General features: G+C 38.8%; 41 protein-coding genes, 1 tRNA gene, 2 rRNA genes and 3 riboswitches. Of the genes, 11 read left to right on the top strand and 33 right to left on the bottom strand.

Translation table 11 applies throughout. The features are described 5' to 3' along the window. Window positions 1-325: 325 nt before the first annotated feature. The 5 genes from B1R93_RS22395 to B1R93_RS22375 form a co-directional block, all read right to left on the bottom strand. A complete protein-coding gene (locus tag B1R93_RS22395) occupies window positions 326-1,627 on the bottom strand; it encodes an NCS2 family permease (protein ID WP_088106119.1) in 1,302 nt (433 codons plus the stop codon). A gap of 117 nt (window positions 1,628-1,744) precedes the next feature. Beyond that, window positions 1,745-1,846: riboswitch (purine riboswitch) on the bottom strand. Window positions 1,847-1,927: 81 nt separating this feature from the next. Beyond that, the gene (guaA, locus tag B1R93_RS22390) at window positions 1,928-3,466 is read right to left on the bottom strand and encodes a glutamine-hydrolyzing GMP synthase (RefSeq protein WP_088106118.1); all 1,539 of its coding nucleotides are present in this window, start codon (window positions 3,464-3,466) and stop codon (window positions 1,928-1,930) included. A gap of 94 nt (window positions 3,467-3,560) precedes the next feature. After that, window positions 3,561-3,662, bottom strand: a riboswitch (purine riboswitch). Between the two features lie 43 nt (window positions 3,663-3,705). After that, the gene (locus B1R93_RS22385; protein ID WP_088106117.1) at window positions 3,706-5,886 is read right to left on the bottom strand and encodes a transglutaminase TgpA family protein; all 2,181 of its coding nucleotides are present in this window, start codon (window positions 5,884-5,886) and stop codon (window positions 3,706-3,708) included. A 47-nt stretch (window positions 5,887-5,933) separates the two neighbouring features. After that, window positions 5,934-7,082, bottom strand: coding sequence for a DUF58 domain-containing protein (locus B1R93_RS22380; RefSeq protein WP_088106116.1), 1,149 nt, complete (start codon window positions 7,080-7,082; stop codon window positions 5,934-5,936). Between the two features lie 4 nt (window positions 7,083-7,086). Beyond that, window positions 7,087-8,034 (bottom strand): AAA family ATPase, encoded by a 948-nt coding sequence (locus B1R93_RS22375; protein ID WP_088106115.1) that lies wholly within the window; start codon window positions 8,032-8,034, stop codon window positions 7,087-7,089. 297 nt (window positions 8,035-8,331) lie between these two features. Between B1R93_RS22375 and B1R93_RS22370 the strand changes: the two genes are divergently transcribed. Further along, complete coding sequence (locus tag B1R93_RS22370) at window positions 8,332-9,585, top strand: DHH family phosphoesterase (RefSeq protein WP_165763917.1); 1,254 nt, start codon at window positions 8,332-8,334, stop codon at window positions 9,583-9,585. A 39-nt stretch (window positions 9,586-9,624) separates the two neighbouring features. On the opposite strand, the gene B1R93_RS22365 is transcribed toward B1R93_RS22370, so the two are convergent. Beyond that, window positions 9,625-10,458 carry a 1,4-dihydroxy-6-naphtoate synthase gene (locus B1R93_RS22365; protein WP_088106114.1) on the bottom strand — a complete coding sequence of 278 codons (834 nt, stop codon included), beginning with the start codon at window positions 10,456-10,458 and terminating at the stop codon, window positions 9,625-9,627. Then, complete coding sequence (locus B1R93_RS22360) at window positions 10,455-11,099, bottom strand: futalosine hydrolase (RefSeq protein ID WP_088106113.1); 645 nt, start codon at window positions 11,097-11,099, stop codon at window positions 10,455-10,457. The genes B1R93_RS22365 and B1R93_RS22360 overlap by 4 nt, the downstream gene beginning before the upstream one ends. A 126-nt stretch (window positions 11,100-11,225) precedes the next feature. Here B1R93_RS22360 and B1R93_RS22355 point away from each other — a divergent pair, with 126 nt between their 5' ends. The 3 genes from B1R93_RS22355 to B1R93_RS22345 all read left to right on the top strand — a co-directional run bounded on the left by B1R93_RS22355 (window position 11,226) and on the right by B1R93_RS22345 (window position 13,628). Then, window positions 11,226-12,125, top strand: coding sequence for an SDR family oxidoreductase (locus tag B1R93_RS22355; protein WP_088106112.1), 900 nt, complete (start codon window positions 11,226-11,228; stop codon window positions 12,123-12,125). 91 nt (window positions 12,126-12,216) lie between these two features. After that, window positions 12,217-12,417 (top strand): alpha/beta-type small acid-soluble spore protein, encoded by a 201-nt coding sequence (locus B1R93_RS22350; RefSeq protein WP_088106111.1) that lies wholly within the window; start codon window positions 12,217-12,219, stop codon window positions 12,415-12,417. Between the two features lie 116 nt (window positions 12,418-12,533). Beyond that, window positions 12,534-13,628, top strand: a complete 1,095-nt coding sequence (locus B1R93_RS22345) for an ATP-binding protein (protein WP_088106110.1) — start codon at window positions 12,534-12,536, stop codon at window positions 13,626-13,628. Window positions 13,629-13,766: 138 nt separating this feature from the next. Here the strand turns inward: B1R93_RS22345 and B1R93_RS22340 are convergent, their stop codons facing one another. The 6 genes from B1R93_RS22340 to B1R93_RS22315 form a co-directional block, all read right to left on the bottom strand. Continuing rightward, window positions 13,767-15,377, bottom strand: a complete 1,611-nt coding sequence (locus B1R93_RS22340; RefSeq protein WP_088106109.1) for a glycoside hydrolase family 43 protein — start codon at window positions 15,375-15,377, stop codon at window positions 13,767-13,769. A gap of 40 nt (window positions 15,378-15,417) precedes the next feature. Then, the gene (locus tag B1R93_RS22335; RefSeq protein WP_245308415.1) at window positions 15,418-16,260 is read right to left on the bottom strand and encodes a carbohydrate ABC transporter permease; all 843 of its coding nucleotides are present in this window, start codon (window positions 16,258-16,260) and stop codon (window positions 15,418-15,420) included. 53 nt (window positions 16,261-16,313) lie between these two features. Beyond that, entirely contained in the window at window positions 16,314-17,195 is an 882-nt protein-coding gene (locus B1R93_RS22330) for a carbohydrate ABC transporter permease (RefSeq protein WP_088106108.1), read from the bottom strand. A gap of 139 nt (window positions 17,196-17,334) precedes the next feature. Then, window positions 17,335-18,657 (bottom strand): extracellular solute-binding protein, encoded by a 1,323-nt coding sequence (locus B1R93_RS22325; RefSeq protein ID WP_088106107.1) that lies wholly within the window; start codon window positions 18,655-18,657, stop codon window positions 17,335-17,337. Window positions 18,658-18,768: 111 nt separating this feature from the next. Continuing rightward, window positions 18,769-19,551: a response regulator transcription factor gene (locus B1R93_RS22320; RefSeq protein WP_207634193.1), complete on the bottom strand. Its 783-nt coding sequence runs from the start codon at window positions 19,549-19,551 to the stop codon at window positions 18,769-18,771. Further along, window positions 19,548-21,296, bottom strand: a complete 1,749-nt coding sequence (locus B1R93_RS22315; protein WP_245308412.1) for a cache domain-containing sensor histidine kinase — start codon at window positions 21,294-21,296, stop codon at window positions 19,548-19,550. The genes B1R93_RS22320 and B1R93_RS22315 overlap by 4 nt, the downstream gene beginning before the upstream one ends. Before the next feature lie 308 nt (window positions 21,297-21,604). On the opposite strand from B1R93_RS22315, the gene B1R93_RS22310 reads away from it, so the two are divergent. Continuing rightward, on the top strand, window positions 21,605-22,468 hold the full coding sequence (locus B1R93_RS22310; RefSeq protein WP_088106105.1) for a Cof-type HAD-IIB family hydrolase: 864 nt from the start codon (window positions 21,605-21,607) through the stop codon (window positions 22,466-22,468). A gap of 86 nt (window positions 22,469-22,554) precedes the next feature. Here B1R93_RS22310 and B1R93_RS22305 read toward each other — a convergent pair whose 3' ends face one another. After that, window positions 22,555-22,809, bottom strand: coding sequence for a hypothetical protein (locus B1R93_RS22305; RefSeq protein ID WP_088106104.1), 255 nt, complete (start codon window positions 22,807-22,809; stop codon window positions 22,555-22,557). Between the two features lie 220 nt (window positions 22,810-23,029). Continuing rightward, window positions 23,030-23,200 carry a hypothetical protein gene (locus B1R93_RS23175; protein ID WP_165763916.1) on the bottom strand — a complete coding sequence of 57 codons (171 nt, stop codon included), beginning with the start codon at window positions 23,198-23,200 and terminating at the stop codon, window positions 23,030-23,032. 288 nt (window positions 23,201-23,488) lie between these two features. Here B1R93_RS23175 and B1R93_RS22300 point away from each other — a divergent pair, with 288 nt between their 5' ends. After that, window positions 23,489-23,803 (top strand): Wzz/FepE/Etk N-terminal domain-containing protein, encoded by a 315-nt coding sequence (locus tag B1R93_RS22300; RefSeq protein WP_133058701.1) that lies wholly within the window; start codon window positions 23,489-23,491, stop codon window positions 23,801-23,803. 144 nt (window positions 23,804-23,947) lie between these two features. Here B1R93_RS22300 and groL read toward each other — a convergent pair whose 3' ends face one another. Further along, window positions 23,948-25,588 carry a chaperonin GroEL gene (gene groL / locus B1R93_RS22295; RefSeq protein WP_088106102.1) on the bottom strand — a complete coding sequence of 547 codons (1,641 nt, stop codon included), beginning with the start codon at window positions 25,586-25,588 and terminating at the stop codon, window positions 23,948-23,950. 42 nt (window positions 25,589-25,630) lie between these two features. Continuing rightward, window positions 25,631-25,915 carry a co-chaperone GroES gene (gene groES / locus B1R93_RS22290; RefSeq protein WP_088106101.1) on the bottom strand — a complete coding sequence of 95 codons (285 nt, stop codon included), beginning with the start codon at window positions 25,913-25,915 and terminating at the stop codon, window positions 25,631-25,633. 278 nt (window positions 25,916-26,193) lie between these two features. On the opposite strand from groES, the gene B1R93_RS22285 reads away from it, so the two are divergent. Beyond that, window positions 26,194-26,916 carry a CPBP family intramembrane glutamic endopeptidase gene (locus tag B1R93_RS22285; RefSeq protein ID WP_088106100.1) on the top strand — a complete coding sequence of 241 codons (723 nt, stop codon included), beginning with the start codon at window positions 26,194-26,196 and terminating at the stop codon, window positions 26,914-26,916. Continuing rightward, window positions 26,913-27,125 (top strand): YdiK family protein, encoded by a 213-nt coding sequence (locus B1R93_RS22280; protein ID WP_088106099.1) that lies wholly within the window; start codon window positions 26,913-26,915, stop codon window positions 27,123-27,125. Before B1R93_RS22285 ends, B1R93_RS22280 begins: the two co-directional genes overlap by 4 nt. 140 nt (window positions 27,126-27,265) lie before the next feature. Here B1R93_RS22280 and B1R93_RS22275 read toward each other — a convergent pair whose 3' ends face one another. The 6 genes from B1R93_RS22275 to B1R93_RS22250 all read right to left on the bottom strand — a co-directional run bounded on the left by B1R93_RS22275 (window position 27,266) and on the right by B1R93_RS22250 (window position 33,196). Next, window positions 27,266-28,606, bottom strand: a complete 1,341-nt coding sequence (locus tag B1R93_RS22275) for a hypothetical protein (RefSeq protein WP_088106098.1) — start codon at window positions 28,604-28,606, stop codon at window positions 27,266-27,268. Between the two features lie 144 nt (window positions 28,607-28,750). Continuing rightward, window positions 28,751-30,532, bottom strand: coding sequence for a phosphomethylpyrimidine synthase ThiC (gene thiC / locus B1R93_RS22270; RefSeq protein ID WP_088106097.1), 1,782 nt, complete (start codon window positions 30,530-30,532; stop codon window positions 28,751-28,753). Between the two features lie 139 nt (window positions 30,533-30,671). Beyond that, window positions 30,672-30,787: riboswitch (TPP riboswitch) on the bottom strand. Window positions 30,788-30,841: 54 nt separating this feature from the next. Then, on the bottom strand, window positions 30,842-31,309 hold the full coding sequence (locus B1R93_RS22265; RefSeq protein WP_088106096.1) for a hypothetical protein: 468 nt from the start codon (window positions 31,307-31,309) through the stop codon (window positions 30,842-30,844). A 252-nt stretch (window positions 31,310-31,561) separates the two neighbouring features. Further along, window positions 31,562-32,329 (bottom strand): twin-arginine translocase subunit TatC, encoded by a 768-nt coding sequence (tatC, locus tag B1R93_RS22260; protein ID WP_088106095.1) that lies wholly within the window; start codon window positions 32,327-32,329, stop codon window positions 31,562-31,564. Window positions 32,330-32,343: 14 nt separating this feature from the next. Then, the gene (locus B1R93_RS22255; protein ID WP_088106094.1) at window positions 32,344-32,526 is read right to left on the bottom strand and encodes a twin-arginine translocase TatA/TatE family subunit; all 183 of its coding nucleotides are present in this window, start codon (window positions 32,524-32,526) and stop codon (window positions 32,344-32,346) included. A 37-nt stretch (window positions 32,527-32,563) separates the two neighbouring features. After that, window positions 32,564-33,196 (bottom strand): redox-sensing transcriptional repressor Rex, encoded by a 633-nt coding sequence (locus tag B1R93_RS22250; RefSeq protein WP_088106093.1) that lies wholly within the window; start codon window positions 33,194-33,196, stop codon window positions 32,564-32,566. A 185-nt stretch (window positions 33,197-33,381) separates the two neighbouring features. On the opposite strand from B1R93_RS22250, the gene B1R93_RS22245 reads away from it, so the two are divergent. Beyond that, window positions 33,382-35,313, top strand: a complete 1,932-nt coding sequence (locus B1R93_RS22245; protein ID WP_088106092.1) for an ABC-F family ATP-binding cassette domain-containing protein — start codon at window positions 33,382-33,384, stop codon at window positions 35,311-35,313. A 20-nt stretch (window positions 35,314-35,333) separates the two neighbouring features. On the opposite strand, the gene B1R93_RS22240 is transcribed toward B1R93_RS22245, so the two are convergent. The 9 genes from B1R93_RS22240 to B1R93_RS22200 form a co-directional block, all read right to left on the bottom strand. Continuing rightward, on the bottom strand, window positions 35,334-37,505 hold the full coding sequence (locus B1R93_RS22240; RefSeq protein ID WP_088106091.1) for a hypothetical protein: 2,172 nt from the start codon (window positions 37,503-37,505) through the stop codon (window positions 35,334-35,336). A 285-nt stretch (window positions 37,506-37,790) separates the two neighbouring features. Continuing rightward, window positions 37,791-38,807: a tRNA (adenosine(37)-N6)-threonylcarbamoyltransferase complex transferase subunit TsaD gene (tsaD, locus tag B1R93_RS22235; RefSeq protein WP_088106090.1), complete on the bottom strand. Its 1,017-nt coding sequence runs from the start codon at window positions 38,805-38,807 to the stop codon at window positions 37,791-37,793. Next, the gene (rimI, locus tag B1R93_RS22230) at window positions 38,794-39,261 is read right to left on the bottom strand and encodes a ribosomal protein S18-alanine N-acetyltransferase (protein ID WP_088106089.1); all 468 of its coding nucleotides are present in this window, start codon (window positions 39,259-39,261) and stop codon (window positions 38,794-38,796) included. The genes tsaD and rimI overlap by 14 nt, the downstream gene beginning before the upstream one ends. Then, a complete protein-coding gene (gene tsaB, locus B1R93_RS22225; protein WP_088106088.1) occupies window positions 39,254-39,970 on the bottom strand; it encodes a tRNA (adenosine(37)-N6)-threonylcarbamoyltransferase complex dimerization subunit type 1 TsaB in 717 nt (238 codons plus the stop codon). The genes rimI and tsaB overlap by 8 nt, the downstream gene beginning before the upstream one ends. Beyond that, window positions 39,967-40,422 (bottom strand): tRNA (adenosine(37)-N6)-threonylcarbamoyltransferase complex ATPase subunit type 1 TsaE, encoded by a 456-nt coding sequence (gene tsaE, locus B1R93_RS22220; RefSeq protein ID WP_088106087.1) that lies wholly within the window; start codon window positions 40,420-40,422, stop codon window positions 39,967-39,969. Before tsaE ends, tsaB begins: the two co-directional genes overlap by 4 nt. 4 nt (window positions 40,423-40,426) lie before the next feature. Further along, complete coding sequence (gene thiL / locus B1R93_RS22215) at window positions 40,427-41,416, bottom strand: thiamine-phosphate kinase (protein ID WP_088106086.1); 990 nt, start codon at window positions 41,414-41,416, stop codon at window positions 40,427-40,429. A 181-nt stretch (window positions 41,417-41,597) separates the two neighbouring features. Then, window positions 41,598-41,671: transfer RNA gene (locus tag B1R93_RS22210), tRNA-Met, on the bottom strand. A 216-nt stretch (window positions 41,672-41,887) separates the two neighbouring features. Further along, window positions 41,888-42,003: ribosomal RNA gene (gene rrf / locus B1R93_RS22205) — 5S ribosomal RNA — on the bottom strand. A 72-nt stretch (window positions 42,004-42,075) separates the two neighbouring features. Beyond that, complete coding sequence (locus B1R93_RS22200) at window positions 42,076-43,227, bottom strand: trans-sulfuration enzyme family protein (protein WP_088106085.1); 1,152 nt, start codon at window positions 43,225-43,227, stop codon at window positions 42,076-42,078. A gap of 226 nt (window positions 43,228-43,453) precedes the next feature. Between B1R93_RS22200 and B1R93_RS22195 the strand changes: the two genes are divergently transcribed. After that, entirely contained in the window at window positions 43,454-44,173 is a 720-nt protein-coding gene (locus B1R93_RS22195) for an MgtC/SapB family protein (protein WP_088106084.1), read from the top strand. 96 nt (window positions 44,174-44,269) lie between these two features. Beyond that, entirely contained in the window at window positions 44,270-44,869 is a 600-nt protein-coding gene (locus tag B1R93_RS22190) for a DedA family protein (protein ID WP_425348997.1), read from the top strand. Between the two features lie 906 nt (window positions 44,870-45,775). On the opposite strand, the gene rrf (B1R93_RS22185) is transcribed toward B1R93_RS22190, so the two are convergent. Further along, window positions 45,776-45,881, bottom strand: a 5S ribosomal RNA gene (gene rrf / locus B1R93_RS22185); the annotation flags it as partial.

The following is a 45,881-nucleotide window of genomic DNA, read 5'->3' as shown; positions in this document are numbered from 1 at the left end:
AATGGTGAGCTGATTAGCTCGAATAAATAATAAATTGACGAGATTTGATTTTATCGAAATAAAACAATCTCTTTTTCGCTTGGCTTTTGTTCAGTTTTCAAAGAACTCTTTTGTCCGTCGGCTTTCTTAGCGACTTTTCTATAATAACAAGTCTCTAAGATAATGTCAACAACTTTTTAAAGAATGATTTCACTGCTTTTGTAGCAACGAGATTTACTTTAACAGTTTCTCATACAAACGTCAAGATAAAAAAAGAATTTTGTTTAAGTTTGTCGATTAAAATAAAAAGCTCCCTTCATCAATTGAAGAGAGCTTCACCTTCCTATTATTCAGTCAAGAAAACGAAATACGCCAAGAAAACAAAGAATAACACATACATAATAGGATGAACTTCTTTCCCTCTACCCTTCGCTAGCATTGTAATTGGGTACATGACAAACCCTAATGCAATACCAGTTGCAATACTATACGTAAGCGGCATTGCTACAACCGTTAAAAATGCCGGTACAGCAATTTCGAATTTATCCCACTCAATTAAACGTAAAGAAGAAGCCATTAAAATCCCCACAATGATTAATGCCGGCGCTGTCACTTCAGATGTAACAACCGCCAGTAACGGAGAAAAGAACAAAGCAACTAAGAACAAGAGAGCTGTAATGACTGATGTGAAACCTGTACGACCACCAGCAGCAACACCTGATGACGATTCAATATAAGCTGTTGTCGTCGAAGTCCCTAAAATAGCACCAATCGATGTCGCACTCGAATCAGCCAATAAAGCTTTTCCAGCACGTGGTAGTTTATTTTCTTTTACAAATCCAGCTTGGTTAGCAACCGCATATAATGTACCAGCTGTATCGAAGAAATCTACAAATAAGAACGTAAGGATAACAATGAGTAATTGCACAGTAAAGATTGAACCCCAATCAAGGTTGAAAGCTTGTCCAAACGTAGGTTCAAGACTTGGAATCGCACCAAAAATTTGTGTAGGTGCCGGAACAACACCAAAAATCATTCCTACAATCGCGGTAGCAACCATCCCGTAAAAAATGCCACCTTGAAAACCACGAAGCATTAAAATAACAGTTATGACAATCCCAAACACCGCAACTAATGTTGTAGGCGAAAGAATATGACCAAGCGTCACCGCAGTCGCTTCAGAAGGAACAACAATTCCAGCTCCTTTTAAGCCAATAAAAGCAATAAATAGACCAATACCTGCTGCAGCTGCATATTTAAGCTCAGCCGGAATCGCATTAATAATTAATTCACGAATATTAAATACAGTAATAAGAATAAAAATAATCCCCGAACAAAAGACACCAAATAAAGCAACTCGCCAATCAATTCCCATTCCAAGAACAACGGAGTATGCAAAGAATGCATTTAAACCCATACCAGGTGCTAAAGCAATCGGATAATTTGCAAGCAAACCCATAATTAATGTTCCAATTGCAGCAGCCAATGCAGTTGCTACGAAAACTGCACCTGAATCCATCCCTGCATCACTAAGTATCGCTGGGTTAACAAATAAAATATAAGCCATAGATAAAAACGTCGTTAAACCTGCTATTGATTCCTTCCGATACGAAGTGCCTTGTTCTTTAAAACCAAAAAAACGGTCCATTTTCTTTCCTCCTCTTTTATCGCCAAAATGTTTTGTCTGAAAAAACAGACAAAAAAAGCTTCGAGTGTGTAATTCCCGAAGCTTCGACATAAAAAAAACCACTTGCATCCTCTACAAATAAATAAGGGATGCATTCGTAGTTAAGCTTTTTACGGTAGCTTAGTAGAGACTTACAGACCATATTCCTGTAATTATACGAATAGACATTTCTTTATTTAACAATTTAAATACTATCAATCGACAATTTTTTTGTCAATGGAAAACACGAACATTTTTACATATGTACACAAAAATCATTCGTTATTCCCACTCGATAGTTGCTGGGGGCTTTGATGTCACATCATAAACAACCCGATTCACATGCTTTACTTCGTTTACAATCCGTGTAGAGATTTTTTCTAATACATCCCAAGGGATTCTTGCCCAATCAGAAGTCATACCATCAATAGATGTCACTGCACGAATCCCAACTGTGTAATCATACGTACGAGCATCCCCCATAACTCCGACACTTCTCATGTTCGGTAAAGCCGTGAAATATTGCCAAATTTCGCGGTCCAAGCCTGCGTTTTTAATCTCTTCACGTAAAATGAAGTCAGATTCACGAACGATCTCTAATTTCTCCTCAGTAATCTCACCTAAAACACGTATACCTAAACCAGGACCAGGGAAAGGCTGCCTCCATACGATTTCATCAGGAATACCTAACTCTGTGCCAAGCTTACGAACTTCATCTTTAAACAATGTATTTAATGGCTCAATTAGCGTGAAGCTCATATCTTCAGGGAGCCCACCTACGTTATGGTGAGACTTTATCGTTTGAGCGGTATCAGTCCCACTTTCAATTATATCTGTGTAAAGTGTACCTTGGGCTAGGAAGTCCATATCTGTAAGCTTGCCTGCCTCTTCTTCAAACACATAAATAAACTCATTTCCGATAATCTTACGCTTTTGCTCCGGATCAGAAACTCCAGTTAATTTACCTAAGAAGCGCTCTTGTGCATCAATTTTAATCACATTCATATTAAAGCCTTCACCAAAGGTTTCCATTACACTCTCTGCTTCACCCTTACGAAGTAAGCCGTGATCAATAAACATACACGTAAGTTGGTCTCCGATAGCTTTATGAATTAATACAGCTACAACGGAAGAATCAACCCCTCCACTCAATGCGCATAACACTTTTTTATCGCCAACTAGCTCGCGGATTTTTTCGATCTCGACTTCAATGAAGTTGCCCATTGACCAATCACCTTTGCATCCACATACTTCAAATGCAAAGTTTTTCAACATATCATCACCAAATTGCGAATGACGGACTTCTGGATGAAATTGAACCCCGTAAAATTGGCGACTTTCGTTGCTCATTGCCGCAACTGGACAAGATGGATTAAAGGCATCAACAACAAACCCTTCTGGTGGGGCAACAATTAAATCGCCGTGGCTCATCCAAACAGTTTGTTCAACTGGTAAGCCCTCAAACAACTTTGATTGATTTTCAATTTTTATCGTCGCTTTTCCATATTCACGATGGTCAGCAGCTTCTACTTTTCCGCCAAAATGTTGTGTCATTAACTGCATTCCATAACAAATTCCGAAAATCGGAATACCTAAATCAAAAATCGCAGGATCACATTTTGGTGCTCCTTCAGCGTAGGCACTATTAGGACCTCCAGAGAAGATAATCCCTTTTGGATTTAGTTCTTTAATCTCTTCTGCTGTTATTTTGTTAGAACGAAGCTCACTATACACACCTAGATCACGAATCCGGCGTGTAATTAATTGATTATACTGTCCGCCGAAATCGAGTACGACAATCATTTCCTGACTTACTTCCATCTCATTTCCCACCCTTTTCATAAAGTTCCCAATACGCATATTCAAAAAAAGCCAGACTCTACCTACTTGTCCAATTCAAGAAGAAGGCAGAATTCTAGCTTCATACTGCCTTCATAGTCAGATCATTTACGGTAATCTGGTAGAAACTCTTAGACCCTATTTCTAAGGATATACGAAGGTACATAAACTTATTTACATTTTCAAATACTGCTACATTTTATCAATGTGCTAAATCATGGTCAAGATATGATTTTCCGAACAATACGTTCCCAACGCTGCTTTTGCTCATTCCAGCTTAGGTCAGTTTGTTTACCACCATAAATGCTACGCTCATATTCCTCAGTGATTAATTGCATATCCTTTGCCCCTAATGTCTCATCAATTCGCTTAGCATACTCTCTAAGAGTCTCACCATCATAGCGACGATGACCTGCAAACTTTAAAAACCAGAGCAGCCGTTCATAAGCTTGCAAAAATGTTTGTTGATTATTTTGTAGCTTAAATCTTCTTAGTAAATAAAGCTGAACGATTTTCTTATTACGAATCACAGTAAAGATTATGAGAATCATGAGTAGCGATAGAAAAAGCCATTTCCCTCCAGGGAGTGACCAATTAGCAACTATTGAACCGGCTTCTTCTTCCTCTTTAATTTCAAGCTCTTCTTCATCCAAATCAGAAAAAACCGGTTGAGCCTCCTCTTCCTCTTCTTCGATGGAATCGTAATACGGATCAGTATTTTCTACTTCAGGCGCTCTAAAATCAAATGTACTTGTAAATCCTCTCGTTGGTTCAAAAGGAACCCAGCCAATGTCAGGAAAATACACCTCTACCCATGAATGAGCATTTTGATTCGTTACTTTGTAAACATCTCGACCATCAGAAAGAGTATTTACTCGCTCTCCTTGGGTAAATCCTTTTACCCAACGTGCAGGAATATCAATAGAACGTAATAAAACAACCATTGCTGTCGAGAAATTATCACAATATCCTCTCTTCGATTCAAATAAAAATTGATCTACATAATCTTCTCCGCGCCTAGGAGTAGGCACATCTACCGTTTCATACGTATATTCAGTAGAAGCAAGATATCGTTCTATCGCCTTCGCTCGGTCATAACGGTTATCCTTTCCTGCAACAAGCTCATCCGCTAGTTCCTTGACACGTTCAGGTAAATTACCAGGTAGTTGTGTGTAATAATCAATAATGTCCTCAGGGTCTACCCCATCTAGATTGCGCAGTTCTTCAAGAACGAAGGTTGGATATGCATACCAGAAACGATAATTAGATAAAGTTATGTTATTGCCATCTTTCGAAGTAACAGCTTTGGCTGTATATCGATCTACTGCTAAATCTGCATTCATTATATGGTCTCTAGACAAAAGCTCCCCCGGATAAAATAACTGTTCGTAGCGCTTTGATGATTCTTCAGCAAACGCAATCTCTGCTTCTAATCGTTGGATTTCCAGCGCTGGATGAATCATCCCATCATAGCGAGAACTGTCCTCCGTCGTCTTTGGAGTCGTTACATCCCAGCCATTCCCGGTATAATAATCCTTTGTCTCTCCACGCCAATAGTGTCCCTGCTTCGCAGCCGCATAAAATACAGGTGTATCATCATCAATGAAGCCTCCACCTAATTGTTCATCATTGTTACCGTAACCTATCCGCTGCACGGCCTCACCATTTTGTCCACCTAATCCAACAGCAGCACGCATATACGGAACAGGATCAGCCCATTGAGGTTCAGGCTTTGGAGAAACGAAACCGAATAGTGTAGAGATGACAATCATTACTACGATCATCAACGATAGTCTAAGTGGTAAAAGCTTTGGGGTTGAGCCAAGCTTTTCTGTTTCAATAACGCGATACATCGATACAAGCCCAAGGAGCAGAAAGCCTATAACAAACGTACGAATAATCGCAAACGATGCATCATAAATCGTAAACGTATCAAGGACCGTAACATAGATGACTGTAAAAACAAGAAAAAATAATATTCTTCGTGCCTGAATCGTCCAATAGAATAATAGATAACTCATAATGGCTAACAAGACGAAAAAGAGCGTACTTCTAAATAAGTCCGTCAGCGCATACCATTGTCCCTCTAGCATATAAGTAAGGTTAAGCGATACATCTTTAAAGATGAGCGAAAACCACGTTAAAGAAAAAAATGCTCCATTATAGAATACTAGAGATAATCCATAGATTGTTAGTAGCACCTTTATACCGACTGAAATCCAAACAGGTAGCTGTAAAAACGTAATTATAAAATAAGCTGCCGTTACGATAACAAATACGTAAATAAAGCCTGTATCGGTAATATGAGGCAATGGTAAAAGCCACTCCATTAATAGTAAGAAACTTAGTCCATACAAAAAGAAATCCTTCCCTAAATCTAAACGGTTCCTTCTCGTAAACATGATAAACACCTCCAACCACGAAGCGCGTAGTATACACTCCATCAATGTTAAGAAGGAATCGTATGAATCGCAACCCCTAGTTTTTCACACTGTTCAGCTATTGTCTTTTCTCGTGATGATGTCGAAACGAGAAAAACATGTAGCTGTACATGCTGCCGCGTTAACACACGAAAAACATCTAGTAAGCCTTCATGAAGCTCTGTACATACATAATAAATCGTAGCACCATTCCAACTATGGTATAGCCGATGAACAGCCGGCATGGTTTCAGTCGTATTGTCTACTTTTGCAAAAACTTTAAGGGCGTTCAGTAGTGATTGTCTATTCGTTTCAAAAACAGACCAATCCGTTGACCAGATAGCGACTTGAACGGCTATTTGGACCTGGGAGAGTGATGTAACGAATGACGTAGCCAATTCTACTGTTTTTTCAAAATGTAGTTCTGATGACGATTTTCGATAAGGGTCAAACGCTACAACTACGTCTGAGCCACGATAGGACTCAAATTCCTTTGTCATTAACTGCGCCTTTCGTGCTGACTGTTTCCAATCTATACTCGTCATTCGATCACCGGCCACATATTCTCTAACGCCAGCTAAAGAACGATCCTCATCGTTCAATTGATTCGAAGACGTTCCCTCCGCAACCTTGATACTGTCACTAACATAAATCCGCTCGAGTTTTCTATACTTTGGGTAAACAAGAACTGTTTCCTCACAGGAGATTTCATTTCTTTTTTCATAGAGACCAAATAAATCCCCAAATTTTAGCTCGACCTTCTCAAAAACATGATTGCCCCGTTTTACATTTTTCACTTGATATGAAAAGTGAACCTGACGTTGAAGGGTAAAGAAAAAGAGCGCCCCATGTTCTTCGTTTTCCCCTAAATTTGCCGGGAGGTAATCTTGGACCCTCATATAAAAAAATGGATGAAATACGCTCTTCTTAATTGTGATGCGCACATTTAACGTATCACCCGCATGAAGGGCATTCTTATCAAATGTTCTTTCTACTTGAAACCCCCGAAACGTAAAAAACGAAACAACAATGGTTAAACCTAATACAGTTAGCACACTATAGAATAAGAACCAACTTACAAATCCACCCTGAAACATTGCATAGGAATACACAGCCACAACAATTAATAGTAAAATGACATATTTACCATATGTTTTTAATCTGTAAAATCCTTGCACATTGTCACCCTCTTTGTAAAACAGGGATATCGACCTTTTGATGAACGTCCTCAATCATTTGTTCGCCTGTTTTACCGGTCATTTTTGCTTCAGGTGTTAAGATAAGTCGATGAGCAAGGGTATAATACGATAAATGCTTTACATCGTCAGGAAGAACATAATCTCTTCCTTGTATAAATGCATAGGCCTGTGAAGCCTTTAACAAAGCAATTGAACCACGTGGACTTACCCCAAGCTCAACGGCACGATGTTTCCTCGTCGCTTGAACGAGAGCAACTATATATTGTTTGACAGGCTCACTTACATGAACTTGACTAACCCCTCGCTGCCACTCAAGCACCTCCTCCGTCTTAACAATAGCTTCTACACTATCAAGTGGGTGGCCTTGCTCCATTCTTCTTAATATCTCAATTTCTTCTTCATCACTTGGATAACCTAGCTTGAGTTTTAATAAAAATCGATCTAATTGTGCTTCTGGTAAAGGAAATGTACCTGAATACTCTACTGGATTTTGCGTCGCCATAACAAAAAAAGGTTTTTCAAGCTGGTATGTCTGGCCATCGATTGTCACACCACCTTCTTCTAATGACTCCAATAAAGCCGATTGTGTTTTTGGTGATGTTCGATTGATTTCATCAGCAAGAACGATATGGGCCATAATAGGGCCTTTACGAAATTCAAACTGCTGCGTTTGCTGATTAAAAATGGAAACACCTGTCACATCAGAAGGTAATAAATCTGGAGTAAATTGAATTCGTTTAAAATCAGCTCCAACCGACCTAGCAACCGCCTTTACCATCATTGTTTTCCCTACCCCAGGTACGTCTTCAAGTAGGACATGGCCACGAGCCAAAAGTGCGACAAGACTAAGTTCAATTTCTTTTCGTTTTCCAACTACTACTTTTTCTATATTGATAATCACTTCTTCGATTCGTTCAACTAAATGCTGCATCACTCTGCCTCCATTTCTCATACGGTAGCCACTCATCTTCCATCATATCACCTATTAGTCCTATTTTACGTTACATTTGCTTTACCAATTTTGATTGGTTTTTGTACTTAATGGTAAAGCTCAACGGCAGAAACGATTTAGAAAATACTTTTTAACTATACCAATTAAAACACAGAACGAAACCTAAAAAATGGAAACAGCTTGTACTTTTTTAAGTTGACATAAAATTTCAGCTTCTATATTTCCATAATTCATTTATATAGGAAGCATACTAACAAAGGAATAGGAGGGGAAATAATGTACCGATTGTATACTCATAATGACCTAGATGGTGTAAGCTGTGGAATTCTTGGGCGTTTAGCCTTTGGAAGAGAAATCGATATTCGCTACAACTCAGTACAAGGTTTGGACTTACAAATTGCAAGAGTTTTGGAAAGGGATTTATCAGAGGATGAATTATGGATTACCGATCTTTCGGTAAACAAGGAAAACGAAGCTCGTCTTGATGCGTTTTATCAAAATCAAGGTAAAATTACATTGCTGGACCATCATAAAACAGCCCTTCACTTTAATGACTATAAATGGGGTCAAATTACGGTTGAATATGAGGATGGTCGACTTGCAGCAGCAACGTCCTTATACTATGAACATTTACTTGAACGTGGCTTCATTAAGCGTTCTGACGCAGTTGATGAATTTGTCGAACTCGTTCGACAATGGGATACATGGGAATGGGACAAAAACCAAACAATGGATGCCAAACGCTTAAATGATTTATTTTTTATGCTGTCGATTGATGAATTTGAAGAAAGAATGGTGAAACGCCTTCAAGAAAACGAGCATTTCGCCTTCGATGAGTTTGAACAAAAGCTGTTAGAAATGGAAGAAACGAAAATTGAACGGTATATTCGGCGGAAGAGACGAGAGCTTGTTCAAACCTTTATTGGTGATTACTGTGTAGGTATCGTTCATGCCGAATCCTATCATTCAGAGCTTGGAAATGATTTAGGAAAGGATAGTCCTCACCTTGATTATATTGCCATTTTAAACGTCGGTAGTAAGAAAATGAGCTTCCGTACGATCCATGATGACATTGACGTCTCCGATATTGCTGGGTATTATGGCGGAGGCGGGCATGCAAAAGCCGCTGGCTCTACATTAACTGAAGAGGCCTACGATAGCTTTGTTGCAAAGCCCTTTACCATCGAACCTTTACGACTGGATGCTTTTAGAAATCACTATAATCTAAAGCATTCGAAAAATGGTTCGTTATATATCAACCACGAGGATCACCACTTCTTTATCTACCCAGTCGATGAAGAAGAATGGGTACTGGAGCAAAATGATGAACAAATCCAGACGTTTGGTTCCTTTGAAGAAGCGGAGCGTGAACTAAAACGAAATCATTTAGCATGGTTGGCTAGAGATGAACGTTATGTTCAATTTATCGCACAAAACGTCATTCGGAGAAAACAACTGAATGCGTATGCCAATTCACTTACATTCATTCGAGATAATACAAGTGATACTGAACAAACCTTCCCACATTAAATGAAAAAACCAGTGTTTGAATCAACACTGGTTTTTTCACTATTTTCGTAATAATGATAGGTCAAATTCTGGAACGAGTCGCTCTTTTGCTGCACGAACTAAAAGTGACTCAATTGCCGCAAAGCCTTCTTCCCCTAAATCAGCAGTAAAAGAATTAACATAGAGATCAATATGGGCTTGAGCCACTTCAGTAGATAGCTCTTGCGCATGCTCCATAATATACGTTTTCGATTCATTCGGATGAGACCATGCGTATTCAACAGATGCTCTAATCCAGTTAGCTATCGCATTTTGTTCAAGAGAACGGTGCGCAATAATTGCTCCAAGAGGGATAGGCAACTGTGTATCCTCTTCCCACCAGCTCCCTAAATCTCTCATCATGTTTAGACCGTAGTTTTGATATGTAAATCGAGCTTCATGAATCACTAAACCAGCATCAATTTTTTTGTCTCGAACAGCAGGCATAATCTCATGAAAAGGCATCACAACAATTTCCCCTATACCACCAGGTACATTCTGAGAAGCCCAAAGGCGAAAGAGTAAATAAGCTGTTGAACGCTCGCTTGGAACCGCAATCCGTTTACCTGACAGGGCCTTCGGATCCGTAGTAGTTGAAGAAGTTAAAACTAGAGGTCCACACCCCCTACCGAGCGCACCACCACAAGGAATAAGTGCATAATCTTTTAAAACCCACGGCAAAGCGGCAAAGGAAATTTTCTGGACTTCAGGTCCTTTTCCCTCAGCAGCCCAGTGATTTGTTATATTAATATCGGCGTATGTCACATCTAAAGGAGGTGCACCTGGGATACGTCCATGCACCCATGCGTGAAAAACAAATGTATCATTTGGACAAGGTGAAAATGCTATATTCATCGCAAAACCTCCGCTAAAACTGAACTTGCTAACTCAAGTGATACTAATGCTTCTTTCAATCGCCACGCTTCACGATCACGCGGCCCAACAAGATTAGATATTGTACGTATTTCAAGAACAGGAATATTAAATTGCTTTGCAGCGACAGCTACTCCGAATCCCTCCATTGCCTCCGCAACTGCATTTGGGTGTCTCACAAGCAATTCTTCAGCTGTATTCGCTGTTCCCGTTACTGTCGAAAGAGTTAATATCGGTCCAGACCCTACTGCAAGTCCCGTCCTTTTTAATGCTTCTACAATAGAATCCGCCGCTGCAACTTCAACGGATACCCATGAATACCCTAACTTCAGATCTTCCAAGCTACGGAATCCTTCAGCAGTCTCAGCCCCCAAATCAGCTGCAATTATTTCATTTGCAACAACAATAGAGCCAATACTAGCTCGTCCAACAAAGCCACCTGCGATTCCGGCATTTATGACTAAATCATAGTGTTCCACTGCAAGCTTTGCTGCTGTCGTAGCTGCTGCCTGCGCCAATCCCACTCCAGCAACTGCAACTTCAAATCCCGTTTCAGTCCCTAGACCACGTTCGACCGCCTCTTGTTCTGCTCTAACCGAGGTCATAATTAGAATACGTTTCATTGCAAGACTCCTTTAGTCAAGTGTACTAGATCAAAGCCTTAATAACTACTTTGATCTCTTTTAGTGATTTCACCTAAATATTAGGTCTCGAATACAATAAATCAACTTATAAAAGGAGAATTGACTATGTATCCAATTTACCCTTACTATTCTAAAAAACAAAAACTCGAAACACAACTAATTGCTTTTCCACCACAAACCCAAGAACAGCAGCCTGGACTTGAATACTTAATGGATCCACGTCCAATTTCCGAAAATGAGAATTATTTAGGCTCCGGAAAGCTACTTAATAAGGTCGCAATTATTACTGGTGGGGATAGCGGCATAGGGAAAGCTGTTGCCCTCGCTTTTGCAAAGGAAGGCGCTAACATTGTCATCGTCTATTTAAATGAACATAAGGATGCTCAAGCAACAAAAGAGCGAGTTGAACAAATTGGACAGAAATGTTTAACGATTTCAACCGATTTAAGAGAAGAAAAGGCTTCAGAAAAAGTTGTGTCAAAAGCAATGGAAAGTTTCGGAAATATTGATATTCTCGTTAATAATCATGCTATACAGTTCGTCCAAAAAAGCATTCTAGATATTACAGCGAAACAACTTGAAAACACCTTTCATACTAATTTGTTTTCATTTTTCCATCTAACGAAAGCTGTTTTACCTCATCTTAAAAAAGGAAGTTCGATTATTAATACAGCCTCTATTACTGCCTATGAAGGTCATCCAGAGTTAATTGATTACTCCGCGACGAAGGGAGCGATTGTTACATTTACACGTTCACTCGCTCTCTCGTTAGTCGATAAACAAATTCGAGTGAACGCAACAGCACCCGGGCCAATATGGACTCCACTAATCCCAGCGACGCTCTCAAAGGAAGATGTGGCGACCTATGGAGTAAATACCCCCATGAAGCGAGCCGGGCAACCTTTTGAGCTTGCTCCAGCTTATGTCTATCTTGCTTCAGACGATTCCGGCTATGTTACTGGCCAAGTTCTGCATATTAATGGCGGGAGCTTTATAAGCTCTTAATTTTCTTTATAAAAAATTTATAAAAACTTTATGTATAATCCTTTGTTAGCCTCACATACTACAAATACATCATGAAAAGGAGTGATTCAACATGACAAACAACAACAACTCAAACCAACTTTTAGTACCTGGAGTACAACAAGCAATTGATCAAATGAAGGTCGAAATTGCATCTGAATTCGGTGTTAACCTTGGCGCAGATACGACGTCTCGTGCAAATGGTTCTGTCGGTGGAGAAATCACAAAGCGCTTAGTGCAAATGGCTCAACAACAAATGCAAGGTCGCGTTTAATAAAAATGGCTTAAGGCGGTATGGATATCCATACCGCCTTTTCTTTTTCCCTAACTTTCGACTTTTCTCCTTAACCTGTTATAATTAGTATATTCTTGAAGGTTGAAGGTGGAAAAATGGAGATCCAAAAAATGCAAAACGAAATTGAGAGACTAAGTCATGTTAACCAACTTATCTTAGACTCTGTGGCTGAAGGAATTTACGGAATCGATTTAAATGCAAAAGTTATTTTATGGAATAAGGCAGCTGAAAGCCTCACTGGCTATGCCATAACTGATTTTGAAAGTGATAATCTTCATAACCTCATCCATCACACAAATCGTGAAGGTGAACATATCCCCCTTCAACAATGCCCCGTTTATCATGCATTAAACAGTGGTGAAAACCTATTTATAAAGGATGATATATTTTGGAGGAAAGACGGGTCTTACTTTCCCGTTGAATATACAGCAAATCCAATGATTGAACAAGGAAAGCATGTCGGAATGGTCATCACTTTTCGTGACATGACTGAAAAGAAGAAAACAGACGAAATTTTATTGCAGTGGGAAAAGCTTTCTTTAGTTGGACAAATGGCAGCAGGGGTTGCTCATGAAATCCGTAATCCAGTGACGTCATTAAAAGGGTTCTTCCAATTAATGAGAGCAAATAAAGAGTATAATGATAGCTATTTTGACATTATGGATTCAGAATTTAATCGAATTGAATCCATTATTAAAGAGTTGTTAATGTTTTCAAAGCCTCATGAATCACATTATACTAACCAAAAGATAGCTAGTCTAATTGAAGAAGTGATTATGTTAATGGAACCTCAGGCTCTAATTAAAAATATTAACATCGCAACTGATTATGACACGTCCTCTGAGGCTATGGTTTATTGTATTGAACACCAACTTAAGCAAGTTTTCATTAATCTTATTAAGAATGCGCTTGAGGCGATGGAAAATGGCGGAACAATCGTAATTAAAGTCCAACATATAAATGATGAGTTTTTGATTCAAGTTACGGATGATGGAGCAGGAATACCAGATGATGTTATCGAGAAACTCGGTGAGCCTTTTTATTCAACGAAAGAGAACGGAACCGGCTTAGGATTAATGGTTACTAATAATATTATTAAAAATAACCATCAAGGAGCCATTCATGTAGAAAGTCAATTGGGAAAGGGTACAACTTTCACAGTAAGATTACCTAATTTCGAGAATATGTAAATAGGGGATGTCCCAAAAGATTCATTTTTAACCTTTTAGAACATCCCCCCTTAGCACTGTAGACACTACATGTTTAAAAAGCCTTACGATGAGTCCTTTCTCATCGTAAGGCGCGTAGCGAACGGAGCCATTGGTATTTTAACGATTTTCCTTATAGATAAAGTAATCAAAATCAGCATATTTATTTTCCCCGGATGTATCTTGGCACTGCATTCCAACAAATGCTCCTGTAAAGAAACCGCCACCTTGAATGTAATCATCAGACAGCTTATAAGATTCAAAGTCAATTGGAATTTCAATCCACGCTTCGCCATCAAAAGAGTAAGAATACGTATAAATAGCTGCTTTTACATTTACTCGCAAATACACATATTCTATCCCTTCAGGAATGACAATTTCCCTACCTTGTAATGGCTGAGCGAAAGTGAAATTATCGCACGTCATCAGTTCAAGAATTCTCCCCTTTTCTTCATGCCAAGAGATTTGTAAAGAGGTCCAGTTTTGCGTATTGTAATAGTTGACTAATCCAGCAGAATGTTGGAAAGACTCTGGTTGAAAGGCCACTTTCGTCTCAGCTGTAAAATGAAAATGCTGCCAACGTCGTGCTACAAATGCTTGTGTAAACTTCGATGTTAAAGACTCCCTACCGTGAATACGTAGATGACCAGGGTTTTCTTTTAACGATACAATCTCTTCCCCTAAAGGAATACGTAATGTTTGAAAATGACGATTTAACGTATCTGTATTAAAATCATCTTTCTCATCAAAGTCTGGTTTCCATTGAACTTCTGGAATATTCGGTCCTTCAATTTCAAGCGAAGGCTGGTTCCCGCCTACAACATATGGCCAATCTTCCCTCCACTCTACTCGTTGAATGGCTGTTTCTCTTCCTAACGGGCAATAGCCACGAGGATCTAATAAGGGCTGACCTTCTCTAGATAAAGGTCGTCCTGTCAAATGAACTAAAAACCATTCATCCGTATGAGTTTGAACGATTGATGCATGCCCCGCCTTTTGTAATGGATTTCTCGGGTATGGGAACGATGTAATTAAAGGGTTATCTGGATGAACTTCATAAGGTCCCCATAGATTTTTAGAGCGAGCAATCGTTGCACAATGGTCGTATTTCGTACCACCCTCTGCAGTTAATAAGTAATAATAATCATTAATTTTATATAGATGCGGCGCTTCTGTTAATTTAATATCCGTTCCTTTAAAAATAACTTCCTTTTTTCCAACAAGCTTCTTTTGACTATGATCATACTCCTGCAAAACAATTCCATAAAAATTATGATTACCTACTCGATGGTCCCAAACCATATTTACAAAATATTTCTTTCCATCTTCATGATGAAACAATGACGGATCAAACCCCGAACTGTTCATATGAATCGGCTCTGACCACTCTCCATCAATTGTTTCGCACGTAACTAAATAATTGTGGCAATCTTTCCATTGCCCTTCCGTAACCTTTACATCCGTATAAATTAAGTAAAATTGACCATCACTAAATGATAGCTGCGGAGCCCAAATCCCTCCAGAATCGGGATTCCCCATCATATTTAGTTGACTTAATCGATTTAAAGGCCTTGACGCTAAACGCCAATTTTTCAAATCCTTCGAATGATAAATCCCTACACCCGGAAACCATTCAAATGTCGAGACTGCAATATAATAGTCCTCACCTACACGACAGATACTAGGATCTGGATTAAAGCCAGTTAAAATTGGATTTTGAATTTTCGCCATAATTATCCTCCTTTAGTTGCATATATTCCATTTAAAGGTATTATCCTTTTACTGAACCTGAAGTAATCCCTTCTACAATACGGTTACTTAACACAACAAATGCAATTAAAATCGGTAATATACTAATCATTAATGTGGCACCGATCGCACCCCAATCCGTTTGGTACTGCCCTATGAAGTTTTGAATACCTACTGTCAGAGTTTTATACTTGTCTGAACTAATGAACGTATTAACAAACACGAACTCATTCCAGTTGTAAATCATATTAATAATCGCAGTTGTAGCAACTACAGGTCCCGTAATCGGTAAAATAATTTGGAAGAATAGACGATGAATCGAACATCCATCCATAATCGCAGCCTCTTCCAATTCACGAGGAATCGTATAGTAAAAACCGAGTAAAATCATAATCGTTAACGGTAAGTTAAATGCCGTATACGTTAAAATAATCGCTAATGGATGGTCCATCAAGTTAATCTTATTAAAGAAATTAAAGAGAGGAATAATCGTTGAGTGAACCGGGATCATCATTCCAACCATAAATAAACCTAACATTAGCTTATTTGCTTTCCAGTTCATCCTCGTAATCGCAAATGTTACTAAACTTGCAAATAATACCGTTAAAACTACCGAAGCGACAGTAATAAATACACTGTTAAAAAAGTATTGACCTATATTTCCTTCCGTCCAAGCTCGCACATAATTTTCCCACTTTGGATCAGTTGGAATAGCGAGTGGGGCTAAATTAAACACTTCTTGATTATTTTTTAATGAGAACAGAAATAACCATACTAGTGGAAGGATTTGGACAATAGCTACAACAATTAACGTTATATAAAGTAAAGCTTTAGCTACCCGTTGAAAAAAGGCATTTTCAAACATAGTAGGTTTATTTGTTTGTGGTTCCACATTCATTCCCATTGCCAGTCCTCCTTTTAGTATTGAACTTCATCATCTTTTGAAGTTGTTAACTTACGAATCAGCCATGTAAACACTAAACAGATTACAAGTAAGAAGAAACCTGCTGCACTACCATAGCCGAAGTTATAAGAACGAAACGCCTGCTTATACATGTAAGATGCCATGACCTCACTCGCTCCGTTCGGTCCACCATCTGTCATAACATAAATTAAATCAAAATATTTTAATGAACCAACAACGGCTAGGACAATGGTTACTTTAATAACACCTGAAATAAGAGGAAGCTTAATTTTCCAACCAATCTGCCAAGGCGTTGCACCATCAATTCTAGCCGCTTCTACTAATTCATTTGGTACGTTTCTAAGCGCTGCATAGTATATTAAAATGTAAAATCCAGCATATTGCCAAATAATCGGAATGAAGATCGAATATAAAACAATATTTGTATCGGCTAACCATAAAGGTGGATTCTCGATCCCCAATGAAGTTAAAAATCTATTCATAACACCGTTTGTTGGGTGATATATTCTCATCCACAATTGCGCAATCGCAACAGAAGAAAGTAACATTGGAACTAAATAAATCTTTCTAAATAAATCTGCACCTTTAATTTTTCCAGCTAAAACAAGAGAGATGATCAAATAGCCAACTAGACTTAATACAGAGAAGATTGCAAGTAATAAAGAATGCCCTGCACTACTCCAAAACATACTATCTGTTAGGAGCACTTGATAGTTTTTAAACCCGATAAACTCCATACGACCTATGCCGTCCCATTTCATTAACCCATAGTAACCTGTCAAAACAATAGGAACATACACTAAAACCATGAGTAGGATAAATGCTGGTAGGACATATAAGGCAATAACCTTTTTATCTGACATGACTCTATTCATTCAGCCTCTCTCCCTTCTTTATAAAATAGAAAGAGGGTGTCAAAAGGGGGTGTATATTATAACCTTTTGATCCACCCTCTGACATCTCACTTTGTTAATTATTTTAATGAACAAAGTGAGATGTATGTTATTAAAGAACTTACTCGTCCTCTGCTAATGCCTTTTCATGAATTTCTGCAAAACCTTCTGGTGTAACCTCTTTCCCAAATAATGCTTGAATAGCATCTAAATGAACTTCTGCAACATTTGAACTCATCTGCACATCTGCAAACAAAGTAATATTTGATGCATTATTAAGGTCTTCTAATACTTCAATAAATAAAGCTGGTAATTCAACTGCTTCAGTATCTACTTGTGTTCCAGGAATAACGCCTGCATCAACTACAGCCTGATCGCCCCAACGCTCAACAAAGTATTTAACGAAAGCTTTAGATTCTTCTTTTACATCTGAATTTTCAGCTACGAATAAACCGACACCAGGTCCACCAACCCAGCTATTAATGTCACCAGCACCACCTTCAACTTGTGGGAATTTAAAGAATCCAATGCTATCTCTAAATTCTTGTGGTACTTCCTCGTTTGTCGTGTAGTTTGGTAAATCCCATGAACCGATAAGATACATTGCAGCATTCCCGTTCATGAACTCTGATTTTGCTTCTTGGTCAGATAACCCGTTAAAGCCTCTAATAAACGCATTACGATCAACTAAGTTTTGAATTTCTGCAGCTGCAGAGATTAAACTTTCATCTTCAAACGTTCCTGTACGGTCAATAGCAGAATTAAGTGCAGTTTCTCCACCAAAGCGATCGGCAAGATACATATACCATAATGACCCTGTCCAACGATCTCTGTTACCTAGAGCGATTGGTGTTACACCATTTCCAGCTAGCGTATCAACAACAGTTAAAAACTCTTCATAAGTTTCAGGTACTTCTACACCATTCTCTTCAAAAATTGCTTTATTATAAAATACTGGAGCGATGTTTAACTCTAAAGGCAGGGCATAAGTTGACCCGTCTACTTCATACGCTTCTCTCGTTCCTGCAACAAATGAATCTTTAAATTCATCATCTAAAATATCATCTAGAGAAGTAAATCGTTCTCCTCTAACATAAGGTTCCATAAATCCAGCCGGCCATGTCATTCCAACGTCGGGTAATTGATTAGAAGAAGAAATGACCTGTAAACGGTTTTTATATTGCTCATTCTCTAACACTTCAACCTCAACCGTTACATTTGGATTTTGCTCTTCAAATTCTGAAACGATTTCGTTTACAATTCGATGATGGTCAGGAGAGCTACCTGCTGGCCATAGATGCATGAAATTAACTGTTACTTCTTCTTGGCCCGAGTCAGAGCCCTGTTCATTGCCACTACCTGCAGATTCTCCGTCCGAACCACCGGAACATCCAGCTAAAATAAGACCGAATAACGCCATTGACGTAAACGCTTTCTTTAACATTTTAATTCCCCCTGTTTTCATTTAGAATAAAGAACTCTCTTACTGCTTAAAGTATAGCATTGGGGAAGTATAGTCATAAGGTAACAGTCTTTAGGTAAAATACCACTTTCTTTAGAATGCGCTTTCATTTTTTCGGTATTTACTTGGTGTCATCCCTTCATATTCCTTAAACACTTTTATAAAATATTTAGTCGTTTGATAGCCCACTTCCTCTGATATTTCATTAACCGTTAAATCAGTGCTTAAAAGCAGCTTTTTCGCCTTTTGAATTCGACTCCGCGTAACGTATTCACTAAAATTTAAGTTCGTTTGTTCTTTAAACAATGCACTTAAATAGCTTGGGCTTAAATGAATATGATTGGCAACATCCTTAAGATTTAACTGTTGCTTCAAATGCTTGTCCACATATGCCATTGCTTCTTTAATTGGTGAAGCTTTGTCCATCTCATCTTGTTTAACATCGATTAATTTATTATCTACCGTCCTTTCCATCATTGCTGCTCTTTCCCTAGAGGCTTCTACCGCTAATGCTTCCTCAACAGCCTCAATCAATATTTTACTTGAAATCGGTTTTAGTAAATAGTTTACGACACCAAGGCGAATCGCCTCTTGCGCATAATCAAACTCGGAATAGGCAGACATGATAATCATGACCGGTTTTTGATTCTTTTTTTGCAACGTGTCTAACATTCGTAAACCGGTCATTTCAGGCATTCGGATGTCGGTAATAATTAAATTAATTTTTCGGCTATCTAAGATGTTTAATGCCTCGCTTCCATTTTCCGCTGTTAAAATCTCTAGCCTTCCATCCGCCCACATTTCTAGTTTCTTTTTAATTCCTTGCCTCGTTCTCGGCTCATCATCAACAATCAATATCGCTTTAGACTGAATCATCGAACCCCTCCATCTCTAGGTATTTCAAACGAAACACAAGTACCTTTGCCAATCTGACTTTGTATGGATAATCCATTGGCTACATCCTCTTTATAGTAAAGTTGCAATCTTTTATTTACATTAGCAATTGCCATACCATTTCCTTTAATAGATGCTACCTCCCCCTCTTTTAACGACTCTACTAGCCTTTTCACTGTATCCTCGCTCATGCCCGGACCATCATCTACTACACTTATTAGCAGAGTAGACGTTTCTTCTAAACGTTTAATTAAAACGGAGACCATTCCCTCGCCATTCTTATTACCCACACCATGCAATACAGCATTTTCAACTAAAGGCTGAATTAATAGTTTCGGGATTTTTACGTGCATATCTTGTTCATCAACCTCAAGCTTCCACGTTAAACGCTCACCGAATCTCCAAGCCATAATTTGCATGTAACGCTCGATATGATTAAGCTCATCCTTAATCGTTACCCACTCATTTTCCTTCTCTGGGTTACTAATCGTATATCGAAACAAGTCAGCCATAACAATCACTAGCTCAGCCACATCATCTTCTCCCTTTTCCTCTAATGACCAATATAATGCTTCTAGCGTATTAAAAAGAAAATGGGGATTAATTTGCGCTTGAAGTGCTTTTAGCTCGGTTCGACTTCGTAAAATTTCTTTCTCATATACAACTTGGATTAAATGGGTATTTCGTTCTACCAATTGATTGTACGTGTCATTTAATTCATTAATTTCGACAGTTGATGAAATCCCCGGATTGGATTGCAGATAGCCTAATGTTGAAAAGCGCATCGTTTTCGTTAGCTTCTGAATAGGACGAGTAATCATGGTCGATAAGAATAAAGAGCTTAAGAAAAAGATTACAAAACCAATTGCCCCTGATACAATAATTGCTGTTCTTAACACAGCAGTATCTTCGGTTAGAGCATCCACTGGTGTTAAAATGACCGTTGTCCAATCGGTCATTTTCGAAGTATGCGTAACGACTAAGTACTCATCTTTATTTATCGTAACGGTTTGCTCGTGCTGAGTTGGGAGCTCTACATTCATATTACCAGCATTTGAAATAATCGTCTTTTGGTCTGCATCAAGTAAAAACATATATCCTTGTTCTTCTGTGTCACTTGGCTGTTCATTAAAATCTATATAAAGCCGATTCACCCTTGTGACTAAATATCCCCCTGGCGAAAACCAGCGATCCATTAAATTAATTCGTCGTAATACTAAGAAATAATGCTCATCACTCGGATCCTCACCAATCCAAACGAGTCTACCATCCCCTTGATTAGCCTTCCGAATCCATTTTGTCTCTAGTCTTTCAACAAGGTTTTTTTCACTTAACGGAAAAAGACGCTCATACGTATTAGAATACAACTCAAACGAATGAACACCACTAAAATAAGCTTGATAGGAATTAACGATTTGCATAATCGATTGACGCTGGTTAAAGCTAGCCGGCTTCCCTTCTACTTCTTCATAAAATAATCTTTGCACATAGGCATCAGTAACCACTTGGCTCGTCAGCATATCTATTTGCTGATAAAGCGCATCCATATGCCCACTTGCTTGAATAGCCGTTTGTTGAATCTGCTTCTCTGCATTCGTCTTGAGGACAGACGAAACAATATGATACGTCATAATTCCAATAAACAGCAAGACAATCATGATTACAAGTAGAAAAACGGCAGAAATCTGATTCCTTAAAGTATTGTATTTTGCAAACTTATTTAACACCGTCATTCAACCTTTCTATTCATCAACTAATTGCTCAAATTATATCATTAATTATAAAGAACGTTTGGCAATTAAAGCGATTACATAAATCAGGAAAATGTCCACAATTTTTAAAAATGCTAAGTATCATGACGTACAAAGCTTTTACAATCGTAACATCCTCCTTAAACCACGTTTTACACATTCTTTGCAGTCATATTGCAATTTTTCATTTCATACTTTAAGATGTTCCATAAAACTATCACGCTTTATACAATTTTACTGCTTGTTACGTATTTTAAATAATAGAGTGTTAGTGAGGAGAAGCTATGAAATTAATTGCAACCGATTTAGATGGTACGTTACTAAATGAATCAAGTGAAATTAGTGTGGAAAATGCAACAGCCATTAAAAAGGCTCAAGAACTTGGAGTAGACGTTGTTATCGCTACGGGGCGAAGCTATGAAGCTGCAATAAAACCATTAACAGCTGCAGGTTTATCATGCCCTCTCATCTGTTTAAACGGTGCTCAAATCTACTTAGAAAACAGAGAATTAATTCGCAATATTCCTTTGGATAAACAGGCATGTGAACGTATCAAACAAGTATGTGAACAAGAATCTGTTTATATCGAGGCTTTCACAAGCCAAGGAGGCTTCTCAGTCAGTCGGGAGGAATTTATCGAAATCATCGTTAACATTATGAAAACTCACTATCCTACTTTAAGTACAGACGACATCAAAGAAAAAATGAAGCAACGATTTCAGGACGAACAAATTGAAGTAGTTGAAAATTTAAATATGCTTATTGATAATGCGGACATTGACATCTACAAATTTCTAGCTTTCTCCCTGGAAGACGAACGTTTAGAAAAGATCCGTAAACAATTAGAGCAAGATGGAGATATTAACATTACTTCTTCCGGGCATCTGAATCTTGAGTTTAATCACCCCGACGCTAACAAAGGAAGTGCTTTATCACTCTATGCTAAACGGTTAGGCATTGAAATGGAAAATGTGATGGCTCTCGGTGATAATTTCAATGATCTCAGTATGCTACAATTGGTTGGTTTAAGTGTTGCGATGGAAAATGCAGACCCGGCTATTAAAGAGTTGTGTGACTATACGACAAAGACCAACACAGAACACGGCGTAGCTTTTGCAATTGAAAAAATGTTAAAGACGCTAGTATAAAATCATAACAAAAACCCCCTCAACCTTGTAAACAGGCTTTAGGGGGTTAGTCATTATTCAGATATTTTGGGTTATAGAAATCACTTTTATCCATGGTTATGAACACTTGGCATTTGCGATTCACAAAGCCCCATCATTTCAGCAAGTAAGTCATTTCCTACTAATGGTGTCCAATCAATTTCAATCCCTTTTCCTGGAGCAAGTGCCTTTCCCCTATATTCTTGATTTTCATTTGCGGCAATGAAAATATCCCAGCTCCAACGAGATTTATCATATCTTTCATCAGTATTTTCAATTTCTACCAAATAATAATTTTGAACCTTAAATTCTTCTTTGTTCATTAGAACCACTCCTTGTCACTAGTTGCTTGTCTATTATAATAGTCTGAAAACGAACACCATGAAAGTGTTGTGTTATATTTATTGACATAATAAATACGACTTATACTCGTGTAGCAAATAGAGTGAGATGAACAACATAGACGTTTTTACAATTACTATTGATTTGTGTATATCAATACTTTATTAATTTTTCCACCTCAAAATTTTGTATGACTCAATTCTATTTATTTACTTTTAGTTCCTTTTTAACCTCTGTTACGAATACTAATTTAACATCTAATAATGTATGATTCCTATTAGCAATTTCTAATTGTCCATTGCCGTAATTATGTATCACTTGGTACTTTTTATTTTCGTAAACCACTTCGTCCCCTATAGACAGCTTATCCATAATCGCTCACCCTTTACTATATAAAAAACTAAGAACGTGCTAGTTCTTTCCTCATATACTACGTATTTGATAAAAATTTTTAGGGGGTATAACTCTAAACTCTCCTTACCCCTACCTACGCTGTATCTTTGTTTACCTTTAAAAAAGTTGTAACCCCAAAAAAATAAGTTCTAACTTCCTAAAAATGGATTATATTTTACTATGTCTATATCAATAGACGCATCACATACTTCACCCTCACCCCGAAACAGGTAAAAATTAGGTACCCTACCATAAAGGAGTCGATCCATGGACGAACAGTATAATTTAAAAGGTTTACTGCTTTTATGTAAGAGGCGAATCATGACTATCCTCTTGTCCTTCACTTTGATTATCGTTTTAACAAGTATAATGACTATTTATGTCTTGGAACCAAAGTACGAGTATTCAAAGCAAGTCATTGTTGGTCAGCTAGCTTTCAAGAACGAAAATGACAGCTACACATTATCAACTGCTAATATTCAACTTATTCGTTCTTACATGGATGTCATAATAAGCTCTATTGTTCTTGATGCGATTATTCAAGAGCTAGAATTAAATCGACCTTACATGATCTCATCCTAAGATATGAAAAAGAAAAAGCTCCCCACAAGTTCAGTGAACTTATGAGAAGCTTTTTCTAGTTCTGGTTTAGAAATGTAGTCAAAATGTAGAATGACACTTTAAACCATCCAAAATCCTATATTTATAGGGATTTTGGGGACATGATTACATCATGCCGCCCATTCCACCCATACCGCCCATGCCGCCCATGTCAGGCATGCCGCCGCCTTCGTTTTCCTCAGGCTTATCAGCGATAACAGCTTCAGTTGTTAGGAACATTGCAGATACAGATGCTGCGTGTTGAAGAGCAGAACGTGTAACCTTAGTTGGGTCAACGATACCTACTTCAACCATGTTTACCCACTCGCCAGTTGCTGCGTTGAAGCCTTGGCCTACTGCTTCATGCTTAAGCTTTTCAACGATAACAGAGCCTTCAAGACCTGCATTGTGTGCAATTTGGCGAACTGGCTCTTCAAGTGCGCGAAGAACGATGTTGACACCAGTTGCTTCGTCACCTTCAGCTTGAACAGCTTCAACAGCCTTGATTACGTTCACAAGAGCTGTACCACCACCAGCTACGATACCTTCTTCAACAGCTGCACGTGTTGAGTTAAGAGCATCTTCAATGCGTAGTTTGCGCTCTTTCATTTCTGTTTCAGTTGCAGCACCAACTTTAAGAACAGCTACACCACCTGCAAGCTTAGCAAGGCGCTCTTGTAGTTTTTCTTTATCGAACTCAGACGTTGTTTCTTCAACTTGAGCTTTTAATTGGTTTACGCGAGCTGCAATCTTTTCAGCGTCGCCTGCACCTTCAACGATTGTTGTGTTTTCTTTTGTTACAACAACCTTTCCAGCACGACCAAGTTGAGTGATGTCTGCAGACTTAAGATCAAGTCCTAAATCTTCAGTGATGACTTCACCACCAGTAAGCGTTGCGATATCTTCAAGCATTGCTTTACGACGGTCACCGAATCCAGGAGCTTTTACTGCTACTGCATTAAATGTTCCACGAAGCTTGTTCACAACAAGTGTAGCAAGAGCTTCACCTTCAACATCCTCAGCGATGATAAGGATTGGTCTGCTTTGTTGTACAACTTGCTCAAGAACAGGAAGAACTTCTTGAATGCTTGCGATTTTCTTATCTGTGATTAAGATGTAAGGATTATCAAGAACAGCTTCCATCTTGTCAGAATCGGTTACCATGTAAGGAGAAGCGTATCCACGGTCGAATTGCATACCTTCTACTACTTCTAGTTCTGTAGAGAAGCCTTTTGATTCTTCGATTGTGATAACACCATCATTACCTACACGCTCCATTGCTTCTGCAATGATTTGACCAACTTCATCGTCAGCAGATGAAATCGCCGCAACTTGTGCAATTGATGCTTTACCTTCGATTGGCTTAGAGATTTTCTTAAGCTCTTCTACTGCAGCTGCAGTTGCTTTTTCAATCCCTTTGCGGATAACCATTGGGTTCGCACCAGATGTTACGTTCTTTAAACCTTCACGGATCATTGCTTGAGCAAGAACTGTTGCTGTTGTTGTACCGTCCCCAGCAATATCATTTGTCTTGCTTGCAACTTCAGCAACAAGCTTTGCACCCATGTTTTCGAATGCATCTTCAAGCTCAATTTCCTTTGCAATCGTTACACCGTCATTTGTAATAAGCGGTGAACCAAATTTCTTTTCAAGAACGACATTACGTCCTTTTGGTCCAAGAGTTACTTTTACAGCGTTTGCTAGTGCATCCACACCACGTAGCATTGAACGACGCGCGTCTTCACTAAACTTAATATCTTTTGCCATGTTCTCTACCTCCTAAATGTCTGTTTTTCGGTTAATCATTTATTAGCCGATAATCGCTAAAACATCGCTCTCACGAAGGATTAGATATTCTTTTCCATCGTATTTCACTTCAGTTCCTGCATACTTAGAGAAGATAACAGAATTCCCCTCTTGTACTTCAAGGGCAATACGCTCGCCGTTATCAGTTACACGACCTGTACCAACAGCAACAACTTTCCCTTCCTGTGGTTTCTCTTTTGCAGAGTCTGGTAATACGATACCACTTGCTGTTTTTTCCTCAGATTGAATTTGCTCAATAATAATACGGTCACCTAATGGTTTTAACAAGGAAAACACCCTCCTTCAAGACCTATGTAAGATTCTTTTATTAGCACTCAACTCCAATGAGTGCTAACACAATTATTATAATAATCATACCAATACTGTTTTGCAAGTATTTTCTATCATTTTTTTAAAAAATTTTTTCCAAACAAATACAGTGTATCCTTCGCATGTTTTTGTTATTCATTCCTTTTTATTCTCTATACCTTGGACGCATTCCTTCTGTATTTTTGACATAGGTATGATAAAATGAAAAACTGATAAAGTGAAAAGGAGATAGCATTTTGACAAAACGATATTGGTGGGTTCTTATCACGTATTTAGTCGTTCAATTTTCAATTATCCCCGGTGCTTTTTTGCTCCATCAACTGAACGTTCCTCTTGAACGAATTCCTGGGATTTGGAGCATGATTAGCTTTTCTTTAGGTCTCATCATCATACTCTTGTTGCTTACACCTGACATGAAAGCAAGACATCTTGAGCGAGACCGCATCGATCGTGGAGAAGCATTTAGATGGACCGTTATCGGTATTTTCATGGTATTCGCTGCACAATACGCTGCTGCATTAATTGAAATGTTTTTACTTGGGATTGAACCTGGATCCGAAAATACACAAGAAATTGTTGAATTAGCAAAAGCTTTCCCAGCGTTTATCTTTGTTATTGCGATCATTGGTCCAATTCTTGAAGAAATCGTGTTTCGAATGATCATTTTCGGTGCACTCTATAAACGATTCAACTTTTGGATTGCAGGCTTCATTAGTTCACTTATCTTTGCTGCTGTTCACTTTGATTTTACGCATTTACTCGTTTATACGGCGATGGGCTTTGTTTTTGCCTTCCTATATGTAAAAACGAAACGGATTATTGTTCCGATTATCGCCCATATCTCGATCAATATGTTTGTAGCTGTTGTAAATGTGTTATTAGCCGATAAATTAGAGGATTGGATGGAACAGCTCGAGCAATTAGAACAAATGTCTGCAATTATTGGAGGTATTCTATGAGGGCCTCTCCAACTACAATGGCTTTGATGTATTTTACCATCGGGGTATTGTTGGTTTATTTCGCCATTCAAAACGTGATAACGTCCGGATGGAACTTTTGGACGTATTTAATCATCGCGTTCGCTACAATTGACTTTATGATAGCGATCCGCTTCTTCTTATTACGTCGAGCAATTAGACGCATTCAAAAGAAAAATAAGAAGGATTAGTAAGAAAGCCTTACGATGAGAAAATCACTCATCGTGAGGCTTTTTAAACATGTAGCGACTCCGCACATTGCGGTCTGGGATGTTCCAATAGATTAACTACAAACCGTTTGGGGCATCCCCTTGTTTGTTTGTAAATTACTTTAGTGCTTTCTTTTCATTAGAATTTCTTTCATATTTTGTTCTGTTATGTTTGGTCGGATATAAATATGAGATAAAATAACCTCGTGCTCTCCGCCAGTTTCTGTTTTCATTCTTATTTGAAGCGGAGCCTCAATGGAAACTATTTTTGCTGTTTCCGTCCTGGGTTCAAGTATGAATGTAATGAGATCTCCTTTTTCAAACTGGTTCTGCTTCTCCCTTTGTGTCTCGGTCACCCATTTATAACTAAAATACGGTTCCAACTCTTTCGTAAATGGTAAGGACCATTCTTCCACTAAGTTGAACGTTTTCAATACCCTCCAAGTTGAAGTGTATTCTCCCCCACTTGTATGTTCATCAATTAACTCGAGGAAATCATCCCCTGGCTTTCCTTCTTGGAACACGTGAAAGTATCCAGAGCTAGCATCAACTGTAGTACCATTAGAAAATACAAGCTCGTTCTGTTCCTTTTCAGCTAATTTCTTTATAGTCTCATGTCTTAATTGAAACTGATCTACATTGAAAAAAGGACTTCTTAGAATTGTAAAATGGTCTGCCCCTTCGAACGAAGAGAAATAAGGTCCCTGGTCCTGTTCATTATGAAGAACATAAGCGGACAAGGAGTCAGAATCCTCTCCAACTGCCACAAAAGTCGGTAATAATATAGGCTCACTTACTTGCATTTGCGCACTTTTAATATAACTAGGTATCCAACTACTAATAACTAGAATACCTATAATCATTAGCTTTTTTCTTACTTTCAAAAATTGAGTTTGTTCGAATTCGCCTTGCTTAATTGTTAGCAATTCTTCCCTGAATAGTTCTTTCACTCGATAAGATGTCATTAATATTTGAATAAATGCAATAAAAGCTAAGAGAGATAGAATTATAAACAAAATAGTTAGACTTTCTGGAAAAAAAATGATTAATGGTGCTAGTATGAACAAACTAACCGATACATAAAAATAAAACCTTTTTCTCCGTTCAAAAATCCTAGTCCAATCCTTCTCATCATTTTCTTTTGTTATCTGAATAAAATACTCCATCATCATTAAGATAAGGATGATAAAAACCATTTGACTAATCGTTTCTATTAACAAAAAAGTATTCAAAATGGGGTATTCAAACATTCCTATCTTTTGAGAGGTTTGTGCGTTTGAGAAAAAGCTTAGAAGCCATTGCGAACACGAAGTTAAAAGCGCCACGTAAGCCCAAGGAATCATTTTTTTAATTCGCTCATCCTCTAATGCAATTGTTTGACATCCTGATAACACAACAAGAATACCTATAAAATCGGGAAAGATTGAGATTTGATTAATTTTAAAATCTAGAAAGGTAATCATTAAACCCCAAAAAATCGTGGTGAATCCTTTTGTCGGTAAAATGCTCTCCCACCTCCTTGCCTATACCATAATGTGGCTATTTTACCATAGAAAAGGTTGTTCCAACAGACAAAAATCGTCCTTTGGAACAACCCACTTTACTGATTACTGATAAATCTTCCCTCCTGATTTTTTAAATTCCTCAGCCTTTTCCTTCATTCCTTGCTCAATCGCTTCCTTCGTATCAAGACCGTTCTCCTTCGTGTAGTTACGAATGTCTTGGGATATTCTCATACTACAGAACTTTGGTCCGCACATTGAACAGAAGTGAGCTGTTTTTGCACCTTCTGCTGGTAAGGTTTCATCATGATATTCAATCGCCCGTTCAGGATCTAATGAGAGATTAAACTGATCTCTCCATCTAAATTCAAAGCGAGCTTTCGATAAAGCGTCATCTCGCTTCTGTGCCCCTGGATGGCCTTTCGCTAAATCAGCTGCATGGGCGGCAATTTTATAAGTAATCACCCCTTCACGAACATCTTCGCGATTCGGTAAACCTAGATGCTCCTTCGGTGTTACATAGCAAAGCATCGCTGTCCCATACCAACCAATCATCGCAGCCCCAATAGCGGAGGTAATATGATCATAGCCTGGTGCAATGTCGGTTGTAAGTGGCCCAAGTGTATAGAACGGTGCTTCTTTACACATTTCTAACTGTTTATCCATGTTTTCTTTAATTAAGTGCATTGGGACATGTCCAGGTCCTTCAACCATCACTTGAACATCATGCTCCCACGCCAGCTGTGTTAATTCACCGAGTGTTTCTAATTCTGCAAACTGCGCTTCATCATTTGCATCTGCGATTGAACCAGGTCGCAATCCATCACCAAGAGAAAATGCCACATCATACGTTTTCATAATGTCACAAATATCTTCAAAATGAGTATATAGGAAATTTTCTTGATGATGAAATAAGCACCATTGTGCCATAATTGACCCACCGCGTGACACGATACCCGTTACACGCTTTGCTGTAAGTGGTACGTAACGTAATAGAACCCCCGCATGGATAGTAAAGTAGTCAACCCCCTGCTCCGCTTGTTCAATAAGGGTATCTCTAAAAACATCCCAGGTTAAATCCTCAGCCACTCCGTTCACTTTCTCAAGTGCTTGATAAATAGGAACGGTTCCAACTGGGACAGGAGAATTTCGAACAATCCATTCTCTCGTTGTATGAATATTTTTCCCGGTTGATAAGTCCATCATCGTATCAGCGCCCCAACGAGTCGCCCATGTCATCTTTTCAACCTCTTCTTCAATTGATGACGTAACAGCTGAGTTCCCGATGTTGGCATTAATTTTCACATGGAAGTTTCGTCCGATAATCATCGGCTCGCTCTCAGGATGGTTGATGTTTGATGGTATAATCGCTCTTCCTCTTGCCACTTCACTTCTTACAAATTCAGGGTCCATATTTTCTCTAATGGCGATAAACTCCATTTCCGGGGTAATGATCCCTTTTTTTGCGTAATGAAGCTGAGTTACATTTTGCCCCTGTTTGGCGCGCAATGGCTTTCGCTTTAAGCCAGGGAATTGTGCTTGATTCGCACGTGGGTCATCCACTGCTTTATAGCCATTGTCCTCTGGCTTCACTTCACGGCCTTCATACTCCTCGACATCGCCTCTGTCTTCAATCCACTGCTTACGAATAGCTGGTAGTCCCTTTGTAATATCTACCGGATGACTCGGATCCGTATAAGGGCCACTAGTGTCATAGACTCGTACAGGTGCGTTTTCTTCTTCCCCAAACGACCCGGTTGTTGGACTTTGGCCGATTTCACGCATCGGCACTTTAAGATCTGGTCGCGTGCCCTCAACATAAACTTTTTTACTTCCTGAAAAGCTTGACATAATCGAAATATTCTTCTCACTAATGGATGATGACATAAAAAAACCTCTCCTTTTTTTTAAAAAATGAAAGGACGAGATCCAGGCCATACGATCGTATATAAAAACGAGACACAAAAAAGCCGGTTCCAAATAAATGGCTGGACCCGGCTACTATGTAAAACAATCGTTTTTTTCACAATCGTTACGTTAACTTTCCCACGCTGGTATGATCCAGATCAGGTCCAAAGGGTTAAGAAACTTCAGCGCGCTTCTCTCTCAGTCCCACTACTTAGGACACCCCTAGTTATTGCTATGAACTTGTAAATTTATTGTAGCAGATAAAAATGGTAAATAAAAGCACTTTTTTCACCATAGAAGTTCTTCTGTTTTCGAATAGTACAGCTTCTCAAATTCCTTTAGAAGCTCGCGTCGTATTTCACTATTTCTCGCAAGGTCATCTGAATGCTGATAAGAGAATCTAACTTGACCACTTTCAATCCTGCGTACTAACTCTTCTGTTGACATTGTCTCTTGAAGCTCTTCACAATATAAACTTGGTTGACATTGCTCCTCGATAGACCACTTACGAATCAAAGCTTGCATTCCCTGCTTACCATAATCTTGATTCATTGTCCCCAGGATCGGGTTCGTTTGTTTTTCAGATGACTCCAAGCTCCATGGCCCCTCTTCTGTGAACACAAACCTTTCTTCATGCAGTTCCTGCTGTTCACAAGCAACCAGCATAATGACCCCCATACAAACTACGAAGCGTTTCATTCTCTCCATCTGCTCCTCCTGCATAAGATGAAAGTCATCAAACATGATTTCTTTCATCCTTATCAATCTCTTTATCTTGGCCAAGAGTATTATATGATACGTGGATAGAACATATGCTTATTATTTATAAGGCTCTTTCCTGTCACTCCCCCAAGAAGGACTCATTACGAAGCACCTTCTTTAGTAACTTAAAGAACTACTCCTTGTTTCAAAATGCCATTCCGCCGTTACATGTTAATGTTTTCACAAATACAATCAAAATAGTAATGAATAACAGAAGAAGCTAGTCCAAAAATTGACTAGCTTTCACTACTTATTTGACTGCTCTTCTTTTAATTGCTCATCAAGTAAACGCTGTGCCTTTTCCACTTTCCGATACGTTATACGCGACACCCATATACTAAACTCATATAAAAGCAAAAGTGGCAGCGTGACCATCAAATGAGAAACCACTTCTGGCGGTGTAATAAATCCTGCAATAACTAATAAGACAAAGTATGCAAGCTTGCGAATGCTTGATAGAAATTCTGGAGTAATAAGACCAAGTCGTGTAAGAAACATGACCACAACTGGTAATTGAAACAGTACACCAAACGGCAACGTAATTTGAAATAAAAAGCTAAAATATTCATTAATTCCGTACTGCTCAGTAATCCCTAAACGCTCCGCGAGCTTCCCCATAAAATCAATAATAAATGGGAACAAAATGAAATATGAAAATGCAATCCCTGTTAAGAAAAGAAGAAATGCAGCTGGAATATAGGCAAGTGTCGCCTTTTGTTCATGCTCGTGTAACCCTGGTCTAATAAATGCCCATAACTGATACATGATAACCGGGAAAATCATAATTAATGCACTTGCAAACGCAAACGTCATATAAATTCGAATTGGGTCGGTCATTTTAAAGGCATTCATCGGAAGATTTTGTGCCGTTGGGGCACTTTGCAAATACGTAATCATTGGTGCTGCTAAAAAGAAACCGGCAATGAGAGCGATCGTAAAAAAGACGAGGACGATAACAATCCTTCGTCTCAATTCAACAATATGGTCCATTACCGACATATCACGTGATTCCATGTAAAAGACCCTTCCTATTTACTGTCGTTGTCTTTTTTCTTTTTTTCTTCGTCTTCGTCTGCTAAACCTTTTGTTGCGTTTTTAAACTCACGAAGTGTATTCCCAGCAGCCTTTCCTAATTCAGGCAGCTTCTTCGGTCCAAAAATCAACAAAGCAACAAGAGCAATAATGGCGATACTTCCAGCACCTAAACCCATGGTTGAAACCTCCTTATTATTATAGTTGCAATGACTACTATAGCGGATAATGCTTTAAAAAATAAACGAGAGCCTGTAACTCAACGGATAAATCAATATGATGGACTCGCACAGAATCAGGTACAGAAAGTCTAGCTGGTGTAAAGTTCAGAATACCATTAATTCCGGCATCGATAAGACGATCTGCTATTTTTTGCGCAGCTACAACCGGAACGGTAAGAATAGCCACGGTAACCTCCGGGTCGATAATCTCCTCTAAATCGGCTAGATTATAGATTGTTACCCCACCAATTTCTGTCCCTACCTTTGATTCATCGACATCAAAAGCCATCACAATTTGTGTATTATTATTTTTGGAAAAGTTGTAATTTAAAAAGGCTGTACCTAAATTCCCAACCCCTACAAGGATAACCTTTGTTAGCTCGTCTTGGTCAAGAGTCTTTCTAAAGAAACTTAGTAGATAATTTACATTATAGCCATATCCTTTTTTTCCTAATGCGCCAAAATAGGAGAAATCACGGCGAATTGTTGCTGAATCTACTTTAACCGCTTCGCTAAGCTCAGTCGAAGATACACGCTGCTTACCTGAGGCATGTAAATTCTCTAAAAACCGATAATATAACGGCAAACGCTTAGCGGTAGCTTGAGGAATCTTGGTTTGGTCTGACATTGTCAGTAGCCTCCTTCTACCCAATCCTATCTAAAAACAAGATAAAATCTACAATCTATTCTACACCATTTTTCAAGTAATGTAATTGTTTATCGTCACTGTTCAATAAGTTGTTGAAACCTTAAGAATGAGTTACACTTACATTTGAAATAGACTGCTTTAATATAGATTAGGGATGATATCCAATGATAATTTTACAATGTGTAAATGTGAGCAAATCATTCGGTGCTGAACCGATTTTATCAAATATTAAACTTGATATCCAAACTGGAGAGCGCGTAGCACTCGTTGGAAGAAATGGTGCTGGTAAATCGACGTTATTAAAAATGATTGCTGGGCAAATATCATATGATAGTGGTGACATCATTGTACCAAAGGAAGTACAGCTTGGCTATCTAGCCCAAGATACAGGTCTTGAATCGGAGCTCTCAATTTGGGATGAAATGCTTACGGTCTTCCAATCACTTCGCACCATGGAAAAGCAAATAAGAAGGATGGAAGAGCAAATGTCCGATCCATCTTTGATGAAAGACTCAACAAAATATGAGAAACTTCTTAAAGATTACGATGAAAAGCAATTATTATTTAAAAACTCAGGTGGTTATCAATATGAAGCCGATATTCGAAGTGTACTATCGGGCTTAAATTTCGGTTCCTTTGATTATAATACGAAAATCTCTACGTTAAGTGGCGGACAGAAGACAAGGTTAGCTCTAGGCAAGCTTCTGTTAAAGAAACCAGAATTACTTATTTTAGATGAGCCGACAAACCATCTTGATATCGAAACATTAACGTGGTTAGAGCAGTATTTATCTAGTTATCCTGGAGCTGTGCTTATCGTTTCACATGATCGTTACTTTTTAGATAAAATCGTCTCCCAAGTGATAGAACTATCTCGATATCGTTCAACCAAATTCACCGGAAACTATAGCGACTACTTAGAAGAAAAGGCTAAACGCTATGAAATTGAGCTAAAGCAATTTGAAAAGCAGCAAGAAGAGGTTTCTAAGCTTGAGGAGTTCATCCAACGTAATATAGCGAGAGCTTCTACAACAAAACGGGCACAAAGCAGACGTAAGCAGCTCGAAAAAATGACGCTGTTAGATCGCCCGGCTGGTTCGGAAAAATCTGCTTCCTTTTCATTTGATATTCAACGCCAAAGTGGAAATGAAGTGCTTAGAGTAACCAATCTCCATATCGCTTATGGAGATGATGTTATTTTTCGTAACCTCGATTTCCCTATAGATCGTGGTGAAAGCATTGCCCTTGTTGGGCCAAATGGTGCTGGTAAATCGACCTTATTAAAAGCAATATTAAAACAGCTTCCTTTTGAAAATGGTACGATTCGATACGGGAGTAATGTATCTATAGGATATTATGACCAAGAACAAGCGAATCTTCAATCAAATAAACTTGTGCTTCACGAGCTTTGGGACGAAAATCGCCTAACTCCGGAAAAAGAAATTCGGACCATTTTAGGAAATTTCCTCTTTAGTGGTGATGACGTATTAAAGCCAGTTTCAACCTTAAGTGGTGGTGAAAAGGCTCGTCTTGCTCTAGCAAAATTAATGATGAAAAAAGCAAACTTCCTTATTCTTGATGAACCAACAAACCATCTTGATTTAGATTCTAAAGAAATCTTAGAATCCGCACTCATCGACTATCCTGGTACTTTGCTATTCGTCTCACATGACCGTTATTTCCTCAACAGAATTGCAACAAAAATTGTAGAGCTGGAAAAAGGTACACTAACAACTTATTTAGGAGATTACGATTATTTTGTTCAGAAAAAGGAAGAAACGCGTCAACGCGAGGAACTAAAGCAAAAAGAAAATTCAAGCCATTCTAAACAAAATGATAGTCAACAAGATAAGCGTACGTACGAGCTAGATAAGGAAGCAAAGAAGCTCGAACGGCAACGACTCAGACGTATTGAAGAAATAGAATCAAAAATTGAACAATTAGAAACAGAACTTGCTGAGCATGAAGAAGCACTCTGCGATCCTGCTGTTTACTCCGATCATGAAAAAGCACAAATGTACCAGCAAACGATCGATGAGGCAAACCGGTTAATGGAAGAACTAATGGAAGAGTGGGAACAGCTTCAACATGAATAAACATAGAAGAAGGACAACGGTCACATCCTGACCTGCTGTTCTTCTTCTTTTCCTTCAGAATGAGTAAGCAGCCAATAATAATGGGCTGAAACAACACAAAACATAGATGTCGCTGCTGCGACGACACCTGAATCATTTAAAAGCAGTAAAGCAAACGAAGCGATTACACCCCCTTGTAAAAAGACACGTTCTTCATATTCCTCCACTCTCATTCGTCTTCTCCATAATATAATCGCGCCTAAAATATAACTTGTGATAAACAATTGTGTCCAGTTCGAATGACGAAAGATTTTTATATTCATGGCAAGCTTTCGTTGGATTGTATCAGTGATGTAAAGAAAATCTCCACTAGTTAATCGTTCAAAAGCCATACCAATATGAGATTGGCTACCTGATAATTGTAATAAGTAAAGTAAACCTAGCGATAATGATCCTGCAATCAAACAAACGAACAGCATCACTTTTAACGAAATCTTTCTTCTAATTAGCAAGAATAGCACAAATAAATAAGCAACCCCAGCAGATAACGTAGCCCCTGCGTTTGTCCCAAGTGTATTTTTCCCTAGCATTACTAACTGGAATAGCATCATTATGATAACCGCTAGAAAAACAAGGCGGCGTCTTTTTGACTTAAACAACGGAACAAGGCAAGCAAGGGCAGTAATAATATAGACTCCTGCGTATTCATTCCCAATTCCATAATATCTTGCTCCAATTATCGGATCATAGCCTAAATAAGAGCGCTGCATAAGAGGTGAGCCTAACAATAAGTCGATCGTAATCGTAATAAATAAAATGGCTCCAATTAACACAACCGATTGCTTGAAATACGATTCAAATAAATATCCACACCCTAATGAACAGGCTGTGAGTAGAAGAACAAAACCTGTCACACCTATTTCTTGATAAGGGATTGTTAATAACAAGAACCATAATGGCGAACTCCAGCCAGCAATTAATACGATTTTAATAATCCGTACCCAAACATCCTTTCCTCTAGCTAAGACCGTACCTAAGCCTGAAACTAGAAGAAGCAGCACTAAACACGTAATATAAATAGATAAAACACTTCCACGGGTTGCAAATATGTCTACCATTTCTTGAATGTTTGTAAAACCAACTTGTTTATCAACAGTACCGATGTTTTCAATTTTAATTTCCTGTCCAGGCAAAGACCGTTCACGTGGAATTTGAAACGTGGCCAAAATACTGGGTACTATATCAAGATTACTAACAACATAGGATTGTCTAGTCGTATCGGAAGTAAGAAAGCCTCCTTTTCCACTGTGCCAATAAAAAACTGGAGCTAATTGTTGTTTTGCATCGTAGGCTTCTTGATGCATCATTGGAGCCACCAGCCAAACATTTTTATCAACGGTGTGCATAACCCTGTGAATAAAGTTTTCTAAGCGGATCAGCTGTCTTTCATATTGAGAATGAAAGTGCTCCTTTTTCATCAATGGTTTTTGTTCAAATAAACGATGAATATCGCCCCATTCTACTACCGTAAAATGGCTTGACGTAGCATGCTCTTCTAAATGCTGAATAATAAAATCATGATTCATTTCCATTCCACTTGGTACACTCTCATTTTTCTTAACTGCTGCAAGTAAATCACCTTCGGTTTCACCTTGATAATCCATTGTAAATAACGGCCCGTAGCGAATCCTTTCGGTATGTGTATCACTGTGTCCAAGTACGAACCGCTTTATGTTCGACTCGTTTAAAATGGTTCCTAGTAGCCCAACCTCTGCTCGATGGGCACTTTGTTGATTTTTTTCTATTAAACGATGTACCTGTGGATGAACAATATTTTGTTTAGGAGGAGTCCCTCGCCACTGCAATACAAGCTCTCTAACCGGAACTCCATTCCACTCTTCATTTCCTTCATAACCATTCCATTCCTGCACACCTAGCCCCTTTTTTCCTGTACTTAAGCTAACCATATTATTTAAGTATGAATATGGGCCCTCTGGACGTACATTCATTGCAGCAAATGCAGCATTTTCCCACAGGCTCGACTTTTCTCCATGTTTCCAAAGCCACTCTGCCTCCATAACAGAGAAGCTAGGGACAATAATAAGTACAGCCTGTGTCGAATTATTATTATTTTTATCTAATTGTGCATAAACAGAAACATCATGTAAGAAGAAACTAAGCATTAACATCAATAAACTGATCTTTTTCAACATAATTTTCAACCTTTTCGGCATAATTTTCTGACATATCCACACTATTCACAGCTTTATACACAGGGAAAACCGCATAAAATGTAGGATTTTATAAAATATTCACATCTACACCCAACTTATCCACAACAAAAGTTAACCACATCCAAAATCCTATAAACTAAAGGTTTTTCACCTTTATCCACATTTGTTACTTAATTGTGGATAAATACTGTGTATAACTGAATTTATCCATAAAAAAAACACGTACTGGTATTTTTTGCACCAATACGTGGTTTTAAACATTTTTTATTGTTGTTCTAAATCTAAACCTGGATTCCCGTTTAAATCATAATCAGAATATTGTTGTTTTTGATATTTAATACTTGCTGCAGCCCCTATCATTGCTGCATTATCGGTGCATAAATGTAATGGTGGAATTAATAGCTCTACCTCACGATTAGAAAATTGCTTTTCAAGCTCAGCTCTTAATCCACGATTTGCAGCTACGCCGCCTGCTAAAACAAGCTGTTTGACTTGATATTGTTCCGCTGCCCTTTTCGTTTTTTCCACAAGAACGTCAATCACACTCGCTTGGAAACTAGCAGCGATATTTTCGATAAGAACATCTTCACCACGCTGCTTGTAATTATGCAAAGTGTTAATAACTGCTGACTTTAACCCACTAAAGCTAAAATCAAATGAGTCTGGCTCAAGCCAAGCTCTCGGGAAATCAATAGATACTTCCCCCTCTGCCGCAAGTTTATCAATATGTGGTCCACCAGGATAAGGCAAGCCTAACGTTCTTGCTACTTTATCATAAGCCTCACCAACCGCGTCATCTCTTGTTTCACCAATAATTTCAAAGGACCCATGCTCCTTCATGTAGACAAGCTCAGTGTGCCCACCTGAGACAACTAAAGCGAGCAATGGAAACGTTAACTCTTGGATAAGACGATTAGCATAAATATGGCCTGCAATATGATGAACGCCGATTAAAGGGAGATTATGAGAAAAGGCAATTGACTTTGCTGCATTAACCCCGATAAGAAGAGCTCCGACAAGCCCTGGTCCTTCCGTTACAGCGACAGCCGATATATCATCCATTGTTACTTTGGCTTCTTGTAACGCCTGTTCAACAATAAACGTAATTTGCTCAACGTGATGTCTAGACGCAATTTCCGGTACGACTCCTCCAAAGCGCTTATGACTTTCAATTTGTGACGAGACAACATTACTAAGAATCTCTGTACCATTTTGAATAACGGCTGCAGACGTTTCATCACAGCTAGTTTCAATCGCTAAAATACGTTCAGTTACTTTCATCAATTTTCACCCACATCACCAATGCATCTTCTAAATTATCTGCATAGTAGTTTTTACGGATCCCACCTTCTTGAAACCCTAGTTTGCGATACAGACCTTGAGCGACGTAATTACTCACTCTTACCTCAAGAGAAAGTCTCTTAACTCCCATTAACGACACAAACGCCTTTGCATAGGCTAAAAGCTCCTCACCACGTTTTTGGCCACGATAATCGGAGTGAATCGCAATGTTTGTCACTTGAGCTTCGTCCATCACAACCCATAAGCCACAGTAGCCGATCACCTTTTCATTATACTCATAGGCTAAATAATGAGCATACTTGTTATTAGTAAGTTCATTTTCGAAAACAGCAGGTTTCCAGGGGATTGCAAACGAATCCTCTTCAACTTTAACGACTTGTTCAATGTCTTCTAATGTCATTAATCGTATAATCGACTGCTCCTGCTCAATCATCGTTGTCTCTCTTTCCTTTCTGACTCTTTAACCAATTTACTTCGGCTTCTGCTAATTGTAAGTAACGAGGGACAAATGTATGAATCGATTGAACCGACTCGTGCTGTAAGCCAAGACGTGCTAATTCACTTGGTCTTGGTAACCACTTTGATTGTGAAGGAAAGATAGCCCGTTGGCCTAAGCGTTCTTCAATCAACTCACGATGAATGGCTACATCCTGTCCAACGAAAAGTACCTCTTCCTGTCGTTCTTTAAGCAACTCTAACCAATCTGCCAACAGGATAAGTCGATCGTCCTCTTTATTTTTCACAACATGCTGTTCATGTTGGTATAATCCAGTATAGACCTGACCCCTTCTAGCATCCATAATAGGTGAAATTAACCCTGAAAAATAAGCACCATTTTGGGCTATCACTTCAAGGCTGGATATACCTACGATTGGAATTTGTAAAGACCAGGCCATTGTCTTGGCGGTTGTGACCCCAATCCGAACACCCGTATACGAACCTGGACCATCAGCAACGACTATTCGCTCTAGCTCACTTGGCTTTGTTCCTACTTCTTTCATTAAGTCTACAATTGCTGGCATTAAACGAATCGAATGGTTTTTCTTAATATTCGTGATAATTTCTCCAAGTACTTGCTCTCCCTCTGTTACAGCAACTCCCATAACAAAGGATGACGTATCAATGGCTAACGTCTTACTCATGTTTGTAACTCCTTACTTAAATCAATATAACGATTTCCTATAGCAGTGATTTTCAATTCACGCTTATCTTCTCCAAGATGGCGCAGAGTAATTTCTAGCCTCTCATCAGGTAGCTGCTCCGCAATCATACTTGCCCATTCAACAACGGATACCCCTTCACCATAGAAATACTCTTCTAGTCCTAAATCCTCTCCCCCGTCCTCCATTCGATAGACGTCCATATGGTACAGAGGAAGTCGTCCCTTGTATTCCTTAATAATCGTAAAGGTTGGGCTATTTACGACACGTTTTACTCCTAACCCTTTAGCTAGTCCTTTCGTAAAACTAGTCTTTCCTGCCCCTAAATCTCCTTCTAATGTTATCACATCTCCAGCCTTGAGTAATTGACCGAGCTTTTCGGCTAACGATGTCGTTTCCTCAGGCGAGTTCGTCTTCATTCTCCACTCATTCATCCTATCACCCACGCCTAAAATGATTATATCCCTTTTTATCCAACTGAAATACTTCTTCCCCTTGTCGCGCTATCACAGAGGGGCTACCACATTCGACCTGACCAATTGCCGTTAATTTTATTCCAGCAACACTACATGCATTTTTAATTAAAGAAAAATTTTCTTCTGCAATCGTACCAATTAATTGAAAATCCTCGCCACCAAATAAAGCCCATTCTAACTGTTTTTCCATTGAATAAAATCTCATCGCCGGATGAAGGGGCAGCTTCTCAAGATTGAGAATAATCTGTACGTTACTGGCTTCAGCTAACTCATTTGCTTCACTCGCTATACCATCACTAATATCATTTAATGATATTCGTAAGAACGAACCTGCAAAGATACGCCCAGCTTTCACCTGAGGCATTGGCTCTTGATGCGTTAGCACAAGCTGCTGCTCCTCACTTGAGTACTGACCCTTTAATCCTTTTTTAAATAATAAGTGTAAACCAGCAGCGGAACCACCGATATTCCCTGTCACAAAGACAATATCACCGGCTTTCGCTTGATTTCGAAACAGCTTTCGGTCTCGTTCTACCCTCCCTATTACAGTGACTGTTATCACTAGAGCATCGGTAGTTGAAACTGTATCTCCACCAATTAAATCCATTTGGTATTCTTTTGCCAAATCGTGCATTCCTTGATAAACCTCTGTCAGATCTTCTTCTTCCCATGAAGGCGGTATAGCAATTGATACTAAATAATAAAGAGGACTCGCTCCCATCGCGGCAAGATCACTTACGTTAACAGCAAGCGCCTTTTTCCCAATTTGTTGAGGAGATAATGTATCACGACGAAAATGAACACCTTCAACCATCGTGTCAACACAAACCACATCATCCATGTCCGACGTTCCTCGGTATACAGCAGCGTCATCACCAATCCCCATCACAAGAGAAGACTGATAGGTAACACTTGGTTTCACACGCTCGATAAACGCAAATTCATCCTTCACACAAATCCCCTCCAACAAACCAACTCACCCTACAAAAAACCTTAGGAACATTTATCCTAAGGTTACTCTCTATTTAGTTTATCCGAAAATCACGTGAAAGCCCACTTTTTTTAGAAAAACCCTATGAAAGACATTAAATACAACAAAAAAAATCGAAACATGTAGTTTCGATTCATTGGTATTGCGGGGGAAGGATTTGAACCTCCGACCTTCGGGTTATGAGCCCGACGAGCTACCAGACTGCTCCACCCCGCGTCGTTATATAGTGATGGATGTTGTTTTTCGTTGATGTTATCTCTTCCTCTTCTCGTGTTTCAAGAAGTTAATGCGTCGAGACATATCGTTGTTTTTTCGACGAAGTTTCGCTTCATGCTCCACCCCGCGTCGTTATATAGTAGTTGATGTTGCTTTTCTTCTTTATACTACCTAGTATATTCTAGCTTTAATAATTTATTCATAAAAAAAGAAACAGCCTGGCAACGTCCTACTCTCACAGGGGGAATCCCCCAACTACCATCGGCGCTGAAGAGCTTAACGACCGTGTTCGGCATGGGAACGGGTGTGACCTCTTCGCTATCGCCACCAGACTATTTTCTCTAAGACAATTATTATAATACCATACTGACTAATTGAACGCAAGAGAAAATATTATTTTTTATTTAAAGCTCGATAAAACTGTCTTCAATTGCCTTGATAAAAGTTGCAATGATATCTTTTTCATCCTCAATCCCCACGGAAATACGAACGAGTTGCTCACCAATCCCTAGTTCCTTCTGTAGCTCTACCGGAATGGTTCGATGTGAAGTACGGAGCGGATAAGAAACGGTTGTCTCAACCCCAGCTAAAGTAGGTGCAATTTTTATCCAAGATAGCGAGCGGAAAAATGTTTCGATATTTATATTTTCTGCTAACTGAACAGAAACCATTGCCCCATTTCCTTTATCAGATACAAACTCCGGATGATAAACTCTTTCTACCCCTCGATGCCTCTTTAAGGCATCTGCTAACCTTTGAGCATTCTGAGACTGTCTCTCCATCCTTAAGCTTAACGTTTTAAGGCCCCTACATGCTAGCCAGCCTTCGAAAGGACTTAAATTACACCCTAGTGTAAGAACTTTTGTTTTAGCCTTTTCAATTAGCTCTCGATTTCCAACTAGGACTCCAGCTGACACATCACTATGACCACCAATATACTTCGTGGCGCTATGAACCACTAAAGTTGCTCCAAGCGTTAACGGTTGTAACAAATAAGGCGTTGCAAACGTATTATCAATCATCGTTTTCAACCGATGGTTCTTCGCTAAAGCAATAATCTCCTTTAAGTTTTCTACTCTAAGTAATGGATTGGTTATAGATTCTGTATATAATAACACAGTCTTATCTGTAATGGCTGCCTTGAGATTATCGACTTTATTAAATGAAACAAAGCTTACATCGATCCCAAAGGTCGGCAGTTCTTTCGCAAAAAGTTCATAAGTTCCTCCGTATAAATCGTCTGTTGCAATAATGTGATCTCCTGCATTAGCAACAGCAAGGATGCCGGTAAGAATCGCAGACATTCCAGATGATGTTGCCACCCCATCTTCTGCTTCTTCAAGTAGTGCAATCCCTTGACCCAAATCGTCCGTATTAGGGTTACTATAACGTGAGTATAAATATTCCTTCTCACCACGATAAAAGCTTTCCATGTCATCTAAATCCGTAAACACAAATGCAGATGTTTGATAAATCGGCTTTGCTTTACTCATATTATGCGCTTTCTCTTTTTTTTGAAAATGAACCGTTCTCGTGTTAAATTCTTTTTCTTTCATAGGGTACCGACATCCTCTCAAACCTGAAACAAATTTATTTTTTCGTCAATATTTGTCTTATCCATACATTTTACAGTAAGACTAGTGATATTTAAATGGTTGGTTACCGTACTTCTTTATTTATCATGTTGAACGGCCCTACCGAATAACTTTTAATACTTCTCATATCCTAAACATCATCTATAATAGTTTTTTCAAGACTTCGCATTAAAGGGAGGTTTCGTATATGCTGTACTTTTTGAATCAAGAATTACTTCTCAAGCTTAGTATTTCACTTTTATTCGGCTTGTTAATTGGTATTGACCGCCAAATCAAGCATAAGCCGCTTGGTTTAAAAACAAGTATGGTTATTTGTGTAGCAAGCTGTCTAGTTACCATTGTTTCTGTTGAGTCCTTTTTTCGCTATGCTACAGAGGGCACAAATAATATTGATCCAATGAGGCTTGCTGCTCAAATTGTAAGTGGAGTCGGTTTTCTTGGAGCAGGTGTTATTCTCAGGAGAAATAATGATGTTATCTCCGGCTTAACTACAGCTGCAATGATTTGGTCTGCATCTGGGCTAGGCATTGCGATTGGTGCTGGATTTTACTTAGAGTCCTTTTATGCGGTATTACTGATTTTATTTGCGGTTAATATAATCCCAAGTATACTTAAAGTTGTTGGCCCTTCGTCACTAAGTCAACAAGATGTCGCTGTTCGTGTTGTAATGGAACCAAATCAGCAAATGACCGAATTAATAAAAGCAATCGAACGAAAAGGAACTAGTCTAAAGGAGAAAAAACATTTTAATATTTCAATCCGAAAAATAAAACTAAGGGATTTAGATAACGGTAATCAACAAATCGATTTAACCCTTTCGGTACCAGAAAAACAATATACGACGGAGATTTATTATATGTTAAAGAAGATTGACTACGTGATCACAGTAGATGTTGAGCACCTCTAGTCCAAAAGTAAGGTTCATACTCTTTGTTTTATACCTTTCATCTTCGCCCTACGTTCGATATACTTACGATAACACTAATGAAATGGACAGATGAAGATGGACATAGTTAAAGAATTAATTATCGAATATGGGTATTTTGGTATATTAATAGCTCTTGTAGGAGGCATTGTTGGTTTACCCATACCCGATGAGTTTTTATTAATAACAATTGGATATTATGCTTCAATTGGTCGTTTAAGCTTCGTAACTGCCTTTATTAGTTCTTATATTGGTGCGATTATCGGTATTACCATAAGCTATCTTCTTGGAATGAAGCTAGGATTACCATTTTTGTTGAAGTATGGTTCAAAGATACGGATTACTTCTTTACGAATTGAGCAAGCCCAAGACTTATTCCAACGCCACGGACCATGGCTCCTTGCAATTGGGTATTTTATTCCCGGCGTACGTCATCTCACGGGCTATCTTGCCGGTATTTCAAAGCTATCGTTACGTACTTTTATGTTTTTCGCCTATGGGGGAGCAATCATTTGGGTCTTCTTATTTATTTACATTGGACATGAATTAGGGATTCAATGGTTTTATATTAAACAATCTTTTGAAACGTACAAGCTTTACATATATTTTGGCTTAGCTTTTCTTCTCATTGTTATTTTACTCTATTTGCTTTTCTCTAAGTATAAAAAGAGGGTGTAACGAGGGCACTTAAAAAGGGTGGGTTTCCCTTTTTAAGTGCCCTTTAAGTAATGTGCGGAGCCGTTGCCTGGTTTTAAAAGCCCTGCTATGAGTGGTTTTCTCATAGCAGGGCGCGCAACGAGCGAAGCCATTACTTCTTCTTTGAGTTACAAGAAGAAGTTTTTCAGTGGCCTCGCTATGAGTGGTTTTCTCATAGCAAGCAAGCAACGTGTGGAGCCATTACTCCTTCTTTGAGTTACAAGAAGTGGTTTTTCAGTGGCTTCGCTATGAGTGGGTTTCTCATAGCAGGCGAGCAACGTGTGGAGCCATTGCTGCTTCCTAGCGTGACTTTCACGGGGTTTTTCAGTGCCCTCGGTCTAGCACCATTTTTGGAGTTACTCTTTTTTATTTTCCTTAGTGTTTACCCATGATGTTTCCATCGGCTTAGTCACTGAAGAGTCTTTTCCTCCGGACCAGACTCTTCAGCGCCTACGTGCGTAATCCTTGTACAAATAAAAAAGCATAACCCTTTGGGTTATGCTTTATCGCCTGGCAACGTCCTGGCTCAACTATTCTCTTCTTCGGGGATGAATAAGCATGGTGTCTTGTTTCATTGTTCATTCGTGATGTTTCACGAAGAGAACAGTCTCGTCTCACAGGGGGACATGGCGCCTTTTCTGGGAAGTTACTTAGCTGAGATTTCCAAGGAATGATGATAAAACCGAAAAAATGATGATACTTCCCAAAAAAATGATGATAACTCTTAAAAAACGATGATAAATCGTAAAAAGTGATGATAAATACGTCTACCTCCTTACAAATCCCTCCTTCTAGGCAGGGGACATGATGTCTTTATCAGCTCGTGCGCCTACGTGCGTAATCCTTGCACAAATAAAAAAGCACAATCCATTGGATTGTACTTTATCTGCCTGGCAACGTCCTACTCTCGCAGGGGGAATCCCCCAACTACCATCGGCGCTGAAGAGCTTAACGACCGTGTTCGGCATGGGAACGGGTGTGACCTCTTCGCTAT

Source organism: Halalkalibacter urbisdiaboli, assembly GCF_002156385.1.
In the GTDB taxonomy this organism is placed as follows: Bacteria; Bacillota; Bacilli; order Bacillales; family Bacillaceae_D; genus Halalkalibacter_A; species Halalkalibacter_A urbisdiaboli.
This window is presented reverse-complemented; position numbering and strand designations above follow the sequence as displayed.

What these genes read in the sequence shown, in the direction of transcription:
- B1R93_RS22325 (WP_088106107.1), bottom strand. Translation starts at nt 18,657, where the DNA reads ATGTTAAAGAAAGCGTTTACGTCAATGGCGTTATTCGGTCTTATTTTA.
- B1R93_RS22255 (WP_088106094.1), bottom strand. Translation starts at nt 32,526, where the DNA reads ATGGGTTTAGGTGCTGGAAGTATCGCCATTATTGCTCTTGTTGCTTTG.
- B1R93_RS22280 (WP_088106099.1), top strand. Translation starts at nt 26,913, where the DNA reads ATGAGGGCCTCTCCAACTACAATGGCTTTGATGTATTTTACCATCGGG.
- B1R93_RS22335 (WP_245308415.1), bottom strand. Translation starts at nt 16,260, where the DNA reads ATGTTTGAAAATGCCTTTTTTCAACGGGTAGCTAAAGCTTTACTTTAT.
- B1R93_RS22385 (WP_088106117.1), bottom strand. Translation starts at nt 5,886, where the DNA reads ATGTTTACGAGAAGGAACCGTTTAGATTTAGGGAAGGATTTCTTTTTG.
- B1R93_RS22360 (WP_088106113.1), bottom strand. Translation starts at nt 11,099, where the DNA reads ATGAAACGTATTCTAATTATGACCTCGGTTAGAGCAGAACAAGAGGCG.
- B1R93_RS22310 (WP_088106105.1), top strand. Translation starts at nt 21,605, where the DNA reads ATGAAATTAATTGCAACCGATTTAGATGGTACGTTACTAAATGAATCA.
- tsaB (WP_088106088.1), bottom strand. Translation starts at nt 39,970, where the DNA reads ATGAGTAAGACGTTAGCCATTGATACGTCATCCTTTGTTATGGGAGTT.
- B1R93_RS22330 (WP_088106108.1), bottom strand. Translation starts at nt 17,195, where the DNA reads ATGAATAGAGTCATGTCAGATAAAAAGGTTATTGCCTTATATGTCCTA.
- tsaD (WP_088106090.1), bottom strand. Translation starts at nt 38,807, where the DNA reads ATGAAAGTAACTGAACGTATTTTAGCGATTGAAACTAGCTGTGATGAA.
- B1R93_RS22250 (WP_088106093.1), bottom strand. Translation starts at nt 33,196, where the DNA reads ATGTCAGACCAAACCAAGATTCCTCAAGCTACCGCTAAGCGTTTGCCG.
- B1R93_RS22365 (WP_088106114.1), bottom strand. Translation starts at nt 10,458, where the DNA reads ATGAATATAGCATTTTCACCTTGTCCAAATGATACATTTGTTTTTCAC.
- B1R93_RS22190 (WP_425348997.1), top strand. Translation starts at nt 44,270, where the DNA reads ATGGACATAGTTAAAGAATTAATTATCGAATATGGGTATTTTGGTATA.
- B1R93_RS22320 (WP_207634193.1), bottom strand. Translation starts at nt 19,551, where the DNA reads ATGATTCAGTCTAAAGCGATATTGATTGTTGATGATGAGCCGAGAACG.
- tsaE (WP_088106087.1), bottom strand. Translation starts at nt 40,422, where the DNA reads ATGAATGAGTGGAGAATGAAGACGAACTCGCCTGAGGAAACGACATCG.
- B1R93_RS22355 (WP_088106112.1), top strand. Translation starts at nt 11,226, where the DNA reads ATGTATCCAATTTACCCTTACTATTCTAAAAAACAAAAACTCGAAACA.
- B1R93_RS22305 (WP_088106104.1), bottom strand. Translation starts at nt 22,809, where the DNA reads ATGAACAAAGAAGAATTTAAGGTTCAAAATTATTATTTGGTAGAAATT.
- B1R93_RS22245 (WP_088106092.1), top strand. Translation starts at nt 33,382, where the DNA reads ATGATAATTTTACAATGTGTAAATGTGAGCAAATCATTCGGTGCTGAA.
- tatC (WP_088106095.1), bottom strand. Translation starts at nt 32,329, where the DNA reads ATGGAATCACGTGATATGTCGGTAATGGACCATATTGTTGAATTGAGA.
- B1R93_RS22395 (WP_088106119.1), bottom strand. Translation starts at nt 1,627, where the DNA reads ATGGACCGTTTTTTTGGTTTTAAAGAACAAGGCACTTCGTATCGGAAG.
- B1R93_RS22275 (WP_088106098.1), bottom strand. Translation starts at nt 28,606, where the DNA reads ATGATTACCTTTCTAGATTTTAAAATTAATCAAATCTCAATCTTTCCC.
- B1R93_RS22200 (WP_088106085.1), bottom strand. Translation starts at nt 43,227, where the DNA reads ATGAAAGAAAAAGAATTTAACACGAGAACGGTTCATTTTCAAAAAAAA.
- B1R93_RS22300 (WP_133058701.1), top strand. Translation starts at nt 23,489, where the DNA reads ATGGACGAACAGTATAATTTAAAAGGTTTACTGCTTTTATGTAAGAGG.
- B1R93_RS22350 (WP_088106111.1), top strand. Translation starts at nt 12,217, where the DNA reads ATGACAAACAACAACAACTCAAACCAACTTTTAGTACCTGGAGTACAA.
- B1R93_RS22340 (WP_088106109.1), bottom strand. Translation starts at nt 15,377, where the DNA reads ATGGCGAAAATTCAAAATCCAATTTTAACTGGCTTTAATCCAGATCCT.
- B1R93_RS22345 (WP_088106110.1), top strand. Translation starts at nt 12,534, where the DNA reads ATGGAGATCCAAAAAATGCAAAACGAAATTGAGAGACTAAGTCATGTT.
- groL (WP_088106102.1), bottom strand. Translation starts at nt 25,588, where the DNA reads ATGGCAAAAGATATTAAGTTTAGTGAAGACGCGCGTCGTTCAATGCTA.
- B1R93_RS22265 (WP_088106096.1), bottom strand. Translation starts at nt 31,309, where the DNA reads ATGAAAGAAATCATGTTTGATGACTTTCATCTTATGCAGGAGGAGCAG.
- guaA (WP_088106118.1), bottom strand. Translation starts at nt 3,466, where the DNA reads ATGGAAGTAAGTCAGGAAATGATTGTCGTACTCGATTTCGGCGGACAG.
- B1R93_RS22370 (WP_165763917.1), top strand. Translation starts at nt 8,332, where the DNA reads ATGTACCGATTGTATACTCATAATGACCTAGATGGTGTAAGCTGTGGA.
- B1R93_RS22240 (WP_088106091.1), bottom strand. Translation starts at nt 37,505, where the DNA reads ATGTTGAAAAAGATCAGTTTATTGATGTTAATGCTTAGTTTCTTCTTA.
- thiC (WP_088106097.1), bottom strand. Translation starts at nt 30,532, where the DNA reads ATGTCATCATCCATTAGTGAGAAGAATATTTCGATTATGTCAAGCTTT.
- rimI (WP_088106089.1), bottom strand. Translation starts at nt 39,261, where the DNA reads ATGATTGAGCAGGAGCAGTCGATTATACGATTAATGACATTAGAAGAC.
- B1R93_RS22195 (WP_088106084.1), top strand. Translation starts at nt 43,454, where the DNA reads ATGCTGTACTTTTTGAATCAAGAATTACTTCTCAAGCTTAGTATTTCA.
- B1R93_RS23175 (WP_165763916.1), bottom strand. Translation starts at nt 23,200, where the DNA reads ATGGATAAGCTGTCTATAGGGGACGAAGTGGTTTACGAAAATAAAAAG.
- B1R93_RS22375 (WP_088106115.1), bottom strand. Translation starts at nt 8,034, where the DNA reads ATGCAGCATTTAGTTGAACGAATCGAAGAAGTGATTATCAATATAGAA.